Origin of the sequence: Thioalkalivibrio sp. ALJ16 (genome assembly GCF_000377345.1) — a bacterium.
Lineage (GTDB): Bacteria > Pseudomonadota > Gammaproteobacteria > Ectothiorhodospirales > Ectothiorhodospiraceae > Thioalkalivibrio.
The window spans coordinates 1-56,588 of record NZ_KB898048.1 but is presented as its reverse complement, the minus strand read 5'-3'; the positions used below and the strand labels follow the sequence as shown (position 1 = coordinate 56,588).

The window sequence follows — 56,588 nt, the reverse complement described above, 5'->3', positions numbered from 1 at the left end:
GCCTTCGTGCGCTTCGTGGTGAATACAGAAGCTCAGGCGTGGGCGCGGGTCCCGGCGGGCTGATTGAAGTAGGCGGCCTTCCAGCTTTCGTAGTCGGCGACGAGTTGCTCGACGTCGGCGGCATCGAACGGGCGCAGACCGCTCAGCACCAGGTGCTTGCTGCCATCGGCGACCACGGACTGATCGATCACCAGCTCGTAGTCCAGGCGGATCTCGCCGCGCTTGCCGTTGACCGTCATCACCGCGTCCTTCAGGCGCGGCTCCGGCACCCCGGCGCTGGCGGCCAGCGGCTCGGGCAGGCGGAACCCCATGCGCTCGTACATCACCAGCGGGCGCTTGGGATTCACCATCACACCGTGCTCCTCCATCAGCGGCACCAGCACGTGCGGGAAGTTCTGCCCGGAGAAGCTCACATAACTGCGGATCAGGGATTCGATCGCGCTGGGCTCGTCGATCACCGCGCCGGAGCGCTCGACCTCGATCACGCTCTTGCCGTGATCATCGGTGATCGCGAATGCCGCGCCCGGGGCCTCCGGGAACACCAGGGGCACATTCCCGCCCACCATGCCGGTGAAGCGAAAGTGCATGTTCGCGCTGGCGCCGTAGGTCTCCAGCACCAGGGCGAACAGGAGATCCCCCGGCACGCAGAAACGGCGGTTGTCGGCATCGTGGATCGGGTTGAAATCGCCGGCAAGCGTCTTGGCAAAGTCACTGCCCTGCTCCGGGGTCACCACCCGCTGACCGTCGCGAATACGGTAGAAATCCTCAAGGAAGCTTTTTTCGGTCACGCGGTCTCCCCGACGTTATCGTTCGTTCTGATTTTTGCGATCACTATAGCCCGAAATGCCCGGCTATGGCCCGGATAAAGGCGTCTCCGTAACGCTCCAGCTTGTGCTGCCCCACACCCGAGATCCCGGCCATCTCGTCGCGGGTGCGCGGGGCGGAAGCGACCATCTCCAGCAGCGTCGCGTCGCTGAAAATCACATAGGGCGGCACCCCCTGGTCCCGCGCCAGTTCCGTGCGCAGTGAACGCAGCACCTCCCACAGCGCGCGGTCCTCGCTGTCCATCGCCGCGACACTGCGCGCAGTGTCGCGGCGGGCCGGCCGCGCCGCGCGCGCCTCGCGTTCCGGGCGCGCCACCTCCTCGCGCAGGTGGATCGACTCCTCGCCGCGCAGCACCGGACGACAGGCCGGGTCCAGCTTCAACCCGCCGTAGCCTTCCTCGTCCAGGCGCAACAGGCCGCGGGCGAGCAGCTGACGCACCACGCCGCGCCACTGGGCCTTGTCCAGTTCCTTGCCGATGCCGAAGGTGCTCAGGCGGTCGTGACCCAGGCGGCTCAGGCGTTCGCTCGCGGAGCCGCGCAGCACGTCGATCACATGCCCCGCGCCGAAGCGCTCGCCGGTGCGGTAGATGCAGGACAGGAGTTTCTGCACCGGGACACTGGCATCCCAGGTGGCCGGTGGCTCCATGCAGTTGTCGCAGGTCCCACAGGGCTCGGGCATGCGCTCGTCGAAATAGGCGAGCAGGGCCTGGCGCCGGCAACTGGTGATCTCGCAGAACCCGAGCATCGCCTCCAGCTTTTGCTGCTCGATGCGCTGGCGCTCGGCGCCGGCCTGCGAGCCCTCCAGCATCTGGCGCAAAGTGACCACATCCTGCAGGCCGTAGACCATCCAGGCATTCGCAGGCAGGCCGTCGCGCCCGGCGCGGCCGGTCTCCTGATAGTAGCCCTCCAGGCTCTTGGGCAGGTTCAGGTGAGCCACGAAGCGCACGTTCGGCTTGTCGATCCCCATGCCGAAGGCGATGGTCGCCACCATCACCACGCCCTCCTCGCGCAGGAACCGGGTCTGGTTCTCCGAGCGGGTCGCCGCCGGCAGCCCCGCGTGATAGGGCAGCGCGGTAATGCCCTGCTCCGCCAGCCACTCGGCCACCGCCTCGACCTTCTTGCGCGACAGGCAATAGACGATGCCGGCCTCGCCCGCGTGTTCCTCGCGGATAAACCGCAGCAGCCGGTCGCGTGCGGAACCTCCGCGCCCCCCGTCGGCCTGGGCGATGCGGTAGCGGATGTTGGGGCGATCGAACGAACTGACAAAGGCACGGGCCTGCTCCAGGCGCAGCCGCTCGCGGATCTCCTGGCGGGTGGGCCCGTCCGCGGTTGCGGTCAGGGCGAGGCGCGGCACCTGCGGGAAACGCTCGGCCAGCACCGCCAGCTGGCTGTATTCCGGGCGGAAGTCATGCCCCCATTGCGAGACACAGTGGGCCTCGTCGATGGCGAACAGCGCCAGCTCGATGCCCTCCAGACGCTCCAGCATGCCCGCGGCGAACAGGCGCTCCGGCGACATGTACAGCAGATCCAGTTCGCCCGCATGCAGCGCGGCCAGCACGGAGCGGGCCTCGTCCGCCTTCTGGCCGGAATCCAGACTGGCGGCGGCCACGCCGTTCTGGCGCAGGGCCGCCACCTGATCCTGCATCAGCGCGATCAGCGGCGAGATCACGATGCCGCACCCGCGCCGCGCCAGCGCGGGGATCTGGTAGCACAGCGACTTGCCGCCGCCGGTGGGCATCAGCACCACGGCGTCGCCACCCGCGGTCACATGCTCGACGATGGCCTGCTGCTGGCCGCGAAATTCCGTGTAGCCGAAGGTCTCGCGCAGGATCTCCAGTGGCGCCGCCGCCGGAGCGCTTCCCTGCGCCTCTCCAGCCGCAAGACCCGAGGGTTCCAATGGACTCACTCCAAACGAAAAGACAGGCGACGAAGACTGCCGAATGCCCGCCACCGCTGCAAGCCATCACCGCCACAAGCGCCCCGCTCGGGATGCCGCCCCGCACACATTCGCCCGTCATCATCCGCCGCGATAAACTCCTTGCCGGATCCCACCGCCCAGGACCACCGATGCCGACAGCCACGCCGCTCGTCCCCTGTCTGCTGCTGGACGACTTCGCCACCAGCGGCCGGCGTCACCGGCAAGGGAACCACCCACATCCTCGCCTGGATCCGCCCGGAGCAGCGCGCCACAGGCATCGGCTGAGCGCATCCGGCGTATGACACACCCCAGCACCGAAGCGGTCCGCAGCACCGTCCACGCCTACCTGGACGTCTGGCTGCGCCAGCGAGACCTCGCGGCCATGTTGCGTTTTCACGCCAGCGCGGTCAGCGGCTTCGGCACCGGCGCCGACGAGGTCGCCTTTACCCCGGAAGAGGTCGAGCGCATCGTCGGGCGGGATATCGAACAGGTACCGGAACCCTTCGATTACGCCATCCGTCGCGAAGAGATCCGTCTGCTCACGGATCGCGTGGCGCTCGTCATGCTGATCTTCGATATGATCCTGGACACTCGCGGGCAGCGGGTCCGACTGAACGGCCTGCGTGCCAGTCTTGTGCTGCACGGGACGGCCGGCGGCTGGCGCCTGGAGCACCTGCACGGCTCCTTCCCCACGAGCATCCACGGGGAAGACGAAGCCTACCCGGTCAAGGAACTGGAGGCGCGGGCGGAGGTGCTTGAACGCCTGGTACGGGAACGCACGCACTCCCTGGAGGCCGCTCAGCAACGCCTGGAACATCTCGCCACTACCGACCCACTGACCGGATTAAACAACCGCATGAAGGCCAATGAAGCACTGGCCGACGAGATCCTCCGAGCCGAACGCCACGCGACCCCGCTCAGCGTGATCCTGCTGGATCTTGATCACTTCAAGCCCATCAACGACACCCTGGGGCACGGTCATGGCGATTCGGTGCTCACGGCAGTCGGGCGCCTGATCACGGCCCGTATCCGCGCGACGGATCGAGCCGCGCGCTGGGGTGGCGAGGAGTTTCTCATCCTTTGCCCGCAGGACGGCATCGCCGCCACAGGCCAGCTGGCCGAGGACCTGCGCCGCAGCATCGAGGCCCACGACTTCCAGATCGGGCAGCCACTAACCGCCAGCTTCGGCGTTGCCCAGCTGGAACCCGGCGAGAGTGCGGAGTCCCTGGTGGACCGGGCCGACCGCGCCCTGTACGCGGCCAAGCACGCCGGGCGCAACCGGGTACAGGGCGCGTGAAATCAAGCCGGCCCCGGGGCGCCCCCATCCGCGAACGACAGGAACATATGCCCCAATTGGCAAAAGGAGCATTGCCATGTTCAAGAAACGACTAAGCCTCGCCACCCTTTTGGGCCTTCTGGCCCTGCCCGTCCAGGCCGATCCGGTCAACATCCTCGAGGCCCAGCTGGATGCCAGCGGCCCGAACCAGTGGCACGTCTCCGTCACGGTGAAGCACCCCGATACCGGCTGGGATCACTACGCCGATGCCTGGCGCGTACTCGACGCCGATGGCAACGTTCTGGGCGAACGCATCCTGCATCATCCGCATGTGGACGAGCAGCCGTTCACCCGCAGCCTGCGCGGCGTCAGCATCCCCGAGGAGACCCGCAGCGTGCAGATCGAGGCCCGCTGTTCGCAGGACGGCTGGAGCGATCAGCGTCTGCAGATCGACCTCGAACAGAATCAGGGCAAGGGCTACCGCATCCACCGCTGATCCACGCCACGCAGAAAGGTCGGGGCGGGTTACAGTAGGCGCACCCCCAAGCCCCGGACTCGACCATGCGCGGTCACTCCAGCGTGCACGACGCCCCTGCCGACGCCATCAACTGGCGCATCATCCGCTCCCTGTTTCCGTACCTGGCCGAGTTCCGGGGCCGGCTGTTCCTGGCCCTGGGCCTGATGGGGCTGGCCAAGCTGGCAACGGTGCTGATCCCGCTGGCGCTGAAGTACATCGTCGACCACTTCGAGGACGGCGGCACCGAGGCGCTGGTCGCGGTCCCGGTGGCGCTGGTGATCGCCTACGGCCTGCTGCGCTTCGGCAGTACCCTGTTCGGCGAGCTGCGCGACGCGGTCTTCGTACGCGTGGCCGAGCGGGCCATGCGGCGCGCGGCCCTGCGGGTATTCGAGCACCTCCACCGGCTCGAGCTGAGCTTCCACCTGGCACGCGAGACCGGCGGCCTGGCACGCGACATCGAGCGCGGCACCAGCGGCATCAGCTTCCTGCTGCGTTTCATGGTGTTCAACATCCTGCCGACCATCATCGAGATCGCGCTGGTCGCGGTGATCCTGCTGGTGGCGGTCGGTCCGGTCTTCACCGTCACCGTGATCCTCGCGGTGGCCGCCTACATCGCCTGGTCGGTATGGATTACCGAGTGGCGTACCCGCTTCGTGCGTGAGGCCAACCAGCGCGACAACGAGTCCAACACCCGCGCGATCGACTCGCTGCTGAACTACGAGACGGTGAAGTATTTCGGCAACGAGGGCTTCGAGGCCCGGCGCTACGACGAGGGCCTGGCCACCTGGGAACAGGCGCGCACCAAGAACGTACTGTCGCTGGTACTGCTGAACTCCGGCCAGGCCCTGATCATCGCCGCCGCGATCACCGTGATGATGCTGCTGGCCGCCAGCCGGGTGGCCTCGGGGCAGATGTCACTGGGCGATCTGGTAATGGTCAATGCCTACATGATCCAGCTGTTCATGCCGCTGAACTTCCTCGGCTTCGTCTACCGCGAGATCCGCCAGTCGCTGGCGAACATCGAGCGCCTGTTCGGCCTGCTGGAAAAACCGGTACAGGTCGAGGACCGGCCCGGGGCGCCGGATCTCGACGTCGCGGACGGGCATGTGCGCTTCGAGCAGGTCGCCTTCCACTACCAGCCGGAACGCCCGATCCTCGAGGACGTGTCGCTCGAAATCCCGGCCGGGCACAAGCTGGCGGTCGTCGGGCCCAGCGGGGCCGGCAAGTCCACGCTCGCACGCCTGCTGTTCCGGTTCTTTGACGTGACGGACGGGCGCATCACTATCGACGGCAAGGATATCCGCGAGGTAACACAGCAAAGCCTGCGCCGTGCGATCGGCGTGGTCCCGCAGGATACGGTGCTGTTCAACGCGAGCATTCGCTACAACATCGCTTATGGTGATCCGGAGGCCTCCGAGGAGGCCATCCGGCGCGCGGTGCGTCTGGCGCACCTGGACGGTTTCATCGAGCGCCTGCCCGACGGCCTGGATACGGTCGTCGGCGAACGCGGGCTCAAGGTCTCCGGCGGCGAGAAGCAACGCATTGCCATCGCGCGCATGCTGCTGAAGGACCCGCCGATCCTGGTCTTCGACGAGGCCACCTCGTCCTTGGACTCGGGCTCGGAGAAGGCGATTCTGCAGGCGCTGAACGAGGTCTCGGCCCGACGCACCACACTGGTCATCGCACATCGCCTGTCCACGGTGAAGGATGCCGAGCAGATCGTGGTCCTCGACCAGGGCCGCGTGGTCGAGCGCGGCACCCACCGCGAACTCCTCGCAGCGGGCGGCGCCTACGCCCGCCTGTGGCAGCACCAGCAGGAACACGAACCCGCCCCTGCCGACCCGAGCCCGAATGCCGGGGCCTGAACCCCTTGATTCACCACGAAGCACACGAAGAAACGAAGCAGGGATCGATCAAGGTCAAGAGCGGATTAACCACGGAGGGCACAGAGGACACAGAGAAATTCAAAAAGGGTCTGAGGTGCACGATCCGTCAAATATGCGAAGCGGTCCCGCTTAACCTGCAGTAAGCCAGGACGCGATCAGTACTCACATCTCACCCCAACTTCCCTGTTTTCTCCGTGTCCTCTGTGCCCTCCGTGGTTAAACCGCCCTTGAATTCCTTCGTGCCTTCGTGTGCTTCGTGGTGAATAAAGAGCTCTAGGCAATCAGTCAGGATCGACGCGGCCGCGCAGGGCCTTCTTGCGGCCGCGGTGGGTCTTGCCTTCCAGACGGCGCAGCTTGGAGGCGCGCGTGGGGCGCGTCGGCTTGCGTGTCTTGATCGGGCGGCCGGCCTCGTGCAGCAGCTCCGCCAGGCGTTCCAGCGCATCCTCGCGATTGGCCTCCTGGGTGCGGTACTGCTGCGCCTTGATCACGATGACACCTTCCTTGCTGATGCGCTGGTCGCGACGGCGCAACAGCCGTTCCTTGTAGACCTCGGGCAGACTGGAGGCATGGATGTCGAAACGCAGATGGATGGCCGAGGCCACCTTGTTCACGTTCTGCCCGCCCGCCCCCGCGGCCCGGATCGCGCTCAGCTCGATCTCGTCCTCGGGCACGGCGACGCTGTTGGAGATGCGCAGGGCCATCATCGGTCAGCGGAAGCCGCCATCGCGGATGCGGCCGTCCGCATCCAGTTCCGCGAAGAAGCGGCTGTTATCGGTGCGGTACTCGCGGGTGGCGACATCTCCCGGCAGCACAAGGGTCACGTCCGGATAGACGCGATTGAACTCCTCGGGGGTCGGCCGGGTTTCCAGGAAGTGCAGGAACGGGTTCATCTGCTGAACCGTACCCGGACGCGGCTCCGGCCCGTCGGCCCGGGTCTCGGTCTTGTGGACCGCGCAACCGCCAGTGCTCAGCGCCAGCATCACCGCCACTACGAACGTCCATCGAAGTACTCGAGCCATGCATCCCTCCGGCGTCAGTCATGTCCAGCGTGATCGCGAGGCAGGCCGCAATGTCCTGGAGCCAGCCCGGCTCCAGGACACCGCCCTCAGTGGTGCCCTACTCGGACGGCTGGCCGTGCTCGCGGGTGGCCTCGAAGCGGATTTCCGGCCACTTTTCCTGCGCCATCTGCAGGTTCACCCGGGTCGGCGCGATATAGACCAGGTCGCCGCCGTGATCGATCGCCAGGTTGGCCGCGGCCTTCTCCTTGAACTCCTCGAGTTTCTTCGGATCGTCACATTCGACCCAGCGCGCGGTCTGGACGTTCACGTTCTCGAACTGCGCCTCGACCTTGTACTCGGTGCGCAGGCGCTCGGCGACCACGTCGAACTGCAGCACGCCGACCGCGCCCAGGATCAGGTCGTTGTTGGTCAGCGGGCGGTAGAGCTGGGTCGCGCCCTCCTCGCACAGCTCCTGCAGGCCCTTGGCGAGCTGCTTCATCTTCAGCGGGTCCTTCAACTGCGCTCGCCGGAACAGCTCCGGCGCGAAGTTGGGTACGCCGGTAAAGGTCAGTTCCTCGCCCTGGGTAAAGGTATCCCCGATGCGGATGGTGCCGTGGTTGTGGATGCCGATGATGTCGCCCGGATAGGCGGTCTCCACATGCTCCCGGTCCGAGGCCATGAAGGTCAGTGCATCCGGGATCTTCACGTCGCGCCCGATGCGCACATGGCGCAGCTTGGCCCCCTTGTCGAAGGTGCCGGAGCAGATGCGCATAAAGGCGATGCGGTCGCGGTGCTTCGGGTCCATGTTCGCCTGGATCTTGAACACGAAGCCGGTGAACTTCTCCTCGGTGGGATCGACCCGGCGCGAATGGGTCGGCCGCGGCAGCGGGCCCGGGGCAAACTCGACGAAGTCGTCCAGCAGCTCCTCGATGCCGAAGTTGTTGATCGCGGAGCCAAAGAACACCGGGGTCTGCTCGCCGCGCAGGTAGGCTTCCTGGTCGAAGGCGTGCGAGGCACCCTGCACCAGTTCCATTTCGTCCCGCAGCTCCGCGGCCTGCGCGCCGAGCACCTCGTCCAGACGCGGATTGTCCAGCCCGTCGATGATCTCGCCGGTGGACTTCTTGCCGCCCTCTTCCGGGTCGTACAGGTGCACCGCATCGCGGCGGATGTGGTAGACGCCGCGGAAGCGCTTGCCGGAGCCGATCGGCCAGGTGATCGGGGCACACTGGATCTTCAGCACCTCCTCGACCTCGTCGAGCAGTTCGATCGGGTCGCGGCCCTCGCGGTCCATCTTGTTGACGAAGGTCATGATCGGCGTGTCGCGCAGCCGGCAGACCTCCATCAGCTTGATGGTCCGTTCCTCTACCCCCTTGGCCGCGTCAATCACCATCAACGCGGAGTCCACCGCGGTCAGGGTGCGGTAGGTGTCCTCGGAGAAGTCCGCATGACCCGGGGTGTCCAGCAGGTTCACGATGCGGCCCTTGTACGGGTACTGCATCACCGAGGAGGTCACCGAGATGCCGCGCTGCTTTTCCATCTCCATCCAGTCGGAGGTGGCATGGCGCGACGCCTTGCGCCCCTTGACCGTACCGGCGAGCTGGATCGCGCCGCCGTACAGTAGGAGCTTTTCGGTCATGGTGGTCTTGCCGGCATCCGGATGCGAGATGATCGCGAAGGTCCGGCGGCGACGGGTTTCCTCGAGAAAGGACATGCATGCTGGCCGCTTGGATAAGCCCGCCAGTTTAACGCCAAAAAGGATTGGCTGCCCCGGGGCAGCCGGCATTGATCGGGAAGACAGGTCCCTGCAACGCGGCCCCGGACAGGGGTAGAGAAATGCCCGGAATCACCCCGCAGCGCCGCAGGAGCGCGACGATTCCGGGGCCATCACGCGCCCGCCGGAACCCGCAGCCGGGTCCCGGCGGGCCGCATGCGGCTTACGGGCGGGCGGCGGCCGCCTGGATCTCGGCGGTGCGCTCCTCGAACTGGCCACGGGCGATGACCAGATCGCGGTTGTTCATCCGTGCCTCGAGGCTGGCGATGCGCTCGGCGTCTTCCGCCAGGCTGTACCAGACGTGGGCCTTGACCAGATCGCGCTCCACCCCGAGACCGTTCTGGTGCAGGCGGCCCATCCCGATCTGGGCATGGCGATACCCCTGCTCGGCGGCCGCGGCATACCAGTGGGCCGCGGCGGCGGGATCACGCGGGGTGCCCTGGCCATTCTCGTACAGCAGACCGGCGTAGTACTGCGCCGCCGGCAGCCCCTGCTCCGCCGCCCGGACCAGCCATTCCAGCCCCGCGGCCGGATCCTGGCCTTCACTGGCCAGATGGCTGCCCAGCCAGTACTGGGCATCGATGTGGCCCAGTTCGGCGGCGCGCGTGTAGTGCTCGCGGCTGCGCTCCGGATCGGCGCTGGTGCCGGTTCCGGTCGCGAACAGATACCCCAGGTAGTAATGGGCCGCGGCGTGATCGGCGTTTGCCGCGCGGGCAAACCAGTGCAGGGCCTGGTCATGGTCGACCTCGGTGCCACGACCGGAGTAGTTGGCCATGCCGACGTCGAACTTGGCATCGACGTTGCCGCGCTGGGCGTTGCCTTCACGGATCTCGTACCAGACCCCGAGCAGCTCCTGCTGGCGCTCGGCCTCGTCGTAACCGATGGAAGACTGGGCCTGGACGGCCCCGCTGAACATCAGCGGCAATGCCAGGGGGAGCGAAACACACAATGCGCGCAGGGATCGGGACATGGGTTACCTCATCCGGGTTCGGGGCCAATACCGACTTGATCATAGCCCTCGGGGTGCCAGCCCTCAACGCGCGGGCCCCGGGACGAGAACCGGAGGCGACAAAACCCGGTCGTGGCGGCCGCTCTGGCCCCGCCCCGTGTGAACGGGTTCACATTGGCGGCGGGCGGCCGCCGTCAGGCGCCGGCCGGGGCCATGCAGCGCCGGGACAGCACCCAGGCATCCTCGCGCCCACTGGGCAGCGGGTAGTAGCGCGGGCGCGTGCCGATATGCTCGAAGCCCTCGGAGCGGTAGAGCTGAACCGCCGCCACGTTGGACGGGCGCACTTCGAGAAACAGGGCCTCGACCGCCTGGCTACAGGCGTATTCGAACAGCCGCCGTACCATGAAGCGCCCCAGGCCGTTGCCCTGCCAGCGCGGGTCCACCGTCAGGTTCAGCAGGTGTGCCTCGCCGGCCGCCAGCGTCAGTACGCAGTGGCCGACCTGGCGGCCGTCCATCTCGAGTACGCGGCAGTCATAGCCCACCCGGATGCAGTCCTCGAAGATGCGCGCCGTCCACGGATAGTCGTACGCCTCGCGCTCAATCCGCATCACGCCGTCGACATCGTCCACGGACATGCGACGCAGTTCGGGCTGGACACGAGGTTCGGCACTCATGAAACGGCTTCCTCCGACGGCTGGGGATTAGGCATTCGCTGCCCCGGGGTTTCCGAGCCCCGCACGCGGGCGGGAGTTCCCGATCCCCTACCAGCATCAGGGAGAAGACAGGCAGGCGCGGGCGCGCAGCAGGTCCTCCCAGGCGCGCGGCTTGTCACCCGGCTTGCGCAGCAGATAGGCCGGGTGAAAGGTGGCGATCAGCGGCCGCCCGCGATAGCGGTGCTCGCGCCCACGCAGGCGCCCCAGTGGTTCGTCCGAATCCAGCAACTCGCGGGCGGCGATACGCCCCAGGGCCACGATCACCTCGGGTTGAATCAGCTCGATCTGGCGATCCAGAAACCCCCGGCAGGCACGAACCTCCTCGGGCTCCGGATCGCGATTGCCGGGGGGACGACACTTGAGGACATTGGCAATAAATACGTCGCGCGAGCGATCCAGCCCGAGCGCCTGCAGCATATTGTCGAGCAGCTGACCGGCACGACCGACGAAGGGCTCCCCGTGCCGATCCTCTTCGGCCCCCGGCGCCTCGCCGACCAGCAACCAGCGGGCACCCCGGTCCCCGACCCCGAACACGGTGCGGGTGCGCTCGCGGGCGAGTTCGTCGCATGCCGTGCAGGCACGCACGCGGGCCTCCAGGCCCTCCCAGTCCAGCGCCTGCACCGGCACCCCGGCCACCTGCGGGGGCGCCTCGACTGTCCCAGGCGTAACCGCCTCGGAGACCGTTGGCGTCGGCGCGCTGTCCTCGACGACCGCAGGCGCATTGGCCGCAACGGCAGCGACGCCCGCGTGGCCCGGCGCCGGGCCACGCGCACGCCATACCGGGATCCCCATATCCGCCAGGATCCGGCGCTGACGCACCGAGAGCGACACGCGGCTATTCCTCCGCGGGCGCGCGGCGACGATGGCGGCGCCAGCGCTCCAGCGTCAGCAGCGGGCCTGAGAGTGCGTAGATCACGAACCCCGCCAGCAGCACCTTGGGCGGATCGAGGGCCAGCAGCATCAGGGCCACCACCACGCCGACGATCGCGAGAAAGGGCACCCGGTGCTTGAAGTCCATATCCTTAAAGCTGAAGTAGGTCAGATTGCTGACCATGGCGGCGCCCGCCAGCACGGTGACAATCAGGATTCCGACCACATAGGGGTCGGCCAGCTCGGCCGGGATCCCCCAGTCCTCCAGCACCCAGACCATGCCCACCAGCAAGGCCGCACTGGCCGGGCTGGGCAGGCCCTGGAAGAAGCGCTTGTCGCTGACCGCTAGACGGCTGTTGAACCGGGCCAGCCGCAGCGCGGCCGCGGTGGCAAAGAAGAACGCGGCCACCCAGCCAAAGTTGCCCAGGTCCTGCAGCTGCCACAGGTAGACAATCAGTGCCGGCGCCACCCCGAAGGAGACCAGGTCCGACAGCGAATCGTACTGCGCGCCGAACTCGCTCTGGGTATCGGTCATACGGGCTACACGCCCGTCCAGGGTATCCAGCACCATGGCCACGAACACGGCGATGGCGGCGGTGATGTACTCGCCGTCAATCGCAGAGACAATGGCGAAGAAGCCCGAGAACAGCACCCCGGTGGTGAACAGGTTGGGCAGCAGATAGACGCCACGCCGGCGCCGGCGATGCGGCCCTGCCTCGCCGTCCGCCATCCCTGGCTCCGTGCCTTCGCCCGCAATGCGGCCAGCGTCCCCCGCGGACGGGTCAGAATCCCCTGTACTCACTCCAGCACCTCCGCCGCACCCTCGCGATCCCCGTTGGTCTGCGCCTCTGGCAGCCCACCCAACAGGGCAGAACCGGCCAGAACCCGCTGTCCAGGCTCGACCATCACCTGTGAACCCGCCGGCAGCCAGATCTCGAAGATACCACCGAAGCCGGCGAAACCCATGCGCTTGCCACGCCCCAGGCGGTTCCCGGGCACATTGTTCTGCATGCGAATCATGCGCGGCCAGTGCCCCACGCTGAGCGCGAGCGTCATGCGCGTACCCTCGTCCGTCTCCAGGGCATAGGCCAGGCGGCCTTCGAGCTGCGCATCCGGGGCTGTATCCGTCTCCTTGCCCGGCCAGACCCGTTCGCGGATCTCGGCCTCCTGCGGGGCGTGCACGTTGTACTCGCCCAGTCGCCGCTGGCGCAGGCGGATACAGACCGCCGGCTTCTTCGTGAACGGGTCGCGCGCCTCGGCGACCGATTCGATGGTGCCATCGGCCGGGGCAATCACGCCCAGCGCCGGCGCCGGGGCCTTGCGCCGCAGGTCACGGAATACGGCCATCAGAAACACGGTGAGGATCACCATGAACAGTCCCAGCTCGGCCTCGCCGACCAGCAGCGAGATCACCGCCATCCAGGCGGAGATGATCACGAACAGACGGCCTTCGGGGGCAAGTGGGAACAGCATGGGAGGGTCTCGGGGGGATTTCGCGAGGGCAACCCGGGCACGCGGCCAGGGGCTGCACCCCGGGCCGCCCCCGGCGGATCAGTTGCGGGACTTGTCGACCAGCTGGTTCGCCTTGATCCACGGCATCATCGCACGCAGGCGTTCGCCCACCTGCTCGATCTCGTGGGCCGCGTTCAGGCGGCGGTTGGCGGTCATGGACGGGTAGTTCATCGCGCCTTCCAGGATGAACTGCTTGGCATACTCGCCGTTCTGGATGTTCTTCAGCGCCTCGCGCATCGCCCAGCGCGACTCCTCGTTGATCACCTGCGGGCCGGTCACGTACTCGCCGTACTCGGCATTGTTGGAGATCGAGTAGTTCATGTTGGCGATGCCGCCCTCGTACATCAGGTCGACGATCAGCTTCAGCTCGTGCAGGCACTCGAAATAGGCCATCTCCGGGGCGTATCCGGCCTCGGTCAGGGTCTCGAAGCCGGCCTTGACCAGTTCCACCGCGCCGCCGCAGAGCACGGCCTGCTCGCCGAACAGGTCGGTCTCGGTCTCGTCCTTGAAGGTGGTCTCGATGATGCCGGTGCGGCCGCCGCCGATCGCGGAGGCATAGGACATGGCGATGTCACGGGCCTTGCCGGAGGCGTCCTGCTGGATCGCGATCAGGTCGGGGATGCCGCCGCCACGCACGAACTCGGAGCGCACGGTGTGGCCCGGGGCCTTGGGCGCGATCATGATCACGTCCAGGTCCTTGCGCGGGACGATCTGGTTGTAATGGATCGCGAAGCCGTGGGCGAAGGCCAGGGTCGCGCCCTGCTTCAGGTTCGGCTCCAGCACGTCGCGGTACAGGGCCGCTTGGTACTCGTCCGGGGCCAGCACCATGATCAGGTCGGCGCCGGCGGTCGCGGCGTCGACATCGGCGACCTTCAGGCCGGCTTCTTCGGCCTTGGCACGCGAGGCGGAGCCGTCGCGCAGGCCCACGGTCACGTCCACGCCGGAGTCCTTCAGGTTGTTCGCATGGGCGTGGCCCTGAGAACCGTAGCCAATGATGGCGACCTTCATACCCTGGATGATGGAGAGATCGGCGTCTTTGTCGTAGTAGAGATTCATCACAATTTCCTTGATATCGGGCAAACAAACGGGTCCGGCGCCGCAGGCAGCGCCGGACCCGGGGATTCAGATTTGCAGGCTGACGTCGCCCCGCGCGATGCCCATGACGCCGGAGCGCACGACCTCCAGCACCGGGAACGGCTGCAGTGCCTCGAGGAAGGCATCCAGCTTGGAGCCCTCGCCGGTGATCTCGACGACATAGGTGTCGTGGGTCACGTCGATGATGCGGCCGCGGAAGATATCCGCCAGGCGTTTCGCCTCCTCGCGGTCGGCGGCCTCCGGCACGCGGACCTTGACCAGCGCCATCTCGCGCTCGATGTGCGGATAGGCGGTCATGTCCAGCAGCTTGATTACGTCGATCAGCTTGTTCAGCTGCTTGGTGATCTGCTCGACGATCTCGTCGGAACCACTGGTGACGATGGTCATGCGCGACAGCGACGGGTCGTCGGTCGGCGCGACGGTCAGCGATTCGATGTTGTAGCCACGCGCGGAGAACAGCCCGGCCACCCGCGAGAGGGCACCGGCTTCGTTTTCCAGCAGGACACTGATGATATGACGCATACGGCTATTCCCTGTACCCGGCTCAGACCAGGATCATCTCGTTCTGGCCAGCACCGGCCGGGATCATTGGATACACGTTCTCGGACTGGTCGGTGATGAAGTCCAGGAACACCAGGCGCTCCTTCTGCGCCAGGGCCTCCTTGATCGCACCCTCGACGTCTCCGGGCTGGGTGACCTGGATGCCGACATGACCATAGGCCTCGGCCAGCTTCACGAAGTCCGGCAGCGCATCCATGTAGGACATCGCGTAGCGCCCCTGATAGAAGAACTCCTGCCACTGCCGGACCATGCCCAGGTAGCGGTTGTTCAGGTTCAGGATCTTCAGCGGCAGCTGGTACTGGAAGCAGGTGGACAGTTCCTGGATGCACATCTGGATGCTGGCCTCGCCGGTGATGCAGCCCACCGTCGCGTCCGGGTGCGCGAACTGCACGCCCATCGCGAACGGCAGACCCACGCCCATCGTGCCCAGGCCGCCGGAGTTGATCCAGCGGTTCGGCTTGTCGAAGCGGTAGAACTGCGCGGCCCACATCTGGTGCTGGCCGACATCCGAGGTCACGAAGGCCTCGCCCTGGGTCAGCTCCCAGAACTTCTGCACCACGTACTGCGGCTTGATCAGCTCCGAACTCTGGTCGTACTTCAGGCAGTCCTGCGCCTGCCATTCCTCGATCTGCTTCCACCAGGTGGCGAGGGCCTCGGCATCCGGCTTGCCGCCGTTCTCGTTCAGCCCCTTGATCAGCTCGCGCAGCACCGGCTCCACTTCACCGACGATCGGCACGTCCACCTTCACGTTCTTGGAGATCGAGGACGGATCGACATCCACATGCACGATCTTCGCGTGCGGGCAGAACTTCTCGATGTTGCCGGTCACGCGGTCGTCGAAGCGCGCGCCAATGGCGATCAGCACGTCCGCGTGGTGCATGGCCATGTTGGCCTCGTAGGTCCCGTGCATGCCGAGCATGCCGAGGAACTGCTTGTCCGACGCCGGGTAGCCGCCCAGCCCCATCAGGGTATTGGTGATCGGATAGCCCAGCTTGCGGGTGAACTCCGTCAGCGCCTCGGAACCCTTGCCGAGGATCACGCCGCCACCGGTGTAGATCATCGGCTGCTTCGCCGACAGGATCAGCTCCACCGCCTTGCGGATCTGGCCGGTGTGCCCCTTCGAAGTCGGGTTGTAGGAGCGCATGCGGATGCTCTCCGGGTACTCGAATTCGCAGCTGTCCGCGGTCACGTCCTTCGGGATGTCCACCACCACCGGGCCGGGGCGACCGGTGGTCGCCACGTAGAAGGCCTTCTTGATGGTGGTCGCCAGTTCCTTCACGTCCTTGACCAGGAAGTTGTGCTTCACGCAGGGACGCGTGATCCCCACGGTGTCGACCTCCTGGAAGGCATCATTGCCGATCAGGCTGGTCGGCACCTGGCCGGTGAATACCACCAGCGGCACGGAATCCATGTAGGCGTCGGCGATCCCGGTGATCGCGTTGGTCGCGCCGGGGCCCGAGGTCACCAGCGCCACGCCGGGCTTGTCGCAGGACTTGGCATAGCCCTCGGCCGCATGTACCGCACCCTGCTCGTGGCGCACCAGTACGTGCGAGACCTTGTCCTGCCGGTACAGCGCATCATAGATGTGCAGTACTGCACCACCGGGATACCCGAATACGACCTCGACACCCTCGGCCTGCAGGCTGCGGCAGAAGATTTCGGCGCCGGTGATGGCGGTGGAGGAACTTGCGGTCTCGGACATGATGGTCGACTTCCTTACCGGGGGCTGATGCACGATCGTCGGGCGATCACGCACCAAGAATCAAAATAGCCCACCATCGTAATATGAAATCGCCCCCATTTCACGCCATGACGCGCGAAATCAGTGCGATTCCTACAGCGGCGCGGCAGACCCGACCGCCAGCCCCGGCGCCTGCCGCAACCCGTGTCGGGGTTCGCCCAGAGATGGCCACGGCCCCGGCGGGGCCTCTTCATGACAGGGTTGCGAGCACCGTCATCGCGAGGAGCGCAGCGACGTGGCGATCTTTTTGGGCGGCCCCGGCGCCGGACCGAGCCGACACCGCAGGTCAGCTGTGCTCGCCCCCGGCCTGCGCGGTGGGCAGCTCGGCGAAGTGTTCACGGGCGCGGGCGACCAGCGCCGGCGGCAGGCCGTTCTTCTCCGCGATGGTCAAACCGAAGGAGACCCCCGGCTCGCCGATCAGCAGGCGATAGGTCGGCGACAGGGTCTCGGCATCGAACTGCATGGAGGCGTTGACGATGCCTTCGTGCTGCGCGGCATAGTCCTTCAGCGGCGCGAGGTGGGTGTTCACGATCCCGCGGGTGCCGCGGGCACGCAGCTCGTCCAGCATCGCCATCGCCAGCGCCGCGCCTTCGTCGGGGTCGGTGCCGGTGCCGAGCTCGTCCAGCAGGATCAGGCTGTCTGCCCCGGCGTGTTCGAGGATGCGCTTGAGCACCTCGACATGCCCGGCAAAGGTGGACAGGTGATGGAACAGGCTCTGGTGATCCCCCACGTCCACCATCACCTGATCGAAACGGCCGATCCGGCAGTCGCCCTCCGCGGGGATGTGCAGACCGCACCAGGCCATGGTGACCAGCAGGCCGAGCGTCTTCAAGGCGACGGTCTTGCCGCCGGTATTGGGGCCGGTAATCAGCAGCAGCGGCTGCCGCTCGTCCAGCCGGATCGACAGCGGCACCGGCTGCGGGCCATTGCCCTCGGCAAACTGCAACAGCAGTAGCGGGTGGTAGGCCTCGACCAGCTCCACCCCGGCCGTATCCTCCAACGCCGGGGCATGCGCGTTCATCTGCGCGGAGAGCTGCGCGGCAGCGGCGGCCAGGTCGATCCAGGTCAGCGCGGTCAGCATCAGCTCCAGCGCCTCGCCATGGTCGCGCACGTGGTCGGTCAGCTCGCGCAGCAAGCGCTGCTGTTCGGTGTTGATCTGGCCATTCACGGTATCCAGCTGGTTGTTCAGCGGCACCGCCTCGATCGGCTCGATGATCTGGTCGCGCCCGCCCATCGCGGTGCCGCGGCGCACGCCCTTGACCGCATTCGCGGCCTCGCCGCGCAGCACCATCACCGCACGCTCCTGATGCCACTGCACCTTCAGGGCATCCTCGCCCTTTTGCGCCACGTCGGAGGCGACCAGACGCTTCTTCACCACCGCCTCGACCTCGTCGCGCAGGCGATTGCGCTCACCGAAGGCCTCGACCAGCGGCGGGCTGGCATCCTCGCGCAGCGAACCCCCGGGGTTCAGGCAGGCCGACAGGCGTTGCTCCAGCGCCTGGGGCGGATACAGCTTGTTCAGGTCCGCCGGGTAGATCTCCGGCGTATCGGCGAGCTGGTCCGCCAGTTCGCGGGCACTGCGCATAATGGTCTGCAGGTTGTGCAGCGCCTGCACCGGCAGGGCGGCACCGGGGTTGGCCGCCTGGCGCAGCGCGGCACGCACGTCCGGCAGCTGCCCCAGCCGCGGCAGGGTGCCGGCATCCAGACGCTGGCGCGCGACGGTTACCGCCTTCTGCAGGGCCCGAGCGGCATCCAGGTTCGGCGCCGGCTCCAGGCCGCGCGCGGCATCGGCACCGTAGGGGGTGGCGGTCAGGCGTTCCAGCAGGCGCTGGATCGCGGGAAATTCGAGGGCCTTCAGATCAACCTGCATGGCATACCCTTGTGCGTGAATTCTCTATCGCAGCCAAGGTCCGGGACCCTGTGAGAGCGTGCTTGCACGCGAAGCCCCTGCCAAAGCCGGATACAGGCAGGGGCTTCGCCGGCAAGCCGGCTCCCACGAGGGCAAGACCCGGCCCCGGCTTAGTCCTCGGCCTTCTGGAACATGCCGAGGTAGGCCTTTTTGTCCATGATCGGCTCGCGCATCACCGCCAGCATGTCGTCCAGGTGTGCCGGCGTGCTCATGCCGACCAGCGAGGTGCCCAGCCCCGGCGTGGAACGGTTGAACTGCATGGCACGCTGGGCCGGGTTGGGCAGGCTGGCCAGCTGCTGCTCGACCACATCCACCGACTGCTGCGCCAGGTGCCCCTTGAGCATGGAGTGCGAGGCAATCATGTACACCTCGAGCTGGTGTGCCGCCTGCAACGGGCTCGCCACGTTGCCCTGCCCGGTGGCGGTGTTGAAGCGGGTAAACCCCTCCAGCATCACCTGGTTGAACGGCAGCATCGCGATCTTGAAGTGATGCCGGGCATGGTCGTCGCCGGTGACGGTCTGCGCGGCGCGCTCGGCCAGCCCCTGCATCGAGGTCAGCGACTGGAACACCGCGGCATCGGTCTCCTCGCGGAAGCCCTCGAAGGTGGAGATGCCGTAGGCGCGGATCTTCTTCTCGCGCGCGGCCCGCTCCAGCACCTCGAACACCGGCTCCAGCTTGCGGTTGGTCGCTTCCTTGCCGATCTCGTGGATGTGCACCTCGGGCTGGTCGATGATGAAGGCATCCAGCGTCTCCACCCCCATCAGCGAGCGCGACAGCTCCATCTGGTAGTGGATGTATTCCGGCGTCAGCAGGTGCGCGCCCTTGGCCAGATCGTCCTTCGTCCCCATGCCCTGGGACTCGATCTCGCGCTGAAACCATGCCTCCATGTCCTCCGGCGGCCCGCCGCGCAGCGTCAGGAAGCCGCCCTTGGAGATCAGGAACATCGCCTCGCGCGGGACCCCGGCCTCCAGCGCGGTACGCACGCCCGCCCCGACGGCCGCCAGCGAGCGCCCGTACCGGTAGTGCGCGCCGGTATCCACCACGTTGATACCTTCGGCCAGCCCGCGCGCGACGATCGCGGCGATCTGCGCGTCCACCTCGGCGGTGGCCGCGCCGCCGAAGGTGCCGATGCCGAGGCTCGACAGGCGCATCTTCGCGCGCGAGAACTCGCTGTAATGCCCCTCGACGGCCTTGCCCTCGGCCACGAACTGCTCCGCGTAGCGGCGCGTTGCCTTGGCGTTGGCGTATCCGGGTATCAGTTTCTGCTCGGACTCCATGCGTCTCCTCGCTCGATCAGACGTCGTACCGACCGGGTGCCCCCCAGCCTGCAAGCTGTGAAATCCTACGTCAGCCGACGGGATTTGCGAAAACCCGCAGGCGGGCCGGGCTACTCCCACCCCGCCTCACTCCGCCGCAGTCAGCCTTGGGCGAACAAAGGATGCGTGGCTAAAAGGTGCTCCAGGCGGGCGTTGAGTTCAGAACGGACCGGGCCCGAGCGGTCGGCGTCGAGGCGGGAGACGAACAGGTTCTCGTACCAGTCCTCCTCCTCGTCCATGTCCCAGTCGACCTCGCGCAGCAGGGCCTGGCCGGGCTCCGGGATTGCGGCGGGGAGCTCGCGACCGGTCAGCAGGGCCCAGACCCCGGTCCAGCAGCGCGCCAGCGCCAGCGGGTGGTAGCCACCGCCACCCAGGACCAGGAGCTTCGGCGTGCCGTCGGCGTGGCGCGGGCTGGTCTCGATCACGTCGTCGATGCAGGCGAGGAAGCACTGGGTGGAGATGCCGAACTTGCCGAGCGGGTCCGGCAGCAGCGCATCGGTACCGGCCTGGACCACGACCGCATCCGGCTGCCAGCGGGTGCGCACGGCCTCCCAGACGGCCGTGAAGGCGGCGCGGAACTCGCTGTCGTTGGTCTCCTTGGGCAGCGGCAGGTTCACGGCGTTGCCCAGCGGTCCGGTGTCCTCGATGCGGCCGCCCTCGAAGGGGTAGCCGTATTCGGTGTCCATGTGCAGGGAGACGGTGAGCACGTCCGGGTCGTCGGTGAACGCGGCCTCGACCCCGTCGCCGTGGTGGGCGTCAATATCCAGATACAGCACACGCTGCCCGGCCTGGCGCAGGCGCAGGATCGCCAGTGCCGGGTCGTTGAAGTAGCAGAAGCCGCGCGCCTGGTCGGGTGCGGCGTGGTGCATGCCACCGGCCGGGTTGAAGGCCATGCGCCCGTCCAGCACCACCTCGGCACCCTGGATGGAGCCCCAGGTGGCGGTGGCCGGGGTAGCGAAGAAACCGGCGAAGAACGGGTTCTCGAAATTGCCGATGTTGTGGCGGTCGCGGTAGCGCTGGAAGACCTTGCCCAGCGCCTCGGCGCGCTGCATCGCGGCCACGTATTCGCGGGTGTGGAACCACTCGAGCTCGGCCGGCTGGGCACGGCGGGTGACCGCCATCTCCTGCGGCGTGATCGCGTCATAGGCCTCGATCAGGTCGATCGTCAGCGAGACGCGCGGGATCCCGAGCGGGTGGTTGTCGCCGTAGCTGTGGCCGCGATAGCGCGGGGCATGCAGCAGCGTGGCATGACGGCGGGCCGGCTCCGGGTGCCGGGCCGCGGCCCCGGTGGATGCATCGAGGGCTTCGGGGGTGGCACTCACTGGCGCAGCCTCAGGTAGATCTCGGGCAGACGGCGCGGCAGCTCGTCCACGTGGTCGATGATGGTGTAGTGACCGGGACCGAAGATCGCCGGCAGGTACTCGGAGCCGGACGGGTCCAGGGTGATGCAGAACGGGTGGACGCCGGCGTCCACCGCCTCCTTCATCGCCATGCGCGTGTCCTCGTGCAGGTAGCGCTGGTCGCCGCCGTCGTCGTAGTCCGCCGGGCGGCCGTCGGACAGGATCAGCAGCAAACGGCGCTGGGCCGAGCTGCGCCGGAACGCCTCCAGCGAGTGGCGGATGCCCGCACCCATACGCGAGGCCAGGCGCCCGGACACCCCGGCGATGCGGGCGCGGACCGTGTCGTTCAGGTCCTCGTTGAAGTCCTTCAGCCAGTAGTAATTGACCTGGTCGCGCTGCTTGGAGGCGAAGCCGGAGATCGCATAGGGGTCGCCGACCTTCTCGATCGCCTCGGCGAACAGCATCATGCCCTCGCGCACGCGGTCGACGATCTTGCCCTGCCCGCCCGGGTGACGCGCCATGATCGAGGTGGACATGTCCGCCAGCATCAGCACCCCGGTATCGCGGTGCTGCACCGCACGGCGGCGGTAGATGAAGGCCTTCGGCGACAGCCCCGCCTTCTTGTCGGCGATGAAGTCGATCACTGCCTCGGTGTCGAGCTCGTCGCCGTCCATCTGCTTGCGCTGCGGCGCCAGACGCATCGGGCGCTGCATCTCCAGGCCGCGGGTCAGGCGCTTCAGGGTATCGGCATTCTCCGACAGGATGGTGGCCGCCAGCTCCGGGTTTTCGTCGTCCAGCACCCGCTCGTAGAGATTCACCCAGTCGGAGATATAGCGCTGCTCGCGGTAGTCCCATTCCGGATACGGGATGCCGTCCTTGCGCGGGGTGTAGGGAGCGGCGCGCTTGGCCACCTGCGCCGGCTGCGGGATACCGGTGCCAATGCGCCCGCCGGTGCCGGAGGTCTCCTGCTGCGGGGTCTGGATGTCGGCGTCCGGGTCCTTCTGCGCCTGCTCCGGGGCCTGCTGCGGCTGTTCCTCCTGTTTCTGGTGCTCGAACTTGTGCTCGTCGTGCGCCTCGTGGTCGCGGAAGTCGGCCAGGCTGCCGTCGCGTTTGCGCTGCGGATACACCGGCAGCGACTGGTTCAGCGACAGCCCGGGCAGATAGGCCTCGGCGCGCTCCTCGATGGTGATCTCGGGGAAGGCGTCGTCGGCAAACAGCTCCTCGCCGACTGCCCAGGCGGTGACCACATCCGCGTCCGGCTCCAGTACGCGCGCCAGACGCGGGTCCTGCGCCTCGCCCCGCAGCAGGGCCTGATGAGCCTTCAGCGCGAAGTCGTAATAGACGCCGGCCGCGCCCTCCGGGCGCTCATGGGCCTCGGCCAGCGCCACCAGGCGCGGCAGGAAGTTCGGGATGCGCGGGGCCAGGCGCGCGTTCACGCGCAGGTCCTCGGCCAGGTCGAACAGCACCTGGAAACGGAACATGCGCGCCTCGAATGATGCGAACAGCGGGCGCCAGGTGATGCGCGAGCGGTCATCCAGCGGCGGGTGCTCGGCCCCGGCGCGCTCGAACAGACGCTCGACGTCGGCGTGCGCATAGGTATCGAAGGCCAGATGCGCGGCCGCGTGCTGGGTGGCGACGATCGCCTCCTCGCGCGAGTCCATCACCGCCGGCATAAACAGCCGCCGGCCGTCGGTCTCGAGCATCGGGCGGCCCTCGCCCGGCTTCCAGCTGGAATCGGCCAGCGGGATATCGGCGTCCAGCCAGGCCATCAGCACCAGGCGCAGGAAGCGCCCGTGCATGCGCGGGCGAAAGCCCGGCAACGCCTCCAGCAACAGCTTCAGGCTCTCGTCGCTCTCCAGGCGGAAATAGGCCTCGCCGCGCGAGCGCCCGGCCTTCAGCAGGTCCGCGCCGCGCCGCGCCCAGGACAGCAGGCCCTGGTCACCGACCAGATTACGGGCAATCGGCGCGCCCTCGAGGTAGGCGTCCAGGGTCAGGCCGCGTTCGTCGAACAGGGTCTCGGCCGGCTCGATCAGCGCCCGCAGGCCGTCGATTCCACGCCCGCCGGCGAGCTTCTCGAAGTCGGTCTCGAAATAGGCCCGGGCATCCGGCAGGCTGCGCGCGCACCAGCGCAGGCCAATCTCGGCCCACTCGCGCTCGCCGGCCTCGCCCCAGGCCGCATACACGCGATCGGCCTGGGCCATGAAGCCTTCCAGGGCATAGTTGGAGTTGACCCACTCCTTGAAGCGGGCCGCCTGCTCCAGCCACAGCTCCACCGTCTGCATGTGTTCGGCGAGCCGCGCCGAGTGGCGCATGAAGCTCTTGCCCGACTCCCGGTCATGGAAGAACAGGTCGCGGGCCGTCTCGATCCAGCGCCGCGCAATGGTGGCGCCAAACGGGCGGATGGCCGGCAGGGCTTCCTTCGTGTCGCGGTGGGCGACGAAGCTGATGTCCTCCAGGTGCTGGAGGATCTCCTCGATCTCGACGAGTTCTTCCGCCTCCGGTTTCGCGCCGCCGTTGGTCGCGGTATCGCTCACGCGGCTTCGGACTCGGGGAAGTGGGCGTCGAAGATCTCTTCCAGCGCCTGGATCAGCTCGGGATCATCGGTGATCGGGGCGATCATCGCGGCGCGGCAGGCCACGCGCGGGCTCAGCCCCGCCTGCATCAGCTCGCCGGCATAGGCCAGCGCACGGGTAGAGGTCGCCTCTTCCAGTCCGTGGTCCTTCAGGGCCCGCGCCTTGCGCCCTGCCGCGACCAGTTTTTCCACGCGATCGGCATCCAGGCCACCGGATTCCTTGGCCACGATCTCGCGTTCGACGTCCTCGGCGGGGTAGTCGAAGTGGATGCCGACGAAGCGTTGCTTGGTCGAGGGCTTCAGGTCCTTCAGCACCGTCTGGTAGCCAGGGTTGTAGGAGATCACCAGCATGAAGTCCTCGTGCGCGTCGATGATCTGGGACTTCTTGTCCAGCGGCAGCTGGCGACGATGGTCGGTCAACGGGTGGATGACCACGGTGGTGTCGGTGCGTGCCTCGACGATCTCGTCGAGATAGCAGATCGCACCCTCCTTGACCGAACGGGTCAGCGGCCCGTCCTGCCAGACGGTCTCCTCGCCCTCCAGCAGGAAGCGCCCGACCAGGTCGGAGCTGGTCAGGTCCTCGTGGCAGGAGACGGTGACCAGCGGCTGGCCGAGGGTGTGCGCGACGTGCTCCAGAAAGCGGGTCTTGCCGCAGCCGGTCGGGCCCTTGAGCATCACCGGCAGGCGCTTGGAATAGGCCGCCTTGAAGATCTCGATCTCGTCGCCCTGCGGCCGGTAGAAGGGGGCATCGCCGGCGTCGCCGGGCTTTTCGATGACGTCGCGTTCCACACCGCGGATGCGGTTGATCAGGTTCTTCATGGAATCTCCGGGCAGGGTCTGGTGTACGCGCGTAAGCGGCGTTACCCTCCAGCGCGCTGGGCGGGCCGCCAATCGTGTTCGCGCAGGCTTTGTTGTATCATTCGGCGTTTATATTCTATCGAACCTGCGCACTTGCATGAACCAAATGCCCCACCGCGGCGGGGTTAGGCGTGCGAAGGCGCCATCACTCGGATTCAGCGCTTCAACAGAGGACCCGGTATGAAACTTGTCAAACTCGTCAAGCTGAACAACCTGCAGTACAACCCGAACCGCGACCCGAACGTGTACCGCCGTCCGGTGAACGAGGAATTCCGGGTGCAGGCCCTGCTGAACGGCTCCGGCACCGCCAGCTGCAAGTTCTCGGTGGAAGGCGAAACCCTGTGCGAGAGCAGCGTGTCCCTGCCCGGCACCTTCGACTGCAAGTTCAGCTTCGACACCGCCGGCACCCGTGTCGGTGACCTGGTGATCGAAGGCAATGGCGAGACCTTCCACGAGAAGGTGCGCATCGATGTGCTGGAGCACGCCTGGATCGGCTGATCCCGGATTGCCCCACCCCGACCTGTCCCGGGGGTGCACCACTCGAAGGCCCCGCGGCGACCGCCCGGGGCCTTTTCGCGTTCAGGCCCCCACCGCCCCCTCCCTTGCCACCCCGGCCGTACGCTTCTCCACGTCATCCCTGCCGCAGCCCCCTCGAGTCATCCCGGCCGCAGCGCAGCGAAGAGCCGGGATCTCCCGGGCGAGACTCCCGACGCCCGGATCGGTTCCAGCGGCGGAGATCCCGGATAACCGCTACGCGGTTTCCGGGACCTCCACGATCGCGGGGGCTGTCTGCAAGGGGATCCGGGAATCCCGACGACGGAACCAGCCTGCTCGGCGAATCGCCCGTCCAACCGCATCGGTGTTCTCCACGCCCTCCGCCTCCTCCGTGGCGCCATCGCCTCTGCCTTCTTCGTGCCTGCGTGTGCTTCGTGGTGAAACAGGGGTTGGAACCCCAGACGAAGAAAGCCCCGCCGGGGCGGGGCTTTCGGGTGGCGCAACTGCTGCGCCGATCAGTCGATCTCGCCGCTCACCCAGTACGCGATGTACTGCGGATGGTCCTCGATAAAGCGATCCACCGCCTCCTCGTAGGAGTTCTCCTGGGCGTAGAACATCGCCTCTTCCAGCACATCCAGATTCAGGTGCATGCGCGAGATCATCATGGCCACGTCGTGGTACTCCTCGGCAAATCCCTCGCGCGCCAGGGCGTGAATGCGCTCGAAACCGCCCAGAGCCTCTTCCGGGTCTTCCAGATAGCGCAGCTCGTAGGCACCGAACTTCCAGTGCGGGCTCCAGCCGGTGACCACGATCCACTCGTCACGCCGGATCGCGCGATCCAGCGCGGAGGTCATGCCCGCCCCGGAGGAAATCTGCAGGCTGTAGCCGTCCAGGTCGTAGGTCTCAAGGGCTCGCTCGGACAGCCGCGTCAGACCGGCGCCCGGATCAATGCCGGTGATACGGCCATCCAGCCGATCGCGCACCTCGTCCTTTTTCAGATCCGTGATCGAGCTCAGTTCGTCTTCGGGGATGTAGTCCGGAACCGCCCAGCCAAGGCGGGCGTTGCCATACAGCGGGCCCAGATTCACCACGTCCTGGCCGACCCGCTCCATGTAGTCCTCGTGAGTCCCCGGCAGCCAGGCCATCAGCATCAGGTCGATGTCGCCGGAGGCCAGCCCCTGGTACTGCGGGGCGATGTCGGTCTGGACGAGATCCACCGAATAGCCGAGTTCGTCCTCGATCACGCGCTCGGCCAGTTTGGTTACGAACTCGGCATCGGACCAGGCGGTCCAGCCGATCTGGATGTCGTCGGCCTGAGCCGCGGACAGGCTCATGGAAGCGGCCAGCACGCCGCCCAGCAGGGTTGAGGTCACGGTCTTGTTCATCGTGCTACTCCTTCCTTCGAGTGAAACGGATGGCCGGGGCACGCGTCACGCGGACGCGCGGCGCCGCTGCCCCACGCTCTGCGTGATCCGGTCGAGCAGGATGGCCAGGATGACGACCCCCAGGCCGCCCTCGAAGCCCAGCCCGACATCGAGCCGCTGGATACCGGTGAGCACGGTGTTGCCCAGCCCGCCGGCCCCGATCATCGACGCGATCACGACCATGGAGAGCGCCAGCATGATGGTCTGGTTGATGCCCGCCATGATGGAGGGCATCGCCAGAGGTAGCTGAATCTTGGTCAGAAGCTGGCGCCGATTGCAACCGAACGCCAGGCCGGCCTCGATCTGTTCCCGATTGACCTGGCGGATACCGAGGTTGGTCAGGCGCACCACCGGCGGCATGCAGAACACGACCGTGGCGATCGCCCCCGGCACGGTCCCGAGCCCGAAGAAGATTGCCGCCGGGATCAGATACACGAACGGCGGCATAGTCTGCATCAGGTCCAGCACCGGGCGGATCGACGCCTCGACCCAGTCGCTGCGTGCCATCGCGATCCCCAGCGGGATCCCGATCGCCAGCGCGACGGCGGTGGCGGCCAGCACCAGCGACAGGGTCTTGATCGTCGGCTCCCAGAGATCCATGCCCAGGATCAGCCCCAGCGCCACGATGGCGAACAGCCCGAAGCGCCAGCTGACCCGCCACCAGCTGAGCGCGACCAGGGCCAGCACCAGCAGCCAGGCCGGGATCGCCAGCAGGGCGCCTTCGAATGAATTGGTCAGAAGCCCGAGGAACCAGGCGATGCCGTCCAGACCCGGTTCGAGATTGTCGAGAATCCAGTCGACGGCGGTCTCGATCCAGTCGCCCACGGGGATATTGATACGCCCTTCCATGCTATTGCCCCCCCTGGGCGGTGGCCGCCGCCCGGTTGCGATCCAGCGCCTCGACCAGCCGCGGCAGCGTGACCAGCCCCCGGAAATGCCCCTCCGCATCCACCACCGGAATGGATACCGGACTGCGCGCGGCGCGCCCCGGAAGGTCCGCGAGCGGGGTCTCTTCGGTCACCGGCTCCACCTCGACGGCGACCTCGCTTGCCGGGCGGTCCACGGTCAACTCGCCCAGGCGCTTGGCCTGCACCACCGACAGGAAGCGGCCGGCGGCATCGATCACCACGGCCTCGCTGCCCGTACCCCGCGCGATGCGGCCGCGGGCCTCGCCTACGGTAATGTCCGGCGCGAGGACCGGGATGTTCTCGCTGTCCATGATGTCGCAGGCCTGGAAGACCTGGGTGATATCCACCCCGTGGAAGAACGAGCGTACGTACTCGTTGGCGGGCGCGAGGATGATTTCCTTGGGTGTCCCGACCTGGACCACCTCGCCCCCCTGCATGATGGCAATGCGGTCCCCGATGCGGATGGCCTCGTCCAGGTCATGGGAGATGAAGACCACGGTGCGCCGGTGCTCGCGCTGCAACTCCAGCAGGCGATCCTGCATCTCGGTCCGGATCAGCGGGTCCAGCGCGGAGAACGCCTCGTCCATCAGCATGATGGCGGGGTCGGTGGCCAGGGCCCGTGCCAGCCCCACGCGCTGCTGCATGCCCCCGGAGAGCTCGTCCGGGTAGCTGCGTGCATACGCCTTGAGCCCCACCTGTTCCAGGGCCTGTTGCGCCCGTTCGCGGCGGCGCGCGCGGCCGACTCCGGCGATCTCCAGGCCCAGCGCGGCATTGTCGATCACGGTCTTGTGCGGCATCAGCGCGAAGGACTGGAAGACCATCGCCAGGTCCTCGCTGCGCAGCCGGATCAGCTCGCGCTGACTCATGCGCGTGACATCGCGTCCGCGGACCTCGACGGTCCCCGCGGTCGGCTCGATCAGGCGGTTCAGCAACCGCACCAGGGTGGATTTTCCCGACCCGGACAGCCCCATCACCACGAAGATCTCGCCCTCGACGATGTCGAGGTTGCAGTCCTTCACGCCGACGGTGTTGCCGGTGCGCTCGAAGATGGTGTCCTTGTCCAGCCCGTCCTCGATCAACCGCAGGCCTTCCTGCGGGTTCGGGCCGAAGATCTTGTACAGCTCGCGCACCCGAATGATGGGTTCCATTCCCAGATCTCCCTGCAACACAGCGGCATGCGATCCGGCCCATGGCCGGCCGGGCTACCAGTCGTACTGGCGGATGAATTCGGGCAGCTTGTCGATCATCTCGTCGCGCCCGAAGAAGCGATCGGCGCGGGCCAGGCGCATCTCGTCCTGGATATCCTGATCGCCGCCAAAACAGAATACCGGAAGGTTGATCTGGTATTCCATGCGCAGCATCCGGATCACATCCAGCGGATCGAAGGCTTCGATCTCGTCCAGGTCCAGGAGCAGGAACCGGTACAGCAGCACCTCGTTCCAGGGGCCCAGCGTGTCCAGATCGGTCACCCGGTGCAGCTGCCAGTCCGGCGGCAACAGGGCCTGCAGACGCTCGGTCAGTGCCGCGTCCTGCGTCATCAGTATCAGGCGCTTCTCCAGGCGGCGTTCGATGGTTGGTTCGGACATGGGAATATCTCCGCTGCTGTGCGATCGGCCCGGACGGCACCGGGAGGGGCGGTGGGTCAGGCGGTCGCGATCCCGCGATAAAGCCCGTCGACCCGGGCGCTGATCTCGTCCACCACCGGTGCCGCCAGGCGACCGCTCAGACGCGAGCGCACCCGCAGACGTTCCGGGGACTCCCCGATCAGCGCGCTCTCGAGGACTGCGGTGATCGCAGGATCCTCGCACCAGATGCGAGCGATGCGCGAACCCTCCACATGCAGACGCAGGCGCCCGCAGCTACCGCGAGTTTCAAAGACGTGGTTGTCGCGGTTCACCCGGATACCGTTGCGCACCGCCGGCGCGCCCTGGCCATCGGCCAGGTCCGCGAGCTCCTCGCGCCCGGCTGCCAGCCAGCCCGCCCGCGTGGCGGCATCCGGCTCCCAGTGGCGCACCGGGGCACCGAAACGCCGCTCCAGCACCGCACGCAGCGTCGCGGCGATTCGCGCCGGCTCCGGGGTCTCGGGGCACTGGCGGGCGCAGTCAGTCATGCCCGACTCGAGGGCCGGCAGCAGCCACTCCCGATAGCCGTCGCTGGGCGCGTGCACGCAGGCCAGGAAGCGCTCGACCGGAAACCGGCGCAGGAAACTGGCGCCGAAGACACAGCCTTCGTCCAGGGTCGCGGCCCCGGTACCCATGATCTTGCGCCCCTGCACCCAGACGTCCTGCCCGCGCGCCTCGACACCGTCGAGCTCCAGGTCGCGCAGCACGTCCATCGCGATCCCCAGCCCCATCGCGAACAGGTGGCGATGGCCTCGCGCGAGGACATGGCGGGGCTGGATCAGAAAGAAACAGGCCTGATCGGCATCCACCCAGACCGAACCGCCGCCAAGCGGACGCCGCACGACCGGGATGCCGGCGCGGGCACAGGCCGCAAGATCGAGATCCGCCGCCGCATCCTGACTGGCCCCCACGGAGACATGCGCCTCAAGCGCATGCGCCCACAGCACCCGTGGCGGCGCGTCTGGCGCCGTTGTGCTCGCCAGCCCGGCATACAGCGCGTGCAGTTCCTCGGCGGAGCAGCCCCCGGCGTCAATCCACTCCGGGGCAACCGTCGATGCAACCAAAGGTCAGCCCTCGCCGGGATCCCGTCCGCCCCCGGCATCGCCGGACTTTTCCTCGTCCGTGCCAGGCTTGTAGAAATAACGGAAGTAGAAATCGCTGCGCGAGAGATCCTCGTACAGCTTGGCGCGCTCCTCGACCCCCCCGCGCATGATCTCGACCATCGCCATGGCCTGCTCGCCGTCGATGATATGGATACCGCCGGTCAGCTCCTGGTCGGTATCGAGAAAATGCGCCGCCAGTTCCTCGGGCTCCTGGATGTAGACCAGGAAGGACTTGCACTCGGCATCTTCCAGGTCCAGCGGCTGCATCACGATCTTGCCCAGCCAGGCCAGGCGCGCCACCTGGTTGAACTGGTGGATATCGAGCTTCTTGCCCTTCTTGTACTTGTTCAGTTCGTTCCGGATCTCGCCGATGTTGGCGATCTTCATCGATTTCATGGGGGTGCATCCTGCCGCAAGTGTTGCCGGAGCATAAAACAACTGCCCGCCCCGATCGTAAAAAAACCCCGGCGCACCGGGGTTCTTGAGTGGGGCACGCGGACTTTCCGCACGCCCCTTGCGCCATTCCCTGGCGCCTGGTCAATCGACGGGCATTACCACTCGAATCCGTCGGCCTCTTCTTCCTCGTATCCGGCCGCCGCACGCAGGGTCGATTCCAGCGCGCCCGGCGAACTGCGCAGACGCATGAAGCTGTTGTCGCCCAGCATGCGCAGGTCCGGGAAGTGCAGCGCCTTGCGGAACCGCATGTGCAGGGCCTCGACCTCACCGCCGCGCACCATGATCTCGATCGGCACCGTCGCGGTATGGCGGAACTCGCCCACGTCCACGATCCCGAGCTGGTGGAGGTCCGCCGCATCCTGCTCGGCCCCGTCCGCCTCGCGCACGGCGACACCGATCATGGTCACGTCCTGCCCGGGGATATCCACGCGGTAGATCTCGCTGACACCCGCGACCCGATTGCCCAGGTTACTGTCCAGCTCGGTCAGGGCCGCGCGACGCGAGCCATGACTGCCAAGCTCGTAGGGCGCATCGAAGCGCTCCATGCCGAACGTGTAGCGGTAGCGGTTCAGGTCACGCTGGCTCTTGCCATCCTCGGAGCCGAACTCGCGTTCGGCGCCCAGGGTGCTGGCAAGGCGTTCGCTGACGCCGGAGACTGGTGCATCCAGACGGTAGGCGTGCCGGAAGTACTCCAGGTTGTTGTAGCTCACCTGCAGCTGCCCATCGACCGCCGTCACCGACACCCGCACCGGGGCAATGTAACCGCCCCGGGCCTCGGAACCGGCCACCGCCAGCAGGTCGTCGTGGGTCACCACGATCACGTGCTGCTCGTCACTGAGCGGGTATTCCCCCAGAAAGCGGAAATCCGCGCCCTCCAGACGCTCCCGCACGCTGGCCGCCTCGGCGGAGACATCGCTGCCCGCCTCGGTATAGGCCAGCACGAAGGGACGGTAGCTGTCCGCCGCCACGGCCTGACTGGCCGCGAACAGCGCCACCGCCGTCATCATGCCGGCCGCACGTACATAGCCGCGCAAGGATTGAATCGCTCGCATGGCATCCTCCTTTGAATACTTTGAATGTTCGAGCAGAACGCTCGAAGAAAAAAGCCCGGAACGCGCCCCCCGACGCGTACCGAGCTCCGGTCGTCCCGTCCATCCCTGGCCGGCCCGGCCTCCCCCCGAAGGCCGGCGCGCCACTCCCGGGCGCGCGACGCCGGAACCCGGTGCGGTCACACGACCGCCCCGGACCCTGCGATCAGAACCGGTACGCGTACCCGATCTCGAGCTCGTACTGCTTCATCTCGATGGTCGCATCCGCCCCGAACGGGGTCGGCCCGGTGACGCTGTTGGAAGGTGCGTACATGGCCGCGAAGCTCAGTTCGTGCTGCGAACCGAAGCTCTTGGTAAAGCCGGCCGTGAAATGATCTTCCATCACACCCGGCGCAAGGATGTTCAAGGCAACATCGCGGGAGCGAATCGGATTCTGGCCGCGGTTGTAGCCCACACGCCAGGTCCAGTCATTGCCGGTTTCAAACTGCGCACCCAGCTTGATGATGTTGATGTCGCGCCAACCAAAGCCCGGACCGTTGGCCGAGCCAAATGGTGCTTCATTGGTGCTCGGATTGGAGATCGCATCAACGTCGGAGTAGTTGATCCGAACGTAATCAGCACTAAGAGTCACAGCTGGAGTCACATCGGCCGAGATCCCAAGACCATAGGTGGAAGGGACATCGAAGCTGCCGCCCCCTGCAAACAGGCCACTATAGTCGTCGAAATCACCATTACGAATCTTGGAGCGATAGCTACCACCCAGGGTCACACCATCCGCGATCTCTGCCTGGAAGCCAATCTGGCCGCCATACCCCCAAGTCGTGTCCGTACCGCGCCCCGTAAAGTTGTCCGAATCGGTCACCCGTGGATCCAATACCGCGAGGCCGTCCAAACCCTTCGCGCTAAAACGCTGGTAACTGATGATCGGACTGAAGCCCACGCTCACGCGACCGTCAGCAAACTTCTGCGCGTAGGTAGGGATGATCGCCAGCTGCTCAAGATTCACTCCCGCAGCACCTCCACAAAAAAGCCCTGTACCACCTGGACCACACAGATCCTCGTTGGGAATCGCAGGGTAATCAGTGTTCAGACCACCATTCCCCATCAGCGCGATACCCCACGAGCGGTTCTCGTCAATCTGCTGTACATAACCGATCGACGGGATGAAGAAGCTCTTGCTATCGCTGTCGAGAGTGGGCGCGCCCTCAAAGGTCACGGAACGTTCGGGACGGAAGTAGGCCAGAGAACCGTCGATGCGGCTTTCCATGCCGGCGATACCGGCGGGGTTGATCGCGGGTGCGTAGGCGTCCTGGGAGATGGCCATGCCGACCCCGCCCATGCCCTTGGCCTTAGTGCCGTAGCCGTGGGCGAAGTAGCCATTGGTGGCGTGCGCGACGCCGGCGGAGCCCATGGCCAGGCCGACCGCGATCGTCACCAGGCTGCGGCGAATAATGCGTGCTTCCATTTTGTATCTCCTTTGGTGGTCTTCTTGTTGTGTTGTGTGAACACCCCGGCTACGCGCGGCCCCCTTGTATTGCCGCCGGTCCGGTCTTGTGGTGTCCCCACGGCCCGCGCCACGGTGACCGACCGCGTCGCGAGTTTTTCGGCAGGTGTGTTCAAGGGCACTCGTCGGAATGGCCTTGATAACCCCGCTCGAAACCTGAATATTCAAAAAGTCTTATCGATCCCCTTACGTGCGAAAGCCCCGGGATTGCCGGGGCTTTCGCGATACTAGCACTATTGTTTCCAGCCTGTCTGCATTCCGATCAGGCGGTCTTTTCGTCTTCCGAGTCGTCGGCGTCGAAGTCGAAGGTACCGACCTCTTCCCCGGCCATCTGCCGCTTGACGAAGCCGACATCGGTCGAATTAAGCGCGAACGGGAAGGACAGGATGTCGGTCGGGCTGGAATCGCCGTAGGGGCGGTTGCAGGCCGAGACTTCCTCGTCCGACTTGCCGGGGCAGCCGGAGGTCTGGAACGGCTTGCCGGAGGCGATCAGTTCGTCGACCTCGGACTGCGGCAGACCGAAGTCCACCACCTGACCATCGGCGTTGAACTTCATGTCGTCGATGCGGCCACCGGCGTAGTCGATCACGAAGCGGCCCAGCTGCACGCGGCGCCACTGGTCGCGCGGGACCGGGTTCCAGTCTTCCATCAGCGAGCCCTCTTCCGGGAAGAAGGCGAACATGTGGTTGTGGCCGCCCAGGTCACGGATACGCTGACAGACCTGCAGGATCTCTTCCTCGGTCTCGCCCATGCCACAGATCAGGTGGGCGCCGAACTTTTCCGGACCAAAGATTTCGGCGGCCCACTCGATGGACTGCCAGTATTTGTCCCAGCTGTGCGGGCTCTCGACCGCCTTGCCACGGGTGCGTTCGAAGATCTCGGGGGTGACCGCGTCCAGCGCGACAGTGAAGATGTCCGCACCCTTGTCCCGCAGGAGCTGGAGATCTTCATAGCTCATGGTGGTCGGGTTGGACAGGATGGACACCGGGATGTGGTTGACCTCGGCGACCCAGCGCTCCAGCAGCTCGACGGTGTCGGCGTCGGAGTTCGGATGCGTGATCATGGAGATGCACATGCGCTCGAACTGGCCGGCGTCGGCGTGGTTCTTCACGCGCTCGATCACCTCGTCGTACTTGGCGGTCGGCCAGTCGACGCGGATGAAGTTGCGGTCGGCGTAGTCACGCGATTCCTCGCGGTGACGGGCCAGGCCGCAGTAGGAGCAGTTCGCGCGGCAGCCTTCCGGGTAGGTGACCAGGAGGTTCAGGCAGTGGGTGCAGGCCGTGCGGTGCATGGTGCCCGGCACCAGGCCCAGCGTGATCGCGGCCGCAGTGGACATCTGCACGTACTCGGGCGAACGCATGTCCGGGGTCTTGATGTGATAGTCCGGCCGGTAAAAGTTGATCGGCGCGACCATCTCCTCTGCACTTGCACTCATGAATTCCTCCAGCGTCGTCTCGGGGATGCCAGGCATCCATCGACCGGGGCCGCCTCACGCGGCCCGGTCACCATCGTTGAAATACTCGGAAAATGCAATCCATCCGCGGCGTTGCGTGGCGTCTTCCTGCGCCCGCGGTGTCCGCCAGTGTTCGTTCAGGAACGCGCGCCGCTCGCAGGCCCGGTCCAGGGCCGGGCCGTACTGGTCGCGCATCTCCTCGTCGTAGTCGTCCAGGGCCTCGTCATCGCCTTCGAGGTGGCCGATGGCGGCCTCGCCCGCGGCCTCGCCCGAGACCACCGCGGCGGCAATCCCGGCGCCAGTGATCGGATGGGTCAGGCCAGCCGCGTCGCCGACGAACAGCACGTCACCCTCGAACAGGGATTCACGCAGGCCACCCACCGGGATCGCACCGCCGGTGCGGTAGCGGATGGTCTCGCCCAGAAGCCCCTGCTCCACGAGCTGGGCATGCAGGGATTCCAGCGGCGCCTTCAGGTCCCCGGCGATGCGCTTGTCCGCGCCCAGGCCGAGGTTGGCCCACTCGCCCTTGGGAAACAGCCAGGCATACCCGCCGGGGTAGTCATCGGAAAGCCAGACGTCGGTGGCGGTGTACGGCTTCTTAAGCGGTACCGTGTACTGGCGCGTCTGCACAACCGGCAGGGCCGGCAGGCCCAGCGCCTCGGCCACCGGCGAATGTGGACCGTCGGCGGCGATCAGTACCCGATAGGTCACCTCCTGCTCCTGCCCCTGGTGCCGGATCCGCGCGGTATGGCGTTCGGCATCGACGCCGAGCAGCGGGGTGGATGTCACCATCTGCGCCCCGTTCGCCTCGGCGGCGCGGATGATGGCGCGATCGAACTCGCCGCGATCCACCATCAGCCCGGGGAAATCGGAGTGCTCCACAGCCCCGGAAGGCAGGAAGCTCTGCATCGAATCGATGCGCTGCAGCAGCACACCCTCGGGACGTGCGTAGGCGCCCATCGGGTTGGGGATGAATTCGGCGCACTGCACCGGCTCGCCAAAGGCCTTGTTGCGCTCCACCGCGAGCACGGACAGCCCGGCACCCGCGCAGACCCGCGCGGCCGAGGCCCCGCCGGGGCCGAGCCCCACGACCAGCACGTCGACCTGTTGCGGCAGCATCAGCGTAATCCCCGCGTGCGTGTATACGTGTTCATTCCGCCGCCTGCTCGACCTCGGCCTGGGCCAGCGCCGACTGGATGGCCGCGATGATGTCGTCCACGGTCAGTTGCAGCATCTCGACCTCGCGCTCGGCGAAGAAGGCGCGCACGCGATCCTCCATCTCCGCCTGGGGGGTGTCGCGCAGGGCGGCCTCCAGATCGGCGATGGTGCGCGCGGGCTTTACGAAGATGTCGCCGGTCATCCACAGCTGCTTAAGACGCTTGCGCTCCGGGTCCAGGGCCACGCCCACCCGCATCAGCCCCCCATCCGACTTGTAGATGGATTCGAACATCGGGGCATCGGTCGCCGGGCGGTTGCGCTGGTAGACCCACTCCTCGCTGTCGATCTCGGTCAGGGCCTCGTCGAAGGCCTGGCGCTCGCCAGGCAGCAGGTCGGCGGCCTCGGTGCGCACGCCGAACTCCTCGGCGAAGGCGGCGGCGATGGAGTCCTTGATCGCATCCAGGCTCGGCATCTCGTCCAGCAGCGTCGCGAGGTTGACCACGCGGTCACGGGCCGACTCGATCGCCTTGTTGGACAGCTTCTCCGCCGGGATACGCAGGATGCGGAGCATATCCTCGACATCGAACTCGATCAGCAGCGTCCCCTGATACATCACCGAGTCGCCATCGAACGCCCCGCCGGTGCCCGAGATCTTGCGACCATCCACCTCGATATCGTTACGCGGCCGGAATTGCGCATCCACGCCCAGGGCGCGCATGCCCGCTGCCGCGGCGTTGCAGATGCGGGCCGCGATCTGCCCCATGTCCGCGGTGCCCAGGAAGCGCTTGTCCAAATACAGCTCCCAGCCCAGCTGGGTGGCATCGAAATAGATCGCGCCGCCGCCGGTAATCCGGCGCTGAATCGCGATACCGTTTTCCCTGCAGTACTCGGTATTGATCTCCTGATCCACATTCTGGTGGAAACCCACCAGCGCACAGGGCTCGAACTGCAGGAAGCGCAGGGTGTGCGGGGAGACCCCTGCCTGGTGGCACTCCAGCAGGGCGCGGTTGAAGGCCATGTTCTCGGCCGCCCGGCGCAGGCCGGTGTCGAGGATCCGCAGGATGTTCGCGTCGCGCTCAGACATGGCAGCCACCTCCGGCCGCAACATTGCCCTCGGTCACGATGCGGATGCCGCCCAGGCCCTGGCGCGCCTTGCGTTCCTGCTCGCGGCGCCGGCTTTCTTCGGCCACGATGGTATCGAGGTCCAGCTCCACGCCACTGCCGGCGCCCGCGTCTTCGGCCATCACCTCGTCGCCCACGGCGATGGAGCAGCAGGCCGGGGTAACACGGACCTTCTTGCCCAGGCGCGCCGCCAGCTCCACCACGCCCTCGGCCGGGTGCGCGATCCCGGACAGACCGGCCATCACCGCGTAGCTGTCGATCTGGCTCTTGGCCGCACCCGGCGGCCGCGCACAGCCCAGCAGCAGGGAGGTATCGCCCAGGCGCTCACGGGCATCGTGGAAAAAGCGGCCCACGGCGTGCACGTCCGGGGTCTCGAACGGGCGGCTCGCCGGGGCGTAGAACGGCATCACGACCACCAGCACCACGGCGTCGGGCAGGTGGCGGGCCAGCATCTCCAGCGCGTTCCATTCGCCCAGGAGCTTGCCGTAATGCAGCCCCACCACGATGTGCGGCACCACCTTCATGTTGGTGTTGACCAGGCTCTCGAGGGTCTGCTCGAAATCGTCGACACTGCGGCGCAGGTGATAGACCTGCGTGATCGTGTCCTGGGCACCGATCACGTCCATCATCGCGGCGTCGATGCCCGCCTGTTCCATCGACAGCGCGATGTTGTCGTCCACCAGCGCGGTGTGCATCGCGATCCGGAATTGCGGGAACTCGTCCTTGATACGGCGGATGGTCGGATAGAACGGATCGTACTCGACCTCGTTCCGGTGGTTCGAACCACCGGTCAGCAGCATCCCCTGCGCGCCGGACTCGATCACCTGATTGACCTGGCGCCAGAGATCCTCCGGGGTGCGGACGGGGATCATCGGCTCCAGGATCTTCGCCTTGCAGTGATCGCAGGCCAGCTTGCAGTCGCCACCGGTGATGGACATCGCCGGCCAGGCGCTCTTGCCGCAGTCGGCCAGTTCGCTGGACTGATAGGACTTGAACGTCGGGGTGTAGAAATGCACCGACCCGGGATCCGCACCGTCGCGCAGGCTGTGCTGGAGGTCATCAACCAGCGACGGATCGACGGGGATATCCTCGAGGGGCTCTACCCGCTGGATTACATCATTCCAGCTCGTCATGGGCGTACTCCGGGGTCGGCGTATTTCTTGAAGGTTTTAGTCGGGTATTACCGAAAAAAAGGGGCCGCCGACCCCTTGAAGGTGGCGGCCCTTCTACAGACCGGATCAGCAGCCGCCGAAACCGTCCGCTTCCATCTTGGCTTCGAAGGCGGCCAGGGCGTCGGAGCCGGTCTTCAGGTCACCGACTTCGCCGTCCCAGTCTTCCGGCTTCAGCTTGATCAGCCAGCCTTCGCCATAGGGATCCTCGTTGATCAGGCCCGGGTTGGCCGCGACCTTGTCGTTGGTTTCGGTCACTTCACCGGTCACCGGGGTCTTCGCCGGACCCACCCACTTGCCGGATTCGACGGTGGTGCAGGACTTGTCCTTCTTGACCGTCTTGCCAACCTTCTTCGGGGTGTAGGACACGATCGTGCCCGCCAGCGAACAGGCGTAGGAAGTCAGGCCGACCGTCGCGGTACCGTCGCTTTCCTTGCGCACCCAAACGTTGTTTTCAACGTTGTACATCAGATCTTCCGGAATATCACAACCCCGAACTGCACCCATGTCTTCCTCCAGGAATATTCAAATAAAGCGGGAAAATTAAAACGTTATCGTTTTATCACTACGTAGTATCAGGTCAGCTAGCTCGCTCGCCCGATTCACTTCGTCAACTTCGTCGACGAGATCCGAAGACGCGTCGATTCTATACCCCGGCAAAGCGGGCTGGCAAACGTGCAAGCGCACCCCGGCGCGCTTCGCGTCCTGAATGAAATCCTTGATCAGCTTGCCGTCATCCATGGCCCGCAGATCATCGGCCACACCCTTCTCCATCAGGCGCACGCCCTCCATGGTGAAGAAGATGTGCACATCCACATCCATCGAGGCCATGACCGCCCCCAGATAGAACGGCGTGGCACACCGGTTCGGCGTCGACGGGCCCGAGGTCATAATAATCACGACCGTCTGCTCGTCGTTGTCCAGATAGTAGTCGTCGTCGAGATTGCCCATCGCTTTGCTCACCGCAGCTTGCGCTGGCACTGGATGTCGTCATCCTTGGCCCGCTTGCAGTAGCCCTCCTCGGCCTTGTCGCCGGTCAGGAACTCCTCCAGCGCGGCTTCCACGCCATTGGTCGGTTCCACCCGGGCGATCCAGGCATTGTACGGGTCGGAGTTCAGCAGCACCGGATTCTCCAGGACCTCTTCATTCCCCTCGACGATCTTGCAGTCGATGAAATTCGGGATGGGTCCGGCCCACTTGCCGCTCTCGATTGTCGCCACCGGTTTGCCCGGCGGACGCCGCGTTCCCGGTCGACGCACCCGCACATGGATGATCTTGCCCGCAATGGTCTGGGACAGATCCGTCATGCCCACGGTCAGCGTGTCGTCGTCCTCGCGCCGCAACCAGATCTGGAACTCGTCGTCGTAGAACAGTTCAGGGTGAAACTCGCAGCCGTTGCAATCCATGTTTCGCCTCGTACCCGGGACCATCTGGGCCCTCGCCTCCACAAAAAACGGGCGCCGCGCGCCCGTCTTCTGAACTCAATAATGGGCCATGCTGGGCATGGGGTCCGGGGATCAGATGACCCCCTTCTCCTTCAGCAGACCAATCGAGTCGCTCACGTTCTCGTGAATGCCCAGCTTCCGCGGGGACAGACCCATGGCCAGACCCAGCAGCTGCGTGAAGTACAGCACTTTGACCTCGGTCTTGATGCCGAACTCGGTCTCGGCACGCACCTGGTGCATCTCCAGGCCGGAGTGGCAGGTCGGGCATTCGGTCGCGATCACCTCGGCGCCGGAATCTTCGGCCGATTGCAGCAGGTTCAGCACCAGCTGGGTCGAGGTGTCGGAATCCGACAGCGTATGCGCGCCGCCGCAGCAGGAGGTCTTCAGCGGGAAATCCACGTTGACCGCACCCGCAGCACCCAGCAGATCATCCATGAAGTGCGGCTGGTAGCTCGAATCCGAACCCGGGCCGTTGTCTTTCTCGGGGAAGATCTGCCGCGGGCGGGTGTACATGCAGCCGTAGTAGTTGGCGATCTTGATGCCGTTCAGGCTCTTGGTCATCTTCTGCTTGATGCCCTCGGGCCCCAGCTCTTCCATCAGCCACTCGAGCAGGTGCAGGGTACGCACGTCGCCGGTGTAGACCGGGTCGTCGGACTTGCGTGCCAGATCCTGGACGGTGTTCATCGCGTCCTCGGAGGTGGCGGTCTCATACTCGGCCTTCTTCAGGTTGTGGTAGCAGCCGTTGCACGGCGCCATCACGGTGTCCATGCCCATCTGCTCGGAGGCGATGGCCATGTTCCGCGCGGACAGGTAGGTCTGCAGCATCGGGTGAATGTTCTTCACCTCCATCGCGCCACAGCAGTTCCAGTCACGCAGGTTCTCCATCTCGAGTCCCAGCGCCTTCACCAGCACGCGGGTGGAACGGTCGTACGGGCCACCGGAGCCCTCGAGCGCGCAACCCGGATAGTAAGCAACCTTAGCCATGAGCGGCCTCCTTCTGTTCGCGCACGTAGTTCTTCAGCACGTCCCCGGTCTTGCCCCAGGACTTGGTGCGCGGCGTATGTACCGTATTGAAGCCCATGGTCATCAGGTGCTTCACCGGCAGGTGTTTCATCATGCGGAAGACGAAGATCTTCATCCATTCCTGGATCAGCGGCTGGCCGGTCTTCTTGAAGAAGTTCTGCATCACCTTGGAGTCTTCGATGCGGCCGGTCTTGTAGATCTGGTCGGCGAACTCTTCATCGAAGTGCGTGGACGGGGCCTTCTCGGTGATCCCTTCCTCTTCCATCCAGTGCGCCAGCGCCTTCATCACGCCTTCCGGCTTCACATCCTTCGGGCAGATGTTCGTGCACTTGTTGCAGGACACGCACTGCCAGATGATGTCCTTGTCCTTGACCAGCTCTTCCTTCATGCCCAGACGGGTCAGGTAGATCCAGTAGCGCGGATTGAACTGGACGTTCTGCGCGTACATGGTGCAGGAGTTGGTGCAGGACCCGCACTGCCAGCAGCGATGTACGTTCTCGCCCCCGGCAAAGCTCTGGATCTTCGCCTCGAAATCGTCGTCGTAATCGCGGACGGTGCGCGGCGCGATCATGGTGTTCCAGTGACCGGACACATCCACCCCGTCCACCACCAGCTCTTCATGCTGCTGGAGGCGCTCGTCCTCGATCAGTGCCTTTTCATGTATTGCCATGACGTCTCTCCGAAAACCTGTGTAACCAGGCTCAAGTTCGTTCCGTTATTCAATGCAGCGACGCATCGTGTCCTTTCAGGCGACCTTCCGAGGAATCGATCCCCAGTAGCTTCACCCCCAGTTCCAGCGGGTCCTGCTTGGCCCCGAACTGGTTGTCGATCATGCCCAGGCTCATGGACAGCGACCGCGCGTAGTCGGAATAGGCCTGAACCCAGACCAGATCCGTCACAAACGGCAGATCGCGGTAGAAGCCCTGTTCCGCCAGTGCCTCGAAGAACCAGCGGCGCGCCCCTTCGATCGCACCCAGCGACTCGCCGATCGGGATGGACCGCAGGGTATCGTTGCCCCGAATGAATTCGCGCAGCGCCCCTGTCGTTGTGCCCGTATCCCAGACCCAGCGGGTTGCCAGCGGCACCGCCTCGGGGTCCGCAAAGTGCAGGATCTCGGCACCGAAGTCCCAGAACCCGCGCCGCAGCTTCTTGTCCTCTCCGGCCAGATCGGCAAACCGTTCCAGCCGCGAATCCGGACCGGAATCCGCACGGACCAGGTCCCGCAAACCATCCACCAGGGCCCCCTGGTGTTCACCCATCACGCTACCGAGCTTGCGGCGAACCGCGAACACCAGCCCCGCGAGGGTACGCAGATCCTGGGCGTCCATCGCGTCGCCCTTGGCAACGATTGCGGCAAACACCTCGTGCTTGGACCGCAACGCCTCGATGAATGTCTCCAGCCCGTCGACCCCGCCCGCGTCCGCGATGGCCTCGTTCAGGCTATTGAGCTTGATCCCGACGATTTCCTTCTCAAAGGACACCTGCAGCGGCTCCGGGGCGAGCCCCGAAGCCGCTTCGTCGCTGACGACCTCAGCCGGCTTTCTGAACCAGCGCATGCAGATCCGCCACCGCGCGGCCACCGGCCGCAGCGCCCTGGGCGATCGAATCGTCGATCGTCTCGGGTCCGTAGGCCGCACCACAGGAGTAGATCCCCTTGCGGGTGGTGCCACAGGTGTTGGTGTACTGCTCGGCCTTTTCGATAAAGCCGTGCTTCTCGAGGCCAACACCGAAGACCTGCGAGATCTCGGGGTTGTCGGCGTTCGGGTCCATGCCAATGGCATGCACGACGATGTCGAACGGGATAATGATCGGGCGCTTGACCAGGGTGTCCTCACCCTTGACCAGCAGGCGACCATCGCCGGACGACGTCACTTCCGCAATACGGGCCTTGACGAACTTGGTTTTGAATTCTTCCTGAGACTTCCAGTAGAACTTGTCTTCGTACAGGCCGAAGGTACGGATGTCCATGTAGTAGATGAACACGTCGGTTTCCGGCGAGAGCTCCTTGATCTCCATGGCCAGGTTGGCAGAGACGGTGCAGCAGATCTTGGAGCACCACTCGCGGCCGATCTGGCGGTCACGGGAACCCACGCAAAGCAGGATGCAGACCCGCTCCGGCACGCGGCCGTCGGACGGGCAGGCAATCTTGCCGGAGGCGACCATCTGTTCCATCTGGGTCGTGGTCAGCACGTCTTCATACGTACCGAAGCCCCATTCCGGCTTGTTGATGGAATCGAAATGGGTGAAGCCGGTCGCCAGCACCACGGCGCCAGCCTGGACCGACTCGCCGTTGGTGAGCGTGGCGGTGAAGTTACCGGCCTCGCCTTCCAGCTTCTCGACCTTGGCACCCTTGTGCACGGTGGCGCTGGAGTCGTCTTCCACACGCTTGACCATGCGGCCGATGGCATCCTTCGCCCACTCGCCGGACGGGACCAGCTTGGCATAGCCCGACAGGATCGGGGCGCCACCCAGGACGTCTTCCTTCTCGACCATCACGGCCTTGAAGCCGGCCGAGGTGACATTGGCGGCGGCGGCCAGACCGGCCGGGCCACCACCCACTACTAGAACGGTATCTTGCTGCATCAGACCTTGCCCCCGTAAGCGAGTTCAGGATTGTAGAGGTATTCGATATTGCCGGCCTCGACCTCCTTCAGGTACTCCTGGAAGGTCTTCTTGGCCTCGGACCAGGACATGCCCATCTTCTCGACCAGGTCCTCGCAGGGCGAAGCGTGCCACTGCAGCTGGACGATCTTGAACGGATCCGCGCCGCAGGCCAGGGCCGCGAACTGGACTTCCGCCATGATCGGAATCTGGAAGTTCTGATTGTGGGCCTTACCGATCCACTGGTTCTTGTCCATGGTGGTGACGCAGCCGGTGTCGTTGGCCAGCATCACGTCGGCGTTGGCTTCCTCGCGGGCCACGCGGATCTTGCGATCCATCGTGAACGAGCGGGTGAACTCGCGCTCGGAGATGATGTGGCGGAAGCCGAAGCCGCAGCAGTCGTACCAGGTCGAGTAGTCGATCACCTGCGCACCCAGGGCCTGGGCGGTGGAGGTGATGATCGCGGTACGGTTGCCACCGAGCACCGACGGATCGTACACCGCGTCCTCGTGGACCATCTTGTAGTAATGGCAGGCCACGTGGGAGGTGGTACGGATGTGCGAGACGTCGATGGTCTGCAGCTCGGAGGCGATGCGGTTGCGCATCACGTGGACCCACTCGGAGTAGTGGATCAGCTCTTCCGGGATGACCAGCTTGCCGTCGACCAGGCGACCCAGCTTGCCAAGGATCTTGGTGACCTTCTCGCGCAGCTCGGCGGACTCGACCAGATACTTGCGGATCTCCTTGTAGTTACCGAAGGAGGTGCCGCAATGGATCAGCGGGTAGAAGTGACCCAGCTCGTGGCCGTGCTGCTTGCCGGAGACGTAGGCCTGGTGGAAGTTGCGCAGGAACACCGCGGCCAGCGACTCGACGTTACCGATACCGGAACCGTGGTAGTTCCACGCGGTGCAGGACGTCTGGTCGGTCTCGTCGAGGTAGTCCTTGCCCGGCTCGAAGCCGAACTTGTTCATGAACCACAGCAGCGAGGTGGGGTAGCCCGGGATGTTGCCGCACTGGCCGCAGGACTTGTGGTGCCACAGCTGCTTGGTCGGGACTTTCTTGTCCCAGCCGAACAGGGTCTTCACCATCTGCGGTTCGTGTTCGTCGTTGATGCGATGGATGATGATCTGGCCATCCTTCTCGAGCTCGTACATGTGCTCGCGGATGTCATCCATGCGGTCGCCAAGGTCAATGGTGCGGCGATCGACGTGCTTGCGCACCCAGTCGGTGGCCTTGACCGCATCTTCCTTCGACAGATCGGTCGACTGGAAGAAGGAACCGTGACCGGCGATACCCTGCCCGTCGGTGTTGTGGAAGCCGGGCTTCATGGTGCCGGCGCCAGCGCCTTCACCATTCTGGTTGTGATTGCCTGGGGTCTGTTCACTCATAACGCTTCTCCTGATGTCTTGGAACCGGAATGCGGCGAGCGACTTACTCGTCGTCTTCCTCTTCCTGCTCCTCGAGCCAGTCTTCGTAGTCCTCGCGCTTCTCGTCGATGAAGTCCTCGATCACGTCGAAGAGGTTCTCGTCCATCAGCTCGAGGGACTTCAAGACCCCGGTCATTTCCCAGATGGTGTACATCTCGACCGAGGTCTTCAGGGACACTTCCCAGGCGGTTTCGACCGTCTGCAGCGTCTTCACCGGAATCGCCTTGCGCAGGATGCGCAGATCGCCTTCCACCTTCTGGATATTGGGGCCCCAGTCAGGGAAGTGATCGGGCTGGATCATGTCGGGTGACAGCTGGTTACCCGTGGTGATCAGCTTGAGCATGACGCGGCCGAACGGACGGAGCACGTCCTTGGCCGACTGCATCTCGTGCTTGATGGCCACTTCGCGCATGATCGCGACTAGGCCACCAGGAGAGTTCTTGAACGGGCAGCGCGCTGCACAGGTCATGCACTGGGCGCAGGCCCAGATCTTTTCCTGCATCGCGTCGTAGATCTGTTCGACGTTTTCGGTCCAGAGCAGCTGGACGATCTCGCGCGGCGAGTAGTCGTAGAACTGGGCGGACGGGCACGTCGCCGTGCAGATCCCGCAGTTCAGGCAGCCGTTGAGCTCGTGGTCGTAGCGAAAATCTCCACGGATATCGTCGAAGATTTGCTGCATCTCAGCGTATGTCGCCATATCTCACACCTCTTCGCTTTTGGCGATGCAGGTTTCTTGTGAACCTTGCGCAGCCAGCCTAGACCTCGTCCAGGCACCAATCCAGTTACCGCATGGCAACCGTCGTTATTTAGGATTCGGGGCGACAACCCTTGCAGATTGCCGCCCCGAATCAAGCGCTTGCAGCGCCTTAGGACTTCTTCATCAGGAAGTAGAACTTGCCGCCCTCTTCCTTGTGCTCCATCAACTCGTTGCCGGTCTGCTTGGCGAACGCCTGGAAGTCTTTCACCGCGCCCGGATCGGTGGCGATGATGTGCAGGACCTGGCCGGCGTCCATCGCGGCCAACGCCTTCTTGGCGCGCAGGATGGGCAGCGGGCAGTTCAGGCCGGAGGCATCGAGTTCTTGATCAAAGTTGGCCATCTTTTTTCTCCTTTGAGTGCATTAATCAGCCGGGTACTGCAGTCCGTTTCGGCCCGCCAGGGGCGCCGGCCGAGACCGGACCGTTACCAACCGAATTCCCCCTTATAGGCGAATCGGAATTGGAATACAACCGAATTCTAATCAGGGCTTACCACGGGCTTTCCCGTCTGGGCCCAGCCCACGATGCCGCCCCGCAGGCTGCTGGCACAGTCCACGCCCTGCTGGGCAAGAAAGGCGCAGGCCTGGGCGGAACGGGCCCCACTCTGGCAGTAGATGACCAGGGGCGTGTCACTGCCGGCGAACTCGTCCTTGCGCAGCGGCAGGCTGACCAGCGGGATCAGCTCCGCTCCCGGGATCACGCCACGCCCGGTCTCGCCCGGCGAACGCACGTCGATCAGCCGGAAGGTCCGGCCTTCGCTGCGCCACTGGTCAAGCTCGTCCGGGGTAATCTCGGTGAATCCGTACACGCCAGGCTCCGGGTCAGATCATGTCAGTCAGACTCGCGCCGCGGCCGCCCTGCCGGGCCGGCAAACGGTGGAGTGGGCGCGGAGCATAGCGAAACCGGCCGTAAATGCAAACTGGCTGCAACTGCAGTGGGTGGAAGGTCGCCCACGGCGAAAAGTTCTGCTATCGTCCCACCCGCTTAAGAAAACGCTGATGCATACGGATCAGCTTCATTGCTTCGCGGAGGATATCCCGGTGGACAAGAGCGAATTCCAGGTGAACGGCCACTACGCCGTTACGCTGAAAGATCAGAACGGCAAGCTGCGCCCCGCCAACATTTATGTGCACGACATGCAGGACGACTACATGATCGCGCGCCGCACCTCCGGCGGCGATGTCGGCCTGCTGTTCAAGATGAGCTACGACGACGTCGTGAAGATCGTGCGTACCCACAAGGTGCTGGACCGCAAGAAGTTCATGGTGCCCGAGGCGATGCTCAAGCCGAAGCTGTGGGAAACCCGTGACAGCATGCGCACCTACTCGTCGGCCCCGGGGCTTGGCAAGTAACCAGCGCCCCCGGCATCACCGCACAGTGGGGCTGGCGCCCGCCAGCCCCCGCGGTGTGCTTCCCCTTGTGCATTTTCTGCTGGCCGCGCTGCTTGCGCTGGTCATGCTGGCGGTACCGCCCGCCCACTCCAGCGGTGTATCCCTGCCCGATCTGGGCGAGGCATCCGGCGGCGTACTGACCCCCGCCGAAGAACGCGAACTCGGCCGATCGCTGCTGCGCGAGGTGCGTCGAAGTGCCCCGCTGATCACCGACCCCGAAATCGCCTTCTACATCGACTCCCTGGGGCGGCAACTGCTCGCCAACGCGCCCAACGCAGACGGGCCCTTCTATTTCCTGACCATCGACAACGGCCAGGTCAACGCGTTTGCGATGCCCGGCGGCATCATCGGCGTACACGCCGGCCTGATCCTGGAGGTACGCGACGAGGCGGAACTGGCCGCGGTCCTCGCGCACGAAATCGCCCACGTGACCCAGCGTCACCTGGCGCGCATGTTCGCGCGCGGACGCGACATCAACTTCACTACCGGGCTGGCGATCCTGGCGGGCATCCTCGCCTCCGCGGTCGACCCGACGCTCGGCTCGGCAGTCATCACCGGCGGGGTTGCCGGCGGCATCCAGCAGCAGATCAACTTCACCCGCGCCAACGAGGCCGAGGCCGATCGCGCCGGCATGCAGATCCTCCAGGGCACGGGCTTTGATCCCAACGCCATGGCCGACTTCTTCGAGCGCCTGCAGGAGCTCTCACGCGGCGTGGGCGACCAGGTGCCGGAATACCTGCGCACCCACCCCGTGACCCTCGACCGCATCACCGACGCCCGCAACCGGGCTGCGCAGATGACCGCCAGCGAAACCCGCGACCGCGGGCCCGAGTTTCGCTGGATGCAGGCGCGCGTGCAGGCCCTGAAGGATCCGCGGCGCGCCCTGGAGCGCTTCCGTGCCACCGATTCACCGGCGCCGGCACAACGCTACGGCGCGGCGGTCGCCTATCTGGAGCGCGGCGAGGCGGCTCAGGCCCGCGAACAACTGGAACGCATCGACCCCGCCGACGCCCCCGGACTGACGCTGGAGCTCGCCTTTATCGCCCTGCTCCGCGAAGAAGGCGAACACGCGGCGGCGCTGGAACAGCTGCAGGACCTGGATGCGGTCTACCCCGGACACCCGGTGATCCGCGAGCGCCTGGCCCGCGTCCACCGCGATCTGGACCAGCCGGATCGCGCCATTCGCATCCTGTCCGACATGGCGCGCCAGGAACACGCACCCAACCCCGAGCTCCTGCGCCTGCAGGCCGATATCGCCGATGCCGCAGGCTACGTGGCCATCAGCCGCGAGGCCATGGCCGAATATTTCTTCCACCGCGCCCAGTACGAGGAGGCCGTGCGGCAGTTCGAGGCGGCCATGGATGCCTCCGATGCGAGCGAGCGCGACCGTCAGCGTATCGAGGACAAGCGCAACACCGCCCGCGAGACCGCGCGCAGGGCTCGCGAAGACCGCCGATGAACACGCGACCGGCCAGCGCACGCGCGGCGGGGGAATGTTCCCGGCGGACCGTTCGTCTATCCTGCGGCTCGTTACGGCTGTTTTAAATCCACGATGATTAACCCGGAATAGAGAGGTAGGACCCCTCATGCACATCTCACGCCGCGAATTCATGCAGCTGCTGGCCGCCGCCAGTGCCGCCGGTTTCCCGCTCGGTACCGTCGCCTGCGGTAACAACAAGGCCGGTACCGCGGGCGACCCGTATGACACGCTGGACCGTTTCGGCAACGTGCACCTGCTGCACTACACCGACTGCCATGCCCAGCTGAAGCCGATCTATTTCCGCGAGCCGAACGTAAACCTGGGCGTGGCCGGCATGCGCAACCGCCCGCCCCACATCGTTGGCGAGCACTTCCTCAAGCACTACAACATCGAGCGCGACAGCATCCATGCGCACGCCTACACCAACCTGAACTTCATGGAAGCGGCCGAGCAGTACGGTCGCGTCGGCGGATTCGCGCACCTGAAGACCCTGATTAACAAACTGCGCGACTCGCGCCCGAATTCCCTGCTGCTGGACGGCGGCGACACCTGGGGCGGTGGTTCCGGTTCCGCGCTGTGGACCAACGCCCAGGACATGGTGGACGCGCAGAAGCAGCTGGGCATCGACATCATGACCGGCCACTGGGAATTCACCTACGGGGCCGACCGGGTCGAAGAAGTGGTCAATGGCGACTTCGCCGACGCCGGGATCGACTTCGTCGCCCAGAACGTGCGCGACGTGGACTGGGGCGACCGTATCTTCAAGCCCTACGTGATCCGTGAACTCAACGGGGTCAACGTGGCCGTGATCGGCCAGGCCTTCCCCTACACGCCGATTGCCAACCCGCGCTGGATGGTCGAGCAGTGGTCCTTCGGCATCCGCCCGGACGACATGCAGGAACAGGTCAATGCAGCGCGCGCCGAGGGCGCCGAGATCGTGGTCGCCCTGTCGCACAACGGCATGGATGTGGATATCAAGATGGCCGGCATGATCGAGGGCCTGGACGCCATCATGGGCGGCCATACCCACGATGCCGTGCCGCAACCGCTGCCGGTGGAACGCCCCGACGGCGGACACTGCCTGGTCACCAACGCCGGCTCCAACGCGAAGTTCGTCGGCGTGCTCGACTTCGACTTCCGCGACGGCGAGATCAAGGACTGGGAATACCGCCTGGTGCCGGTCTTCGCGGAGCTGCTGCCGGAAGATCCGTCAATGGCGACCTTCATCCACAACATGCGCAACAGCGACGTCAACTACCGCGGCGAGACCTTCAACATGGAGGCGAAGCTCTCCGAAGAGCTGGCCGTCGCCGAGGACCTGCTGTTCCGCCGGGGCAACTTCAACGGCACCTTCGACCAGCTGATCTGCGATGCGCTGATTGAAGTCCACGACGCCCAGATCGCTTTCTCGCCGGGCTTCCGCTGGGGTACGACCGTACTCCCGGGCATGCCGATCACCTTTGAGCACGTGATGGACCAGACCGGCCTGACCTATCCGGAAACGACCCGCAACGCCATGACCGGTGCGCAGATCAAGACCATCCTGGAAGACGTCGCCGACAACCTGTTCAATGCCGACCCGTTCTACCAGCAGGGCGGCGACATGGTGCGCGTGGGCGGCCTGAAATACGCGATCAACCCGGAGGCCGAGGTCGGCAACCGCATCTCCGAGATGGAACTCGGCGGCGAGAAGATCGACCCGGACAAGGAATACGTTGTTGCCGGCTGGGCCAGCGTCCAGCAGGAACCGCCGGGTGGCACCGGCACCATGATCTGGGACAACGTCGCCGACTACCTGCGCAATCAGACCGATGGCGTGCGTATCAGCGAACTGAACGAGCCCAAGGTCAAGGGAATCGGCGAGGACAACCTCGGCTTCGTCCCCACCACCGAGGACATGTACCGCCGGTCCTGATCCGGTCGCAACCGTCCCTCCGGGCCCGCCCGGAACGAAAAAGCCCCGCACTGCGGGGCTTTCTTGTATGTATCAACTGGTATACAGACCCGTCGCGGTCGGGCTCGTGCCCACGCGATCTCAGGCGTCCACCCAGCGGCCACTGGCATCGCGACAGGCCGTACCAGTGATCGTCTCGGGATGGCCGTCCATCGTGGCCTGCACCTGATACTCACGACAGTCCTGCCCCGCCGACTGGAAGGTCCGGGTGGGCGTCGCCTGATACTCGTGCCCGGTATTCGGGTTGCGCCAGGTCGAGGCCTGATGATCGGGCACCGTCTCCAGCGTACGCGACACCCGCATGCGGTCGACATCGTCCATGCTGCGCCCGACCGAGCCCCCGATCGCGGCACCCGCCAGCGTCCCGGCGATGATGGCCGCGGTGCGCCCGCGCCCGCCTCCGACCTGACTGCCGATGACCCCACCGGCCGCACCGCCGATCACCGCCCCGGTCTGCTGCTTGCTCACGGTCTGGCAGCCCGCCAGAAACGCGACTGTGATCGCCAGCAGCGCCGCCATTGCCCATCTGTGCATCATCATCACCCTCCCGACGACACGCAGCCGCCCTTATCGATAGATCCGGGCCAGTCTGCAGGGCCTTGACTGAACGGAAGGTGAAACCCGCAAGCCCCCCCCCCGCCCGGGGGACGAACACCGAATTCCGGACACACGAAAGCGTTCGCGCCCGAAACCGGAGCGAAAGGCGAGAACTAGCATCAGGAAATAAATGGTGGGCCGTGTAGGAATCGAACCTACAACCAATGGATTAAGAGTCCACTGCTCTACCAATTGAGCTAACGGCCCCCGCGACAGAAAGGGGGGTGGGGTGACCGATGGGACTCGAACCCACGACAACCGGAGTCACAATCCGGGACTCTACCAACTGAGCTACGGTCACCACCGTTTCGCTGTACAGATCAATACCCTGGGCGGCTCTGGCGCGCCCGGCAGGACTCGAACCTGCAACCGTCGGCTTAGAAGGCCGATGCTCTATCCGGTTGAGCTACGAGCGCGTTACCGCCGAGCATGGGGGCTTGACGCCCTGGTGCGAACCTGCCCGGAGTCCAGACCGGGAGTGGTTTGGTCGGGGTAGAGGGATTCGAACCCCCGACATCCTGCTCCCAAAGCAGGCGCGCTACCAGACTGCGCTATACCCCGTCGAGCCGTCCCCGCTAAAGGGCCTACACAGCGAGCGCAGGATGTTATCCCCGACCGGGGCACGCGGTCAAGACGGAACGAGCGATTACGCACACGCCCTTGGCCCGCCGCGGGACGCGCCCTGCCCCGGAACACCCGGAACGCGAACGTGCGCAAGCCCATGGATCACGCGTGTCCCCCGAAAGCTGCCGCCCGTGGTACGGTCACAGGTGCGCCGTTGCGCAGGCCGCAAGGAAGATGCCGATGCTGAACTGGGTAGCCAACATGGCCATTGTGCTGGGGGCCGCAGGGCTGCTCTACGCCCAGTGGAAGCTGGCCCAGCTGCTGCGCGAACTCCCGCAGAGCCGGGTACGTACCGGCTGGAAGACGATGCTGTTCCTGATCCCGGTCTTCACGCTGGGGTACCTCGGCTACATCCCCCTGAATTGGGGCCTCTATCAGGGCCTGCCGGACCTGCTGGTTCCGCTGATCTTTCTGCTCGGCGGCTGCTTTGTGTGCACCGTGGTTGGCCTGACCTACAGCTCGGTGGAGAAGATCCGCCACATCACCCGCCTCGAACACGAATCCATCACCGACCCGCTAACCGGCCTGTTCAACCGCCGCCACATCGACCGCCGCCTGGACGAGGAGATCTCCCGCGCCCGTCGTTACGGGCATCCGCTGTCGGTGGTGATGATGGACATCGACGAATTCAAGGCCATCAACGACCGCCTGGGCCACCTGATGGGGGATTACATCCTGACCACCATCGCCGAGCGGATCCAGCGGGTGCTGCGACGGTCCGATCTGGCCGCACGCTTCGGCGGGGAGGAGTTCATCGTCATGGCCCCGCACACCCCGCTGGAGGCCGCGATGAGCCTGGGGGAAAAACTGCGCGAGGCGGTATCCGGGGCCCCGATCCCCCTGCGCGGACACGAGGCCGCGCCCCCATGCGCCCCGGACACCCTCACCGTGACGATCAGCGTAGGGATCGCCACCCTGTCCGCGACCGAGGGCAACGGCGAGACCGCCGACACTCTCGTCGCGCGCGCTGACGATGCGCTCTATCGCGCCAAGCAGGGCGGGCGCAACCGCTGCCATGCCAGCCCGCCCGCGGACGGGCTGTCCGCCGCCCTGTAGCGCCGGCCACCGGCGGCCGTGCCGGCGCGGCGCATCCCGCTTGAGCGCCCGCCCCGGCCATGGGAAGATCGCGGGCATTCCACCAAGGCGAGACCCCATGACGGCCCAGATCATCGACGGACGCGCAATCGCGCAAAGCCACCGCGCACGGATCGCGACCGAGATCGAATCCATGACCGCCCGCGACCTGCGTCCGCCGGGTCTCGCCGTGGTGCTGGTCGGGACCAATCCGGCCTCCGAGGTCTACGTGCGCAACAAGCGCAAGGCCTGCGAACAGGTCGGCGTCGTCTCGCACTCCTACGACCTGCCGGCCGGCACCCCGCAGACCGACCTGCTGGCGCTGATCGACCAGCTCAACGCCGACCGCACCATCGACGGCATCCTGGTCCAGCTGCCCCTGCCCGACCACATCGACCCGGAAACGGTGATCGAGCGCATCTCTCCGGCCAAGGACGTGGACGGCTTCCACCCGTATAACGTCGGCCGCCTGGTGGCGCGCGTGCCACGCCTGCGCCCGTGTACGCCCTGGGGCGTCATCCAGTTGCTGCGCCATATCGAGGAGCCGTTCAAGGGTCGCACCGCCTGCGTGATCGGTGCCTCCAACATCGTCGGGCGCCCGATGGCCCTGGAGCTGCTGCTGGCCGGCGCCACCCCGACCATCTGCCACCGCTTCACGCCGGACACCGCCGCCATCGCCCGCCAGTCCGACATCGTCGTCGCGGCCGTGGGCAAACCCGGCCTGGTCAAGGGCGACTGGATCAAGCCGGGGGCCACGGTCATCGATATCGGCATCAACCGCCGCGACGACGGGACGCTGACCGGGGACGTGGAGTTCGACGCCGCCGCCGAGAAGGCCGCCTGGATCACGCCCGTGCCGGGCGGCGTCGGCCCGATGACCGTCGCGATGTTGCTGGACAACACCCTGCGCGCCCGCGCCTTCGGGACCCACGAAGCGGGCTGAGGACGCGCCCGGGCCCGCCCGGGACCCCGCTCAACCGGCCGCGGCAATCTCCTGCGCGGCCCGCAGCCGCGCCCGCACCCGCTCGCGCCCCAGATACCCCCAGATCCGCGGCAGCTCCGGGCCAAAGGTCTGCCCGGAGAGGGCCGCGCGCAGCGGCATGAACAGCTTGCGGCCCTTGGCACCCGTCGCGGCCCCCACGGCCTTGGCCAGCGCCGGGAAGTCCTCGGCCTCATCCAGCGCCGCCAGCGCGGCGCCATAGAACGCCGCCCCGGCCCCCGCCAGCTCCTCGCGGGCGCTGTCGCTGTAGGGCATCGGGTCGCCCGCGAACGCCGCGACCCACACCGGGGCCTCGGCCGCCCGGCTGATGTTGTCCCGCAGCAGGCGCGCCAGGGCCGGTCGCTCTTCGGCGGCGACCCCCTCGAGCACGCCGGCCGCTTCCAGATAGGCCTGCAGTGACTCGTCCGACAGCCCGCGCAGGGCCTCCGACTGCCAGTGTTCCAGCTGCTGCGGGTCGTGCCGGGCCGCGCTGTGCCCGATCCGCTCGCGGCTGAAGCCGGCCGCCAGCGCCTCGGCCGAGAGCAACTCGTCCGACTCGAAGCGATGCCCGAGCCGCGCCAGGTGGTTCAGGATCGCCAGCGGCAGATAGCCATCGGCGCGCAGCTCCTCGACGCTGGCGGAGCCGTTGCGCTTGGACAACGGCGCCCCGTCCTGCCCCATCACCAGCGGCAGGTGGTGATAGGCCGGCGCCGCCAGCCCCAGCGCCTCCAGCAGCAGCATCTGGCGCGGGGTGTTGGCGATATGGTCCTCGCCACGCACCACGTCGGTCACGCCCATCAGGGCATCGTCGATCGCATTGGAGAAGAAGAAGGCGGGCGTGCCGTCGGAGCGCCGGATCACGAAGTCGCCGATCTCGTCGGTGCGGAAGCTGACCGGCCCGCGCACCCCGTCCTCGAAACGGACCGTCCGGCCCAGCGGGACGCGAAAGCGCAGGGTCGGCTTCTGCCCCTCGGCCGCGCGGCGCGCCGCCTCCTCCGCGCTCAGGTGGGCACAGGTCCCGGGATAGCGCGGCGGCTTGCCCTGGGCGCGCATGCGCTTGCGCCCTCGGTCCAGCTCGGCGGCCGAACAGAAGCACGGATAGGCCAGCCCCTGATCGGTCAGCTGCCGGTAATAGCCCGCGTAGAGTTCGCCGCGTTCGGACTGCGCATAGGGGCCGGCATCGCCCCCGGCGCCAAAACCTTCGTCCCAGTCCAGGCCCAGCCAGCACAGGTCACGCTGCAACGCCTCGACGAACTCCGGCCGCGAGCGCTCGGCGTCGGTGTCCTCGATCCGCAGCAGGAAACAACCGCCGCGCGACCGCGCCAGCAACGCGCTGAACAGCGCCGTGCGAACGTTGCCCAGGTGCAGCAGGCCGGTGGGACTGGGGGCGAAACGGGTTCGGGTCATCGTGTTCGTCATCGCGCGCATGGTAGCGGAGCGCCCGCGGCCTCACCAGCGCCGCGCCCCCACACCCAACCGGCATGCTGGCAGGCCCCGCCGGTGGCGGGTACCATGCGGGCCTCGAATCCCCGGAGGTCAGACCCATGCAGCGCATCCGCATCCGGCTCGGCATCGTGCTGGCCACCGCCCTTCTTGCCCTACTGCTTTCAGGAGCCCCCATGGCCGATACCAATCCGCAGGTCGCGATCGAAACCAACCACGGCCGCATCGTGCTGGAACTCAACGCCGAGGCCGCCCCGGAGACGGTTGCCAACTTCCTGTCCTACGTGGATGACGGCTTCTACGACGGCACGATCTTTCACCGCGTGATCCCGGGCTTCATGGTCCAGGGCGGCGGCTTCGACAAGAACATGAGCCAGAAATCCGCCGGCGAGCCGATCCGCAACGAGGCAGACAACGGCCTGAAGAACGAAGTCGGTGCGATCTCCATGGCCCGCACCCAGGATCCGCACTCGGCCACCGCGCAGTTCTTCATCAACGTGAACGACAACGACTTCCTCAACCACACCGCCCCGAATGCGCAGGGCTGGGGTTATGCGGTCTTCGGCAAGGTGACCGAGGGCATGGACGTCGTGCGCCAGATCGAGTCCGTGCCCACCGGCCGCTCCGGCATGCACCAGGATGTGCCCCAGGAGCCGGTCGTAATGGAAAGCGTGAAGCGCGTCGAGGACTGAACCACCCCGTGGCCTCAAATGCGCCGGCCCTGGTCATTTCCGACCTGCATCTGGATCGCGAGCCCGGCCCCCTGCTGGAGGCCGCACTTGCCTTCCTGAAGGGGCCGGCGCGCAGCGCCTCGGCGCTCTACATCCTCGGCGACCTGTTCGAATACTGGGTCGGCGATGACGCCGGCTTCCCGGCCGCCGAAGAACTCGCCGAGGCCCTGCAGACACTCGAGATCCCGGTGGCCTTCATCCATGGCAACCGGGATTTTCTCGTGGGCCCGGACTATGCCGCGCGCGCCGGGATGCAGCTGGCGCCCGAGCCGCTGCATGCGGCCCTGCCCTGCGGGCCCGCCGTGCTGCTGCATGGCGATTCCCTGTGCACCGACGACACCGAGCACATGGCCTTTCGCCAGCAGGTACGCGGCGGCGAATGGCAGCGGGCCTTCCTGGCCCATCCTCTGGAGGAACGCATCCGGCAGGCGGAGTCCATGCGCGCTACCAGTCGTGACAACAGCCGGATGAAGGCCGACGCCATCATGGACGTGAATGCGAACGCCGTAGCGGATACCTTCCGCGACGCCGATGTCCCGCTGATGATTCATGGCCATACCCATCGCCCCGCGATCCACGACCTGACGGTCGACGGCCAGCCGCGGCAGCGTTGCGTGCTCCCGGCCTGGGATGAGCACCCGGGCTATCTGGAAGTCGCGGCGACCGGTCCAATCCTGCGCGAGCTGGACGGCTCGCCCTACCCGGCGTACCTGCTGCACGCCTGAGCCATACCCTTCGCGCTGTTGCCCGGCTCGCTCCGGTTCGTGTCGGTGTTTCCGGCGGATTCGCTCGACCGCCTGCCTTGTTGTGGCTGGGCATGGTTCGTCACTTGGTGTTTACGTGCCGTCGGTCCGCATACTGCCTGGCGCTGACTCGCCAGCGCGCCGCGCCCGTTGTTGATCAAAAACGGGCTTCTTTGCTCGTGCAAAGAAGTACCCAAGAAACACGCCCGACTGCCGCGACCCCGGCCCGCT

The 56,588-nt window shown here is 66.1% G+C and carries 54 protein-coding genes and 4 tRNA genes; 11 read left to right on the top strand and 47 right to left on the bottom strand.

The genetic code is table 11. From position 1 onward, the window contains the following. Positions 1 to 32: 32 nt before the first annotated feature. Positions 33 to 788, bottom strand: coding sequence for a DUF3581 family protein (locus D000_RS0110390; protein ID WP_018873461.1), 756 nt, complete (start codon positions 786 to 788; stop codon positions 33 to 35). Between the two features lie 43 nt (positions 789 to 831). After that, positions 832 to 2,721: a DNA helicase RecQ gene (recQ, locus tag D000_RS0110385; RefSeq protein ID WP_018873460.1), complete on the bottom strand. Its 1,890-nt coding sequence runs from the start codon at positions 2,719 to 2,721 to the stop codon at positions 832 to 834. Between the two features lie 319 nt (positions 2,722 to 3,040). Here recQ and D000_RS0110380 point away from each other — a divergent pair, with 319 nt between their 5' ends. The 3 genes from D000_RS0110380 (at position 3,041) to D000_RS0110370 (ending at position 6,400) form a co-directional block, all read left to right on the top strand. After that, complete coding sequence (locus D000_RS0110380) at positions 3,041 to 4,039, top strand: diguanylate cyclase (RefSeq protein WP_018873459.1); 999 nt, start codon at positions 3,041 to 3,043, stop codon at positions 4,037 to 4,039. 76 nt (positions 4,040 to 4,115) lie between these two features. After that, positions 4,116 to 4,514 carry a hypothetical protein gene (locus tag D000_RS0110375; RefSeq protein WP_018873458.1) on the top strand — a complete coding sequence of 133 codons (399 nt, stop codon included), beginning with the start codon at positions 4,116 to 4,118 and terminating at the stop codon, positions 4,512 to 4,514. Between the two features lie 65 nt (positions 4,515 to 4,579). Beyond that, on the top strand, positions 4,580 to 6,400 hold the full coding sequence (locus tag D000_RS0110370) for an ABC transporter ATP-binding protein/permease (RefSeq protein WP_018873457.1): 1,821 nt from the start codon (positions 4,580 to 4,582) through the stop codon (positions 6,398 to 6,400). A 302-nt stretch (positions 6,401 to 6,702) separates the two neighbouring features. Here the strand turns inward: D000_RS0110370 and arfB are convergent, their stop codons facing one another. The 16 genes from arfB to D000_RS0110290 all read right to left on the bottom strand — a co-directional run bounded on the left by arfB (position 6,703) and on the right by D000_RS0110290 (position 24,587). After that, a complete protein-coding gene (arfB, locus tag D000_RS0110365) occupies positions 6,703 to 7,122 on the bottom strand; it encodes an alternative ribosome rescue aminoacyl-tRNA hydrolase ArfB (protein ID WP_026279912.1) in 420 nt (139 codons plus the stop codon). Positions 7,123 to 7,128: 6 nt separating this feature from the next. Next, the gene (locus D000_RS0110360) at positions 7,129 to 7,440 is read right to left on the bottom strand and encodes a hypothetical protein (RefSeq protein WP_038047798.1); all 312 of its coding nucleotides are present in this window, start codon (positions 7,438 to 7,440) and stop codon (positions 7,129 to 7,131) included. Between the two features lie 97 nt (positions 7,441 to 7,537). Beyond that, entirely contained in the window at positions 7,538 to 9,130 is a 1,593-nt protein-coding gene (locus D000_RS0110355; protein WP_018873454.1) for a peptide chain release factor 3, read from the bottom strand. 223 nt (positions 9,131 to 9,353) lie between these two features. Then, complete coding sequence (locus D000_RS0110350; protein WP_026279911.1) at positions 9,354 to 10,160, bottom strand: tetratricopeptide repeat protein; 807 nt, start codon at positions 10,158 to 10,160, stop codon at positions 9,354 to 9,356. Positions 10,161 to 10,333: 173 nt separating this feature from the next. Then, a complete protein-coding gene (gene rimI / locus D000_RS0110345) occupies positions 10,334 to 10,813 on the bottom strand; it encodes a ribosomal protein S18-alanine N-acetyltransferase (protein ID WP_018873452.1) in 480 nt (159 codons plus the stop codon). Between the two features lie 96 nt (positions 10,814 to 10,909). After that, on the bottom strand, positions 10,910 to 11,683 hold the full coding sequence (locus D000_RS0110340; RefSeq protein WP_018873451.1) for a uracil-DNA glycosylase family protein: 774 nt from the start codon (positions 11,681 to 11,683) through the stop codon (positions 10,910 to 10,912). 4 nt (positions 11,684 to 11,687) lie between these two features. Further along, positions 11,688 to 12,524, bottom strand: coding sequence for a CDP-diacylglycerol--serine O-phosphatidyltransferase (gene pssA / locus D000_RS0110335; protein ID WP_026279910.1), 837 nt, complete (start codon positions 12,522 to 12,524; stop codon positions 11,688 to 11,690). Beyond that, on the bottom strand, positions 12,521 to 13,195 hold the full coding sequence (locus D000_RS0110330; protein WP_018873449.1) for a phosphatidylserine decarboxylase: 675 nt from the start codon (positions 13,193 to 13,195) through the stop codon (positions 12,521 to 12,523). Before D000_RS0110330 ends, pssA begins: the two co-directional genes overlap by 4 nt. A 78-nt stretch (positions 13,196 to 13,273) precedes the next feature. After that, complete coding sequence (gene ilvC, locus D000_RS0110325; RefSeq protein WP_012983147.1) at positions 13,274 to 14,290, bottom strand: ketol-acid reductoisomerase; 1,017 nt, start codon at positions 14,288 to 14,290, stop codon at positions 13,274 to 13,276. Positions 14,291 to 14,356: 66 nt separating this feature from the next. Beyond that, positions 14,357 to 14,851: an acetolactate synthase small subunit gene (gene ilvN, locus D000_RS0110320; protein WP_018867526.1), complete on the bottom strand. Its 495-nt coding sequence runs from the start codon at positions 14,849 to 14,851 to the stop codon at positions 14,357 to 14,359. A gap of 22 nt (positions 14,852 to 14,873) precedes the next feature. Then, positions 14,874 to 16,592, bottom strand: a complete 1,719-nt coding sequence (gene ilvB / locus D000_RS0110315) for a biosynthetic-type acetolactate synthase large subunit (protein WP_018873448.1) — start codon at positions 16,590 to 16,592, stop codon at positions 14,874 to 14,876. A 325-nt stretch (positions 16,593 to 16,917) separates the two neighbouring features. Beyond that, positions 16,918 to 18,501 (bottom strand): DNA mismatch repair protein MutS, encoded by a 1,584-nt coding sequence (locus D000_RS0110310; protein WP_018873447.1) that lies wholly within the window; start codon positions 18,499 to 18,501, stop codon positions 16,918 to 16,920. 149 nt (positions 18,502 to 18,650) lie between these two features. Further along, positions 18,651 to 19,817 carry an aldo/keto reductase gene (locus D000_RS0110305; protein ID WP_018873446.1) on the bottom strand — a complete coding sequence of 389 codons (1,167 nt, stop codon included), beginning with the start codon at positions 19,815 to 19,817 and terminating at the stop codon, positions 18,651 to 18,653. A 140-nt stretch (positions 19,818 to 19,957) separates the two neighbouring features. Beyond that, positions 19,958 to 21,178: an acetoin utilization protein AcuC gene (locus D000_RS0110300; RefSeq protein ID WP_018873445.1), complete on the bottom strand. Its 1,221-nt coding sequence runs from the start codon at positions 21,176 to 21,178 to the stop codon at positions 19,958 to 19,960. Next, positions 21,175 to 23,730, bottom strand: a complete 2,556-nt coding sequence (locus D000_RS0110295; RefSeq protein WP_018873444.1) for a VWA domain-containing protein — start codon at positions 23,728 to 23,730, stop codon at positions 21,175 to 21,177. Before D000_RS0110295 ends, D000_RS0110300 begins: the two co-directional genes overlap by 4 nt. Continuing rightward, on the bottom strand, positions 23,727 to 24,587 hold the full coding sequence (locus tag D000_RS0110290; RefSeq protein ID WP_018873443.1) for a CbbQ/NirQ/NorQ/GpvN family protein: 861 nt from the start codon (positions 24,585 to 24,587) through the stop codon (positions 23,727 to 23,729). The genes D000_RS0110295 and D000_RS0110290 overlap by 4 nt, the downstream gene beginning before the upstream one ends. A 219-nt stretch (positions 24,588 to 24,806) precedes the next feature. On the opposite strand from D000_RS0110290, the gene D000_RS0110285 reads away from it, so the two are divergent. Beyond that, a complete protein-coding gene (locus D000_RS0110285; protein ID WP_018873442.1) occupies positions 24,807 to 25,124 on the top strand; it encodes a hypothetical protein in 318 nt (105 codons plus the stop codon). Between the two features lie 512 nt (positions 25,125 to 25,636). Here the strand turns inward: D000_RS0110285 and D000_RS0110280 are convergent. From D000_RS0110280 to D000_RS0110170, 23 genes are all read right to left on the bottom strand, one after another. Further along, a complete protein-coding gene (locus tag D000_RS0110280; RefSeq protein WP_018873441.1) occupies positions 25,637 to 26,506 on the bottom strand; it encodes a glycine betaine ABC transporter substrate-binding protein in 870 nt (289 codons plus the stop codon). A gap of 45 nt (positions 26,507 to 26,551) precedes the next feature. Then, entirely contained in the window at positions 26,552 to 27,394 is an 843-nt protein-coding gene (locus D000_RS0110275; RefSeq protein ID WP_018873440.1) for a proline/glycine betaine ABC transporter permease, read from the bottom strand. A gap of 1 nt (position 27,395) precedes the next feature. Continuing rightward, complete coding sequence (gene proV, locus D000_RS0110270; protein WP_018873439.1) at positions 27,396 to 28,601, bottom strand: glycine betaine/L-proline ABC transporter ATP-binding protein ProV; 1,206 nt, start codon at positions 28,599 to 28,601, stop codon at positions 27,396 to 27,398. Between the two features lie 54 nt (positions 28,602 to 28,655). Then, positions 28,656 to 29,039, bottom strand: a complete 384-nt coding sequence (locus tag D000_RS0110265; protein ID WP_018873438.1) for a hypothetical protein — start codon at positions 29,037 to 29,039, stop codon at positions 28,656 to 28,658. A gap of 56 nt (positions 29,040 to 29,095) precedes the next feature. Further along, a complete protein-coding gene (locus D000_RS0110260; protein WP_018873437.1) occupies positions 29,096 to 30,139 on the bottom strand; it encodes a lipoate--protein ligase family protein in 1,044 nt (347 codons plus the stop codon). Between the two features lie 3 nt (positions 30,140 to 30,142). Further along, on the bottom strand, positions 30,143 to 30,574 hold the full coding sequence (locus D000_RS0110255; RefSeq protein WP_018873436.1) for a hypothetical protein: 432 nt from the start codon (positions 30,572 to 30,574) through the stop codon (positions 30,143 to 30,145). Between the two features lie 155 nt (positions 30,575 to 30,729). Then, positions 30,730 to 31,686 (bottom strand): hypothetical protein, encoded by a 957-nt coding sequence (locus D000_RS0110250; protein ID WP_018873435.1) that lies wholly within the window; start codon positions 31,684 to 31,686, stop codon positions 30,730 to 30,732. A gap of 202 nt (positions 31,687 to 31,888) precedes the next feature. Continuing rightward, on the bottom strand, positions 31,889 to 33,148 hold the full coding sequence (locus D000_RS0110245) for an OmpP1/FadL family transporter (protein WP_018873434.1): 1,260 nt from the start codon (positions 33,146 to 33,148) through the stop codon (positions 31,889 to 31,891). 301 nt (positions 33,149 to 33,449) lie between these two features. Next, positions 33,450 to 34,622 carry a radical SAM protein gene (locus tag D000_RS0110240; protein WP_026279909.1) on the bottom strand — a complete coding sequence of 391 codons (1,173 nt, stop codon included), beginning with the start codon at positions 34,620 to 34,622 and terminating at the stop codon, positions 33,450 to 33,452. Between the two features lie 54 nt (positions 34,623 to 34,676). After that, positions 34,677 to 35,759, bottom strand: a complete 1,083-nt coding sequence (locus tag D000_RS0110235; RefSeq protein ID WP_018873432.1) for an NAD(P)/FAD-dependent oxidoreductase — start codon at positions 35,757 to 35,759, stop codon at positions 34,677 to 34,679. A 31-nt stretch (positions 35,760 to 35,790) separates the two neighbouring features. Next, positions 35,791 to 36,882, bottom strand: coding sequence for a biotin/lipoate A/B protein ligase family protein (locus tag D000_RS0110230; protein WP_018873431.1), 1,092 nt, complete (start codon positions 36,880 to 36,882; stop codon positions 35,791 to 35,793). Further along, positions 36,875 to 38,053, bottom strand: a complete 1,179-nt coding sequence (locus D000_RS0110225; protein WP_018873430.1) for a radical SAM protein — start codon at positions 38,051 to 38,053, stop codon at positions 36,875 to 36,877. Before D000_RS0110225 ends, D000_RS0110230 begins: the two co-directional genes overlap by 8 nt. A gap of 105 nt (positions 38,054 to 38,158) precedes the next feature. Then, positions 38,159 to 38,596, bottom strand: coding sequence for a glycine cleavage system protein H (locus D000_RS0110220; protein WP_012982053.1), 438 nt, complete (start codon positions 38,594 to 38,596; stop codon positions 38,159 to 38,161). A 36-nt stretch (positions 38,597 to 38,632) separates the two neighbouring features. Next, entirely contained in the window at positions 38,633 to 39,040 is a 408-nt protein-coding gene (locus D000_RS0110215) for a DsrE family protein (RefSeq protein WP_026279908.1), read from the bottom strand. 8 nt (positions 39,041 to 39,048) lie between these two features. Next, positions 39,049 to 39,495, bottom strand: coding sequence for a glycine cleavage system protein H (locus D000_RS0110210; RefSeq protein WP_018873428.1), 447 nt, complete (start codon positions 39,493 to 39,495; stop codon positions 39,049 to 39,051). 111 nt (positions 39,496 to 39,606) lie between these two features. Further along, positions 39,607 to 40,518 (bottom strand): CoB--CoM heterodisulfide reductase iron-sulfur subunit B family protein, encoded by a 912-nt coding sequence (locus D000_RS0110205; RefSeq protein ID WP_018873427.1) that lies wholly within the window; start codon positions 40,516 to 40,518, stop codon positions 39,607 to 39,609. Continuing rightward, positions 40,511 to 41,227 carry a 4Fe-4S dicluster domain-containing protein gene (locus D000_RS0110200; RefSeq protein WP_018873426.1) on the bottom strand — a complete coding sequence of 239 codons (717 nt, stop codon included), beginning with the start codon at positions 41,225 to 41,227 and terminating at the stop codon, positions 40,511 to 40,513. Before D000_RS0110200 ends, D000_RS0110205 begins: the two co-directional genes overlap by 8 nt. Positions 41,228 to 41,276: 49 nt before the next feature. Next, a complete protein-coding gene (locus D000_RS0110195) occupies positions 41,277 to 42,113 on the bottom strand; it encodes a hypothetical protein (protein ID WP_018873425.1) in 837 nt (278 codons plus the stop codon). Continuing rightward, positions 42,088 to 43,116 carry an FAD-dependent oxidoreductase gene (locus tag D000_RS0110190; protein WP_018873424.1) on the bottom strand — a complete coding sequence of 343 codons (1,029 nt, stop codon included), beginning with the start codon at positions 43,114 to 43,116 and terminating at the stop codon, positions 42,088 to 42,090. Before D000_RS0110190 ends, D000_RS0110195 begins: the two co-directional genes overlap by 26 nt. A 23-nt stretch (positions 43,117 to 43,139) precedes the next feature. Next, on the bottom strand, positions 43,140 to 44,546 hold the full coding sequence (locus D000_RS0110185; RefSeq protein WP_018873423.1) for a heterodisulfide reductase-related iron-sulfur binding cluster: 1,407 nt from the start codon (positions 44,544 to 44,546) through the stop codon (positions 43,140 to 43,142). A gap of 43 nt (positions 44,547 to 44,589) precedes the next feature. Then, complete coding sequence (locus D000_RS0110180; protein ID WP_017941141.1) at positions 44,590 to 45,264, bottom strand: 4Fe-4S dicluster domain-containing protein; 675 nt, start codon at positions 45,262 to 45,264, stop codon at positions 44,590 to 44,592. A 187-nt stretch (positions 45,265 to 45,451) separates the two neighbouring features. After that, the gene (locus D000_RS0110175) at positions 45,452 to 45,682 is read right to left on the bottom strand and encodes a sulfurtransferase TusA family protein (protein WP_018873422.1); all 231 of its coding nucleotides are present in this window, start codon (positions 45,680 to 45,682) and stop codon (positions 45,452 to 45,454) included. Between the two features lie 137 nt (positions 45,683 to 45,819). Beyond that, positions 45,820 to 46,149 carry a rhodanese-like domain-containing protein gene (locus D000_RS0110170; RefSeq protein ID WP_018873421.1) on the bottom strand — a complete coding sequence of 110 codons (330 nt, stop codon included), beginning with the start codon at positions 46,147 to 46,149 and terminating at the stop codon, positions 45,820 to 45,822. Between the two features lie 190 nt (positions 46,150 to 46,339). On the opposite strand from D000_RS0110170, the gene D000_RS0110165 reads away from it, so the two are divergent. From D000_RS0110165 to soxB, 3 genes are all read left to right on the top strand, one after another. Continuing rightward, the gene (locus D000_RS0110165) at positions 46,340 to 46,693 is read left to right on the top strand and encodes a hypothetical protein (protein ID WP_018873420.1); all 354 of its coding nucleotides are present in this window, start codon (positions 46,340 to 46,342) and stop codon (positions 46,691 to 46,693) included. Positions 46,694 to 46,796: 103 nt separating this feature from the next. Continuing rightward, positions 46,797 to 48,191: a M48 family metalloprotease gene (locus tag D000_RS0110160; protein ID WP_051074965.1), complete on the top strand. Its 1,395-nt coding sequence runs from the start codon at positions 46,797 to 46,799 to the stop codon at positions 48,189 to 48,191. Positions 48,192 to 48,318: 127 nt separating this feature from the next. Further along, a complete protein-coding gene (gene soxB / locus D000_RS0110155) occupies positions 48,319 to 50,127 on the top strand; it encodes a thiosulfohydrolase SoxB (RefSeq protein WP_018873418.1) in 1,809 nt (602 codons plus the stop codon). 120 nt (positions 50,128 to 50,247) lie between these two features. Here the strand turns inward: soxB and D000_RS0110150 are convergent, their stop codons facing one another. The 5 genes from D000_RS0110150 to D000_RS0110130 all read right to left on the bottom strand — a co-directional run bounded on the left by D000_RS0110150 (position 50,248) and on the right by D000_RS0110130 (position 51,324). Further along, on the bottom strand, positions 50,248 to 50,700 hold the full coding sequence (locus tag D000_RS0110150) for an RT0821/Lpp0805 family surface protein (protein ID WP_255349466.1): 453 nt from the start codon (positions 50,698 to 50,700) through the stop codon (positions 50,248 to 50,250). 194 nt (positions 50,701 to 50,894) lie between these two features. Further along, a tRNA-Lys gene (locus D000_RS0110145) sits at positions 50,895 to 50,970 on the bottom strand. Between the two features lie 18 nt (positions 50,971 to 50,988). Then, positions 50,989 to 51,064, bottom strand: a tRNA-His gene (locus tag D000_RS0110140). Between the two features lie 38 nt (positions 51,065 to 51,102). Then, a tRNA-Arg gene (locus tag D000_RS0110135) sits at positions 51,103 to 51,179 on the bottom strand. 68 nt (positions 51,180 to 51,247) lie between these two features. Further along, positions 51,248 to 51,324, bottom strand: a tRNA-Pro gene (locus D000_RS0110130). A gap of 243 nt (positions 51,325 to 51,567) precedes the next feature. Between D000_RS0110130 and D000_RS0110125 the strand changes: the two genes are divergently transcribed. Together D000_RS0110125 and folD are read left to right on the top strand one after the other, a co-directional pair. Beyond that, positions 51,568 to 52,443: a GGDEF domain-containing protein gene (locus D000_RS0110125; RefSeq protein ID WP_018873416.1), complete on the top strand. Its 876-nt coding sequence runs from the start codon at positions 51,568 to 51,570 to the stop codon at positions 52,441 to 52,443. A 97-nt stretch (positions 52,444 to 52,540) separates the two neighbouring features. After that, entirely contained in the window at positions 52,541 to 53,404 is an 864-nt protein-coding gene (folD, locus tag D000_RS0110120; protein WP_018873415.1) for a bifunctional methylenetetrahydrofolate dehydrogenase/methenyltetrahydrofolate cyclohydrolase FolD, read from the top strand. 30 nt (positions 53,405 to 53,434) lie between these two features. On the opposite strand, the gene gltX is transcribed toward folD, so the two are convergent. Then, positions 53,435 to 54,868, bottom strand: a complete 1,434-nt coding sequence (gene gltX / locus D000_RS0110115; RefSeq protein WP_018873414.1) for a glutamate--tRNA ligase — start codon at positions 54,866 to 54,868, stop codon at positions 53,435 to 53,437. 191 nt (positions 54,869 to 55,059) lie between these two features. Here gltX and D000_RS0110110 point away from each other — a divergent pair, with 191 nt between their 5' ends. Together D000_RS0110110 and D000_RS0110105 are read left to right on the top strand one after the other, a co-directional pair. Further along, complete coding sequence (locus D000_RS0110110) at positions 55,060 to 55,575, top strand: peptidylprolyl isomerase (RefSeq protein ID WP_018861919.1); 516 nt, start codon at positions 55,060 to 55,062, stop codon at positions 55,573 to 55,575. 8 nt (positions 55,576 to 55,583) lie between these two features. Then, complete coding sequence (locus D000_RS0110105) at positions 55,584 to 56,339, top strand: UDP-2,3-diacylglucosamine diphosphatase (protein ID WP_018873412.1); 756 nt, start codon at positions 55,584 to 55,586, stop codon at positions 56,337 to 56,339. Positions 56,340 to 56,588: the final 249 nt, after the last annotated feature.

Bases quoted from the DNA above. Each gene is read 5' to 3' on its own strand.
- D000_RS0110380 (WP_018873459.1), top strand. From the start codon at position 3,041: ATGACACACCCCAGCACCGAAGCGGTCCGCAGCACCGTCCACGCCTAC.
- D000_RS0110375 (WP_018873458.1), top strand. From the start codon at position 4,116: ATGTTCAAGAAACGACTAAGCCTCGCCACCCTTTTGGGCCTTCTGGCC.
- D000_RS0110370 (WP_018873457.1), top strand. From the start codon at position 4,580: ATGCGCGGTCACTCCAGCGTGCACGACGCCCCTGCCGACGCCATCAAC.
- arfB (WP_026279912.1), bottom strand. From the start codon at position 7,122: ATGGCCCTGCGCATCTCCAACAGCGTCGCCGTGCCCGAGGACGAGATC.
- D000_RS0110360 (WP_038047798.1), bottom strand. From the start codon at position 7,440: ATGGCTCGAGTACTTCGATGGACGTTCGTAGTGGCGGTGATGCTGGCG.
- D000_RS0110355 (WP_018873454.1), bottom strand. From the start codon at position 9,130: ATGTCCTTTCTCGAGGAAACCCGTCGCCGCCGGACCTTCGCGATCATC.
- D000_RS0110350 (WP_026279911.1), bottom strand. From the start codon at position 10,160: ATGTCCCGATCCCTGCGCGCATTGTGTGTTTCGCTCCCCCTGGCATTG.
- rimI (WP_018873452.1), bottom strand. From the start codon at position 10,813: ATGAGTGCCGAACCTCGTGTCCAGCCCGAACTGCGTCGCATGTCCGTG.
- D000_RS0110330 (WP_018873449.1), bottom strand. From the start codon at position 13,195: ATGCTGTTCCCACTTGCCCCCGAAGGCCGTCTGTTCGTGATCATCTCC.
- ilvC (WP_012983147.1), bottom strand. From the start codon at position 14,290: ATGAATCTCTACTACGACAAAGACGCCGATCTCTCCATCATCCAGGGT.
- ilvN (WP_018867526.1), bottom strand. From the start codon at position 14,851: ATGCGTCATATCATCAGTGTCCTGCTGGAAAACGAAGCCGGTGCCCTC.
- ilvB (WP_018873448.1), bottom strand. From the start codon at position 16,592: ATGTCCGAGACCGCAAGTTCCTCCACCGCCATCACCGGCGCCGAAATC.
- D000_RS0110310 (WP_018873447.1), bottom strand. From the start codon at position 18,501: ATGCAGGTTGATCTGAAGGCCCTCGAATTTCCCGCGATCCAGCGCCTG.
- D000_RS0110305 (WP_018873446.1), bottom strand. From the start codon at position 19,817: ATGGAGTCCGAGCAGAAACTGATACCCGGATACGCCAACGCCAAGGCA.
- D000_RS0110290 (WP_018873443.1), bottom strand. From the start codon at position 24,587: ATGAAGAACCTGATCAACCGCATCCGCGGTGTGGAACGCGACGTCATC.
- D000_RS0110285 (WP_018873442.1), top strand. From the start codon at position 24,807: ATGAAACTTGTCAAACTCGTCAAGCTGAACAACCTGCAGTACAACCCG.
- D000_RS0110280 (WP_018873441.1), bottom strand. From the start codon at position 26,506: ATGAACAAGACCGTGACCTCAACCCTGCTGGGCGGCGTGCTGGCCGCT.
- D000_RS0110275 (WP_018873440.1), bottom strand. From the start codon at position 27,394: ATGGAAGGGCGTATCAATATCCCCGTGGGCGACTGGATCGAGACCGCC.
- proV (WP_018873439.1), bottom strand. From the start codon at position 28,601: ATGGAACCCATCATTCGGGTGCGCGAGCTGTACAAGATCTTCGGCCCG.
- D000_RS0110265 (WP_018873438.1), bottom strand. From the start codon at position 29,039: ATGTCCGAACCAACCATCGAACGCCGCCTGGAGAAGCGCCTGATACTG.
- D000_RS0110255 (WP_018873436.1), bottom strand. From the start codon at position 30,574: ATGAAATCGATGAAGATCGCCAACATCGGCGAGATCCGGAACGAACTG.
- D000_RS0110250 (WP_018873435.1), bottom strand. From the start codon at position 31,686: ATGCGAGCGATTCAATCCTTGCGCGGCTATGTACGTGCGGCCGGCATG.
- D000_RS0110245 (WP_018873434.1), bottom strand. From the start codon at position 33,148: ATGGAAGCACGCATTATTCGCCGCAGCCTGGTGACGATCGCGGTCGGC.
- D000_RS0110240 (WP_026279909.1), bottom strand. From the start codon at position 34,622: ATGAGTGCAAGTGCAGAGGAGATGGTCGCGCCGATCAACTTTTACCGG.
- D000_RS0110235 (WP_018873432.1), bottom strand. From the start codon at position 35,759: ATGCTGCCGCAACAGGTCGACGTGCTGGTCGTGGGGCTCGGCCCCGGC.
- D000_RS0110230 (WP_018873431.1), bottom strand. From the start codon at position 36,882: ATGTCTGAGCGCGACGCGAACATCCTGCGGATCCTCGACACCGGCCTG.
- D000_RS0110225 (WP_018873430.1), bottom strand. From the start codon at position 38,053: ATGACGAGCTGGAATGATGTAATCCAGCGGGTAGAGCCCCTCGAGGAT.
- D000_RS0110220 (WP_012982053.1), bottom strand. From the start codon at position 38,596: ATGGGTGCAGTTCGGGGTTGTGATATTCCGGAAGATCTGATGTACAAC.
- D000_RS0110215 (WP_026279908.1), bottom strand. From the start codon at position 39,040: ATGGGCAATCTCGACGACGACTACTATCTGGACAACGACGAGCAGACG.
- D000_RS0110210 (WP_018873428.1), bottom strand. From the start codon at position 39,495: ATGGATTGCAACGGCTGCGAGTTTCACCCTGAACTGTTCTACGACGAC.
- D000_RS0110205 (WP_018873427.1), bottom strand. From the start codon at position 40,518: ATGGCTAAGGTTGCTTACTATCCGGGTTGCGCGCTCGAGGGCTCCGGT.
- D000_RS0110200 (WP_018873426.1), bottom strand. From the start codon at position 41,227: ATGGCAATACATGAAAAGGCACTGATCGAGGACGAGCGCCTCCAGCAG.
- D000_RS0110195 (WP_018873425.1), bottom strand. From the start codon at position 42,113: ATGCGCTGGTTCAGAAAGCCGGCTGAGGTCGTCAGCGACGAAGCGGCT.
- D000_RS0110185 (WP_018873423.1), bottom strand. From the start codon at position 44,546: ATGAGTGAACAGACCCCAGGCAATCACAACCAGAATGGTGAAGGCGCT.
- D000_RS0110180 (WP_017941141.1), bottom strand. From the start codon at position 45,264: ATGCAGCAAATCTTCGACGATATCCGTGGAGATTTTCGCTACGACCAC.
- D000_RS0110175 (WP_018873422.1), bottom strand. From the start codon at position 45,682: ATGGCCAACTTTGATCAAGAACTCGATGCCTCCGGCCTGAACTGCCCG.
- D000_RS0110165 (WP_018873420.1), top strand. From the start codon at position 46,340: ATGCATACGGATCAGCTTCATTGCTTCGCGGAGGATATCCCGGTGGAC.
- D000_RS0110160 (WP_051074965.1), top strand. From the start codon at position 46,797: ATGCTGGCGGTACCGCCCGCCCACTCCAGCGGTGTATCCCTGCCCGAT.
- soxB (WP_018873418.1), top strand. From the start codon at position 48,319: ATGCACATCTCACGCCGCGAATTCATGCAGCTGCTGGCCGCCGCCAGT.
- D000_RS0110150 (WP_255349466.1), bottom strand. From the start codon at position 50,700: ATGCACAGATGGGCAATGGCGGCGCTGCTGGCGATCACAGTCGCGTTT.
- D000_RS0110125 (WP_018873416.1), top strand. From the start codon at position 51,568: ATGCTGAACTGGGTAGCCAACATGGCCATTGTGCTGGGGGCCGCAGGG.
- folD (WP_018873415.1), top strand. From the start codon at position 52,541: ATGACGGCCCAGATCATCGACGGACGCGCAATCGCGCAAAGCCACCGC.
- gltX (WP_018873414.1), bottom strand. From the start codon at position 54,868: ATGCGCGCGATGACGAACACGATGACCCGAACCCGTTTCGCCCCCAGT.
- D000_RS0110110 (WP_018861919.1), top strand. From the start codon at position 55,060: ATGGCCGATACCAATCCGCAGGTCGCGATCGAAACCAACCACGGCCGC.